The 55,118-nt window shown below is 64.3% G+C and carries 57 protein-coding genes and 1 pseudogene (1 of these 58 running past the window's edge); 28 read left to right on the forward strand and 30 right to left on the reverse strand.

The features are described 5' to 3' along the window. Positions 1-1,316: 1,316 nt before the first annotated feature. From AC2FAN_RS20515 to AC2FAN_RS20525, 3 genes are all read right to left on the reverse strand, one after another. Positions 1,317-1,730 carry a hypothetical protein gene (locus AC2FAN_RS20515; RefSeq protein WP_485176101.1) on the reverse strand — a complete coding sequence of 138 codons (414 nt, stop codon included), beginning with the start codon at positions 1,728-1,730 and terminating at the stop codon, positions 1,317-1,319. Between the two features lie 899 nt (positions 1,731-2,629). Continuing rightward, positions 2,630-2,869: a hypothetical protein gene (locus tag AC2FAN_RS20520; protein ID WP_485176102.1), complete on the reverse strand. Its 240-nt coding sequence runs from the start codon at positions 2,867-2,869 to the stop codon at positions 2,630-2,632. Positions 2,870-3,065: 196 nt separating this feature from the next. Further along, positions 3,066-3,323, reverse strand: a complete 258-nt coding sequence (locus tag AC2FAN_RS20525) for a hypothetical protein (protein ID WP_485176103.1) — start codon at positions 3,321-3,323, stop codon at positions 3,066-3,068. Positions 3,324-3,681: 358 nt separating this feature from the next. Between AC2FAN_RS20525 and AC2FAN_RS20530 the strand changes: the two genes are divergently transcribed. The 7 genes from AC2FAN_RS20530 to AC2FAN_RS20560 all read left to right on the forward strand — a co-directional run bounded on the left by AC2FAN_RS20530 (position 3,682) and on the right by AC2FAN_RS20560 (position 11,549). Next, the gene (locus AC2FAN_RS20530) at positions 3,682-4,185 is read left to right on the forward strand and encodes an RNA polymerase sigma factor (RefSeq protein WP_476807123.1); all 504 of its coding nucleotides are present in this window, start codon (positions 3,682-3,684) and stop codon (positions 4,183-4,185) included. Positions 4,186-4,280: 95 nt separating this feature from the next. Next, a complete protein-coding gene (locus tag AC2FAN_RS20535) occupies positions 4,281-5,243 on the forward strand; it encodes a FecR family protein (RefSeq protein WP_265050369.1) in 963 nt (320 codons plus the stop codon). 170 nt (positions 5,244-5,413) lie between these two features. Next, on the forward strand, positions 5,414-6,991 hold the full coding sequence (locus tag AC2FAN_RS20540) for a TonB-dependent siderophore receptor (RefSeq protein ID WP_485176104.1): 1,578 nt from the start codon (positions 5,414-5,416) through the stop codon (positions 6,989-6,991). 2 nt (positions 6,992-6,993) lie between these two features. After that, positions 6,994-7,818, forward strand: a complete 825-nt coding sequence (locus AC2FAN_RS20545) for a TonB-dependent siderophore receptor (protein WP_485176262.1) — start codon at positions 6,994-6,996, stop codon at positions 7,816-7,818. Between the two features lie 8 nt (positions 7,819-7,826). After that, complete coding sequence (locus AC2FAN_RS20550) at positions 7,827-8,747, forward strand: ABC transporter substrate-binding protein (RefSeq protein ID WP_265050367.1); 921 nt, start codon at positions 7,827-7,829, stop codon at positions 8,745-8,747. After that, a complete protein-coding gene (gene fhuB, locus AC2FAN_RS20555; protein ID WP_476807124.1) occupies positions 8,740-10,743 on the forward strand; it encodes a Fe(3+)-hydroxamate ABC transporter permease FhuB in 2,004 nt (667 codons plus the stop codon). The genes AC2FAN_RS20550 and fhuB overlap by 8 nt, the downstream gene beginning before the upstream one ends. Further along, complete coding sequence (locus AC2FAN_RS20560; RefSeq protein ID WP_265050364.1) at positions 10,740-11,549, forward strand: siderophore-interacting protein; 810 nt, start codon at positions 10,740-10,742, stop codon at positions 11,547-11,549. The genes fhuB and AC2FAN_RS20560 overlap by 4 nt, the downstream gene beginning before the upstream one ends. Positions 11,550-11,692: 143 nt before the next feature. Here AC2FAN_RS20560 and AC2FAN_RS20565 read toward each other — a convergent pair whose 3' ends face one another. The 13 genes from AC2FAN_RS20565 to fdxA all read right to left on the reverse strand — a co-directional run bounded on the left by AC2FAN_RS20565 (position 11,693) and on the right by fdxA (position 20,580). After that, positions 11,693-12,496: an extensin-like domain-containing protein gene (locus tag AC2FAN_RS20565; RefSeq protein ID WP_485176105.1), complete on the reverse strand. Its 804-nt coding sequence runs from the start codon at positions 12,494-12,496 to the stop codon at positions 11,693-11,695. 5 nt (positions 12,497-12,501) lie between these two features. Beyond that, a complete protein-coding gene (locus AC2FAN_RS20570; protein WP_485176106.1) occupies positions 12,502-13,524 on the reverse strand; it encodes a L,D-transpeptidase family protein in 1,023 nt (340 codons plus the stop codon). Positions 13,525-13,696: 172 nt separating this feature from the next. Then, positions 13,697-13,915, reverse strand: a complete 219-nt coding sequence (locus tag AC2FAN_RS20575) for a hypothetical protein (protein WP_485176107.1) — start codon at positions 13,913-13,915, stop codon at positions 13,697-13,699. Between the two features lie 90 nt (positions 13,916-14,005). Continuing rightward, on the reverse strand, positions 14,006-14,233 hold the full coding sequence (locus AC2FAN_RS20580) for a hypothetical protein (protein WP_485176108.1): 228 nt from the start codon (positions 14,231-14,233) through the stop codon (positions 14,006-14,008). A gap of 296 nt (positions 14,234-14,529) precedes the next feature. Next, a complete protein-coding gene (locus AC2FAN_RS20585; RefSeq protein WP_485176109.1) occupies positions 14,530-14,904 on the reverse strand; it encodes a hypothetical protein in 375 nt (124 codons plus the stop codon). A 61-nt stretch (positions 14,905-14,965) separates the two neighbouring features. After that, positions 14,966-15,196, reverse strand: a complete 231-nt coding sequence (locus AC2FAN_RS20590; RefSeq protein ID WP_485176110.1) for a hypothetical protein — start codon at positions 15,194-15,196, stop codon at positions 14,966-14,968. 202 nt (positions 15,197-15,398) lie between these two features. Continuing rightward, the gene (locus AC2FAN_RS20595) at positions 15,399-15,608 is read right to left on the reverse strand and encodes a cold-shock protein (RefSeq protein WP_265050358.1); all 210 of its coding nucleotides are present in this window, start codon (positions 15,606-15,608) and stop codon (positions 15,399-15,401) included. A gap of 121 nt (positions 15,609-15,729) precedes the next feature. Then, positions 15,730-16,827, reverse strand: coding sequence for a YihY/virulence factor BrkB family protein (locus AC2FAN_RS20600; protein WP_485176111.1), 1,098 nt, complete (start codon positions 16,825-16,827; stop codon positions 15,730-15,732). After that, the gene (locus AC2FAN_RS20605) at positions 16,817-17,068 is read right to left on the reverse strand and encodes a hypothetical protein (protein WP_265050356.1); all 252 of its coding nucleotides are present in this window, start codon (positions 17,066-17,068) and stop codon (positions 16,817-16,819) included. The genes AC2FAN_RS20600 and AC2FAN_RS20605 overlap by 11 nt, the downstream gene beginning before the upstream one ends. A gap of 561 nt (positions 17,069-17,629) precedes the next feature. Beyond that, positions 17,630-18,559, reverse strand: a complete 930-nt coding sequence (locus AC2FAN_RS20610) for an electron transfer flavoprotein subunit alpha/FixB family protein (protein ID WP_265050355.1) — start codon at positions 18,557-18,559, stop codon at positions 17,630-17,632. After that, positions 18,559-19,305, reverse strand: coding sequence for an electron transfer flavoprotein subunit beta/FixA family protein (locus AC2FAN_RS20615; protein WP_265050354.1), 747 nt, complete (start codon positions 19,303-19,305; stop codon positions 18,559-18,561). The genes AC2FAN_RS20610 and AC2FAN_RS20615 overlap by 1 nt, the downstream gene beginning before the upstream one ends. A 33-nt stretch (positions 19,306-19,338) precedes the next feature. Further along, positions 19,339-20,112 carry a ferredoxin--NADP reductase gene (locus tag AC2FAN_RS20620; RefSeq protein WP_265050353.1) on the reverse strand — a complete coding sequence of 258 codons (774 nt, stop codon included), beginning with the start codon at positions 20,110-20,112 and terminating at the stop codon, positions 19,339-19,341. A gap of 138 nt (positions 20,113-20,250) precedes the next feature. Next, positions 20,251-20,580, reverse strand: coding sequence for a ferredoxin FdxA (gene fdxA, locus AC2FAN_RS20625; protein ID WP_265050352.1), 330 nt, complete (start codon positions 20,578-20,580; stop codon positions 20,251-20,253). 134 nt (positions 20,581-20,714) lie between these two features. Between fdxA and AC2FAN_RS20630 the strand changes: the two genes are divergently transcribed. The 3 genes from AC2FAN_RS20630 (at position 20,715) to AC2FAN_RS20640 (ending at position 26,113) form a co-directional block, all read left to right on the forward strand. Then, complete coding sequence (locus tag AC2FAN_RS20630) at positions 20,715-21,914, forward strand: amidohydrolase family protein (protein ID WP_485176112.1); 1,200 nt, start codon at positions 20,715-20,717, stop codon at positions 21,912-21,914. 159 nt (positions 21,915-22,073) lie between these two features. Beyond that, a complete protein-coding gene (locus AC2FAN_RS20635; protein ID WP_265050350.1) occupies positions 22,074-22,571 on the forward strand; it encodes a (2Fe-2S)-binding protein in 498 nt (165 codons plus the stop codon). After that, positions 22,568-26,113 (forward strand): molybdopterin cofactor-binding domain-containing protein, encoded by a 3,546-nt coding sequence (locus AC2FAN_RS20640; RefSeq protein ID WP_485176113.1) that lies wholly within the window; start codon positions 22,568-22,570, stop codon positions 26,111-26,113. Before AC2FAN_RS20635 ends, AC2FAN_RS20640 begins: the two co-directional genes overlap by 4 nt. Positions 26,114-26,305: 192 nt before the next feature. Here the strand turns inward: AC2FAN_RS20640 and AC2FAN_RS20645 are convergent, their stop codons facing one another. Genes AC2FAN_RS20645 through AC2FAN_RS20660 form a run of 4 tightly spaced genes read right to left on the reverse strand, consistent with a single transcriptional unit; the run spans position 26,306 to position 29,838 of the window. Beyond that, positions 26,306-26,890, reverse strand: a complete 585-nt coding sequence (locus AC2FAN_RS20645) for an amino acid synthesis family protein (RefSeq protein ID WP_485176114.1) — start codon at positions 26,888-26,890, stop codon at positions 26,306-26,308. Continuing rightward, positions 26,887-27,471, reverse strand: coding sequence for an amino acid synthesis family protein (locus AC2FAN_RS20650; RefSeq protein ID WP_265050347.1), 585 nt, complete (start codon positions 27,469-27,471; stop codon positions 26,887-26,889). The genes AC2FAN_RS20645 and AC2FAN_RS20650 overlap by 4 nt, the downstream gene beginning before the upstream one ends. Then, the gene (locus tag AC2FAN_RS20655) at positions 27,464-28,348 is read right to left on the reverse strand and encodes a UPF0280 family protein (protein ID WP_485176116.1); all 885 of its coding nucleotides are present in this window, start codon (positions 28,346-28,348) and stop codon (positions 27,464-27,466) included. Before AC2FAN_RS20655 ends, AC2FAN_RS20650 begins: the two co-directional genes overlap by 8 nt. 5 nt (positions 28,349-28,353) lie before the next feature. Continuing rightward, positions 28,354-29,838, reverse strand: coding sequence for a 6-hydroxynicotinate reductase (locus tag AC2FAN_RS20660; RefSeq protein ID WP_265050345.1), 1,485 nt, complete (start codon positions 29,836-29,838; stop codon positions 28,354-28,356). 587 nt (positions 29,839-30,425) lie between these two features. On the opposite strand from AC2FAN_RS20660, the gene AC2FAN_RS20665 reads away from it, so the two are divergent. The 4 genes from AC2FAN_RS20665 (at position 30,426) to AC2FAN_RS20680 (ending at position 35,141) form a co-directional block, all read left to right on the forward strand. Next, entirely contained in the window at positions 30,426-31,589 is a 1,164-nt protein-coding gene (locus AC2FAN_RS20665) for an ABC transporter substrate-binding protein (protein WP_485176117.1), read from the forward strand. A 143-nt stretch (positions 31,590-31,732) separates the two neighbouring features. Then, on the forward strand, positions 31,733-33,637 hold the full coding sequence (locus AC2FAN_RS20670) for an ABC transporter permease (RefSeq protein WP_265050343.1): 1,905 nt from the start codon (positions 31,733-31,735) through the stop codon (positions 33,635-33,637). After that, positions 33,634-34,431 (forward strand): ABC transporter ATP-binding protein, encoded by a 798-nt coding sequence (locus AC2FAN_RS20675; protein WP_265050342.1) that lies wholly within the window; start codon positions 33,634-33,636, stop codon positions 34,429-34,431. Before AC2FAN_RS20670 ends, AC2FAN_RS20675 begins: the two co-directional genes overlap by 4 nt. Further along, the gene (locus AC2FAN_RS20680) at positions 34,431-35,141 is read left to right on the forward strand and encodes an ABC transporter ATP-binding protein (protein WP_265050341.1); all 711 of its coding nucleotides are present in this window, start codon (positions 34,431-34,433) and stop codon (positions 35,139-35,141) included. The genes AC2FAN_RS20675 and AC2FAN_RS20680 overlap by 1 nt, the downstream gene beginning before the upstream one ends. A gap of 214 nt (positions 35,142-35,355) precedes the next feature. On the opposite strand, the gene AC2FAN_RS20685 is transcribed toward AC2FAN_RS20680, so the two are convergent. The 3 genes from AC2FAN_RS20685 to AC2FAN_RS20695 form a co-directional block, all read right to left on the reverse strand. After that, the gene (locus AC2FAN_RS20685; RefSeq protein ID WP_265050340.1) at positions 35,356-35,853 is read right to left on the reverse strand and encodes a MarR family winged helix-turn-helix transcriptional regulator; all 498 of its coding nucleotides are present in this window, start codon (positions 35,851-35,853) and stop codon (positions 35,356-35,358) included. Between the two features lie 419 nt (positions 35,854-36,272). Next, positions 36,273-36,521: a hypothetical protein gene (locus AC2FAN_RS20690; protein WP_265050339.1), complete on the reverse strand. Its 249-nt coding sequence runs from the start codon at positions 36,519-36,521 to the stop codon at positions 36,273-36,275. Positions 36,522-36,554: 33 nt separating this feature from the next. After that, positions 36,555-36,857 (reverse strand): hypothetical protein, encoded by a 303-nt coding sequence (locus AC2FAN_RS20695; RefSeq protein WP_265050338.1) that lies wholly within the window; start codon positions 36,855-36,857, stop codon positions 36,555-36,557. Positions 36,858-37,105: 248 nt separating this feature from the next. Here AC2FAN_RS20695 and AC2FAN_RS20700 point away from each other — a divergent pair, with 248 nt between their 5' ends. Continuing rightward, on the forward strand, positions 37,106-38,032 hold the full coding sequence (locus tag AC2FAN_RS20700; RefSeq protein ID WP_476806039.1) for a manganese catalase family protein: 927 nt from the start codon (positions 37,106-37,108) through the stop codon (positions 38,030-38,032). 107 nt (positions 38,033-38,139) lie between these two features. Here AC2FAN_RS20700 and AC2FAN_RS20705 read toward each other — a convergent pair whose 3' ends face one another. The 3 genes and pseudogenes from AC2FAN_RS20705 to AC2FAN_RS20715 form a co-directional block, all read right to left on the reverse strand. Next, on the reverse strand, positions 38,140-38,436 hold the full coding sequence (locus AC2FAN_RS20705) for a putative quinol monooxygenase (protein WP_485176119.1): 297 nt from the start codon (positions 38,434-38,436) through the stop codon (positions 38,140-38,142). A gap of 125 nt (positions 38,437-38,561) precedes the next feature. After that, positions 38,562-39,401, reverse strand: coding sequence for a type 1 glutamine amidotransferase domain-containing protein (locus AC2FAN_RS20710; protein WP_265050336.1), 840 nt, complete (start codon positions 39,399-39,401; stop codon positions 38,562-38,564). A 65-nt stretch (positions 39,402-39,466) separates the two neighbouring features. Continuing rightward, a pseudogene (locus AC2FAN_RS20715) lies at positions 39,467-40,165 on the reverse strand (type 1 glutamine amidotransferase domain-containing protein). A gap of 234 nt (positions 40,166-40,399) precedes the next feature. On the opposite strand from AC2FAN_RS20715, the gene AC2FAN_RS20720 reads away from it, so the two are divergent. Further along, positions 40,400-41,329, forward strand: a complete 930-nt coding sequence (locus AC2FAN_RS20720) for a LysR family transcriptional regulator (protein ID WP_485176120.1) — start codon at positions 40,400-40,402, stop codon at positions 41,327-41,329. A gap of 80 nt (positions 41,330-41,409) precedes the next feature. Here AC2FAN_RS20720 and AC2FAN_RS20725 read toward each other — a convergent pair whose 3' ends face one another. The 3 genes from AC2FAN_RS20725 to AC2FAN_RS20735 are packed head-to-tail and all read right to left on the reverse strand — an operon-like array spanning position 41,410 to position 43,369. Then, positions 41,410-41,817, reverse strand: coding sequence for an NIPSNAP family protein (locus tag AC2FAN_RS20725; protein ID WP_485176121.1), 408 nt, complete (start codon positions 41,815-41,817; stop codon positions 41,410-41,412). Then, entirely contained in the window at positions 41,804-42,520 is a 717-nt protein-coding gene (locus AC2FAN_RS20730; RefSeq protein ID WP_485176122.1) for an SDR family NAD(P)-dependent oxidoreductase, read from the reverse strand. The genes AC2FAN_RS20725 and AC2FAN_RS20730 overlap by 14 nt, the downstream gene beginning before the upstream one ends. A gap of 51 nt (positions 42,521-42,571) precedes the next feature. Continuing rightward, positions 42,572-43,369 carry a shikimate dehydrogenase family protein gene (locus AC2FAN_RS20735; RefSeq protein ID WP_485176123.1) on the reverse strand — a complete coding sequence of 266 codons (798 nt, stop codon included), beginning with the start codon at positions 43,367-43,369 and terminating at the stop codon, positions 42,572-42,574. A gap of 139 nt (positions 43,370-43,508) precedes the next feature. Between AC2FAN_RS20735 and AC2FAN_RS20740 the strand changes: the two genes are divergently transcribed. From AC2FAN_RS20740 to AC2FAN_RS20775, 8 genes are all read left to right on the forward strand, one after another. Continuing rightward, positions 43,509-44,189 carry a GntR family transcriptional regulator gene (locus AC2FAN_RS20740; protein WP_485176124.1) on the forward strand — a complete coding sequence of 227 codons (681 nt, stop codon included), beginning with the start codon at positions 43,509-43,511 and terminating at the stop codon, positions 44,187-44,189. 228 nt (positions 44,190-44,417) lie between these two features. Continuing rightward, positions 44,418-45,854: an ABC transporter substrate-binding protein gene (locus tag AC2FAN_RS20745; protein ID WP_485176125.1), complete on the forward strand. Its 1,437-nt coding sequence runs from the start codon at positions 44,418-44,420 to the stop codon at positions 45,852-45,854. 100 nt (positions 45,855-45,954) lie between these two features. Beyond that, complete coding sequence (locus AC2FAN_RS20750) at positions 45,955-46,863, forward strand: branched-chain amino acid ABC transporter permease (protein ID WP_485176126.1); 909 nt, start codon at positions 45,955-45,957, stop codon at positions 46,861-46,863. A gap of 13 nt (positions 46,864-46,876) precedes the next feature. Continuing rightward, the gene (locus AC2FAN_RS20755; RefSeq protein ID WP_485176127.1) at positions 46,877-47,899 is read left to right on the forward strand and encodes a branched-chain amino acid ABC transporter permease; all 1,023 of its coding nucleotides are present in this window, start codon (positions 46,877-46,879) and stop codon (positions 47,897-47,899) included. Next, a complete protein-coding gene (locus AC2FAN_RS20760) occupies positions 47,899-48,639 on the forward strand; it encodes an ABC transporter ATP-binding protein (protein WP_485176128.1) in 741 nt (246 codons plus the stop codon). Before AC2FAN_RS20755 ends, AC2FAN_RS20760 begins: the two co-directional genes overlap by 1 nt. Next, a complete protein-coding gene (locus tag AC2FAN_RS20765; protein WP_485176129.1) occupies positions 48,623-49,336 on the forward strand; it encodes an ABC transporter ATP-binding protein in 714 nt (237 codons plus the stop codon). The genes AC2FAN_RS20760 and AC2FAN_RS20765 overlap by 17 nt, the downstream gene beginning before the upstream one ends. 64 nt (positions 49,337-49,400) lie before the next feature. After that, complete coding sequence (locus AC2FAN_RS20770; protein ID WP_485176130.1) at positions 49,401-50,282, forward strand: transketolase; 882 nt, start codon at positions 49,401-49,403, stop codon at positions 50,280-50,282. Positions 50,283-50,285: 3 nt separating this feature from the next. Then, positions 50,286-51,275, forward strand: a complete 990-nt coding sequence (locus tag AC2FAN_RS20775) for a transketolase family protein (protein ID WP_485176131.1) — start codon at positions 50,286-50,288, stop codon at positions 51,273-51,275. Positions 51,276-51,343: 68 nt separating this feature from the next. On the opposite strand, the gene AC2FAN_RS20780 is transcribed toward AC2FAN_RS20775, so the two are convergent. Then, positions 51,344-52,426: a glycerol dehydrogenase gene (locus AC2FAN_RS20780; protein ID WP_485176132.1), complete on the reverse strand. Its 1,083-nt coding sequence runs from the start codon at positions 52,424-52,426 to the stop codon at positions 51,344-51,346. A 135-nt stretch (positions 52,427-52,561) separates the two neighbouring features. On the opposite strand from AC2FAN_RS20780, the gene gabD reads away from it, so the two are divergent. From gabD to AC2FAN_RS20800, 4 genes are all read left to right on the forward strand, one after another. Beyond that, the gene (gabD, locus tag AC2FAN_RS20785; protein WP_485176133.1) at positions 52,562-54,040 is read left to right on the forward strand and encodes an NADP-dependent succinate-semialdehyde dehydrogenase; all 1,479 of its coding nucleotides are present in this window, start codon (positions 52,562-52,564) and stop codon (positions 54,038-54,040) included. Between the two features lie 362 nt (positions 54,041-54,402). Next, a complete protein-coding gene (locus tag AC2FAN_RS20790) occupies positions 54,403-54,612 on the forward strand; it encodes a cold-shock protein (protein WP_265050324.1) in 210 nt (69 codons plus the stop codon). Positions 54,613-54,748: 136 nt separating this feature from the next. Then, a complete protein-coding gene (rpsU, locus tag AC2FAN_RS20795; protein ID WP_265050323.1) occupies positions 54,749-55,012 on the forward strand; it encodes a 30S ribosomal protein S21 in 264 nt (87 codons plus the stop codon). A 16-nt stretch (positions 55,013-55,028) separates the two neighbouring features. Further along, positions 55,029-55,118: the start of a DUF6481 family protein gene (locus tag AC2FAN_RS20800; RefSeq protein ID WP_265050322.1), read on the forward strand. Its footprint extends 282 nt past the window's final position; 90 of the gene's 372 nt are visible here — the first part of the coding sequence; the start codon lies at positions 55,029-55,031; its stop codon lies beyond the right edge, outside the window.

Raw genomic sequence — 55,118 nt, forward strand, 5'->3', positions numbered from 1 at the left:
CCGTGGCCCGGCCAATCTGTCAGGGCTGTGCTCGTGCGCCGTGCCATGGCCCCGTGGCCCGGCACATCTGTCAGGGCTGTGCTCGTGCGCCGTGCCATGCCCCGTGGCCCGGCCAATCTGTCAGGATGTGCTCGTGCGCCGTGCCATGGCCCCGTGGCCCGGCCAATCTGTCAGGATGTGCTCGTAGCCGGTGCCATGGCCCCGTGGCCCGGCACATCTGACAGGACGTGCTCGTAGCCGGTGCCATGGCCCCGTGGCCCGGCACATCTGACAGGACGTGCTCGTGGCCCGTGCCATGACCTCGTGGCCTTGCCATATCTGACAGGGCTGCGTTCGTGTGCCGTGCCATGGCCCCGTGGCCCGGCCACATCTGACAGGGCTGTGCTCGTGCGCCGTCCCATGGCCTCGTGGCCCGGCCACATCTGACAGACCTGTGCTCGTGCGCCTGTCATGCCCCCCTGTGCCGGGCGCACCTGACAGGTTGTGCTCGTGCGCCGTGTGGCCTCGTGCGCCGGCACATCTGACACGGGCTGCACAGCCCCTGACCCCGATGGCCCGGATGTGCCTGCCGGGCGCAAAGGCATGGCTATGCTCGTTGATGCCGGTGGCCCCATGAACCGGGTTACCCCGCGAGGGTAAGAGGGCGGCGTCGATCGACAGCGGCTCCTCGCTGCCTGACACCAAGACCGCTGATCCGGATGTGCCGGGCGCAATGGCATGGTTGCTCCCGTGACCCTTCGGCACACATGAGCCGGGTTACCCTCCGAGGGTAAGAGGCTGTTGGGGCGTTACTCCGGGGGTAAAAGTTGCACTCCACATCGGGTTCGGTCGCCCGCCTGCCTCGTCTTGCTCCCGTGACCGGTGGCTTATGTTGGGCCGTGCGCATGTGGCAGCCTGCTCTGTGCTCCCGATGGCCCCATGAGCCGGGCACATAATCGTGCGATGGCCCTATGCCGGGCACATCTGACACGGCCGTGCTCGTGGCTCGTGTCATGGCCCCGTGGCCGGCACATCTGACACGGCCGTGCCTATGGCCCGTGCCATGGCCTCGTGACCCGGTCATATCTAACACGACTGCGGCCATGCGCCGTGCCACGACCCTGCTGACACGGCCAATCTGACACGATTACGCCCGTAACCCATGCCATGCTCCCGTGGCCCGGCCGTATCTGTCAGTGCTGTGCTCGTAGCCCGTGCCATGGCCTCGTGGCCCGCCACATCTGACAGGACGTGCTCGTGTGCCATGCCATGGCCCGTGACACGGCCATTTCTGTCAGCGGTTGTGCCCACGCCTGTCAGAGCACGATGGGGGAGCGTCATTCGTCGTCATCGGGGAGACTGGTCGACGCATACCAATCTGTGATCGTGGCTTTGCTCCACTTCGGCTCCGAGAAGACGAGATGGATCGAGCGACAGGCATTGCCGGCCGCGAGTTGCCAGAGCCGTTCGAACTGGATTGGCGGCACCGAGATCACGAACCGGGCATGCGGCTTGAGCCCGATGAGCATCCCTGCGGTCGTGCTGGTCTCCCAATCCGGATCGGGTCCGATCTGGACATCCGCGTCACGGATGCCGCGCAGTGGCTGATCGAGATGGCCATAGAGGGAGAGATACGCCGAGTGAGGCCCAAGAGCAGTGGCGCTGTAATGCGAACCGACACTGGCACGCCATCGCTCGACGAGGAGGTATCGGGCGATCGAGGTCGGACGTTTGATCCGCTTCGCTGGCATCGGCTCTCCCATCTGGTTCGAAGGGATCGGTCGAGGACGACGTGGTCGTATGCACGACCAGTGTGATCTGGTTGCGGCCTTGGCTCGGACATCACCTCCCAGATGGCAGGCCGGACGGTCAGGGCACGGTCAGAGAGCCGTTGGAAGACCGTGATTGATGGGAGGATCAGAAGGGCCAGCCGCTGCGCGCTGACCCGCTGGCTCGCAGAGACATTGCTCATTCCATTCGCATGTCTCTTACGGCCAGCAATTTCTTTCTTTGAATGCTGTCAGGCTCTTTATTCCTCATTCGCTAGATCAGCCCGTGTTTCTCTCCCCCTGTCCCCGTCAAAACGGAAACAAGGGAATAGAGATCACATTCGCTGAGTCATTGATGTGCCGAACTACAACTTCGCTGGTCTACCCAGCAGCAGGCGGTCGCCCGTGACCTGCTATCGTTGTTTCTCTGGTTCCATCGACCACCTGATATCCGAGCTTTGGGGATGGCCTAAAATTCCTGATCAAGTCAGGATTGAATTCTTCGGACCTTGTGCTCGCGGTGTCGTTGATATGAACCGACGGTTATGGGACCGGTTGGTCCCAAGCTCACATGCTCGGCAGTTCGGGGCCGAGGCATGCGCGGACAGATGCCCCTCGTATAGGCATGGCTGTCCTCTTTCTGGTGCCTTTTAGCTGACGGATCAGCAGAGGGGCCGCTTCGATACCGCCTGTGCGGTATGCTCGCCTCGTCGGGTCGTTCTCCCTCATGAATCCGGTCTACGGCTGACGCCATCACGCGTCCTTGCCTCGATGTCCCGGATATCGGTTTTGCGGCGGGGTAGCCGCTATAAGCCCCTGAACAATATGAGTGATCATAGCTCATTCGAGCCCTGAGATCATTATTTATGATGCCGTTGAGGTCAGTGGAGCGCCAGTTTGAGCGCCACCAGATCGGCGTCCTGCTCGACCTCGATCGCGATGTCGATCGCCCCACTCGGTCGCGGTTGCCAGCCCGTCTGCACGACCTGCACACCGGTATTGATCGCGGTTGCGACCACATCCCTCACGACCTTCTGCCGTGCTGCGCCCTCGAAATCGAGACCGGTCGGATCGTAGCCGGTCGAGGTCAGTCGCTTCTCGATGTCGTTGATCTCGCGCAACGGCGGAGGCTGGGATGAGGTGGGTGAAGGGCGGGGTCAGGCGGCTCATGGAAGGGCTCGATCAGGTGAGCCCTCGACATAATGGACGTCGCGCGCCGATGTCGAAATTAAACGGCAGCCAGACCCCGTGCTCGGCGCTCACCACCGGTAGACCAAGATCGACGTTGCTCCCCGGCCCCGCCGCAGCCTAACGTTCTCACATCGCTCGCCAACGAGGATGATCGGGAGGTCGGGGGCGCATTTCGGGCGCGCCATTACTTAGCTCCTTTTGAGGAGCGCCGCTTGCCGGGCGGTTTACGATCCTGCATTCAGCTTGGTTCCCGGATTTCCGCTTTACGCCGAGGTCGATGACGTAGTCGATCTTCCCCTGTCCGTTGTCGGGGAGGCCGTGGCGTTCCGCCCGCCGGCGATAGATGTTGGCGGCCTTGTCGGTCGCGTGCTCGATCTCGGCCAATCTCTGCATCTCTGGCGCCAGCCATTTGCGAGTTCGACGCCGCGCGCATGGCGCAGGCCGTGCAGTGCGAGCCTGAACGCATCATTTCATCAACGAGATGCGTTCGGACGGCATCAGGCGGGGAATTTACTCTAAAACAGTTCTAAATCATTGTCATTGCAGGGAAATCTTTGAGCCGCTATTCACGGGCATCCTGAAGTTGAGGGCGCTGACGGCAATCCGATGCGTTCCGAGCCATCCGATTCGCCCTGACCATGTCCCACGCCAACCCAGATGGCTTTCAGAAGCGGATTGAGGAAGGCCGAGCGGTGCCGCTTGGCAGTCCACTCATGCGCTTCGCGCGCATGGCGAGGACGCCATGAGCTGGGATCTGCAGCATCTGTTCGCGAGCTACGCCCGCGACATCAACCGCTTCCTGCGCAGGCGTGGGCATAGCCTGGAAACGGCCGAGGACCTGACGCAGGATACGTTTGTGCGCGTGCTGGCGACGCCGCCGTCGGAGACCGGCCTCAACCACAATCCCCGGGCCTATCTCTACCAAGTCTCGCGCAACCTCAGCATCAATCATCATCGTCGCGAGAACATCGTTCCCTTCACCGATCTCTCGACGGACGAGATCGCGAAGGTCGCCGATCCCGCGCCTTCACCCGAGCGGATCGTCTATTCGCGCCAGTGTCTCATGCAGACCCAGCGGGCGCTCTCGGAGCTGCCTGAGCGGACGCGTCTGGCGTTCGAGATGCATCGGATCGGCGATCGCACGATCGCCGAGGTCGCGCGGGAACTCGGCCTGTCGAATGCGCGGACCTGGGGCCTGATCCATGAGGCCTACCGGCACCTGCTCAAGCAAGTCGGTGATTTTTGAGCCCTTCGCTCAAGCGAATTTTTCCGCCGCTCGTTTGTTATAGATGTTAGGCACGCGTCATCGGCTTTCGGCCGCGGCCCGCCGAAGGACGACAGATGAGCGCAACGGACCACGATCAGGACAGACTGACCGACGAGGCCATCGACCTCGTGATCCGCCTCCAGAACGACCCCGGCAATCCAGTCTCGAGCGAGATGATCCGCGCGTGGCGCGCCCGCAGCCCCGAGCACGACAGAATATGGGCGCGCGTGGCCAGGCTTCACGGAGCCGCCGGCAAAGTCATCACCGAGCGTCACAGGAGCGAGCGCGGCGAGGATATCGAGCCAAGCCGGAGGCTTCTGCTCGTCGGCGGCGCGATCGGGCTCGGCGCTCTCGGCGCCGGCTACACGATCCTGCCCGAGATCATGTTCCGCAACCGTGCCGACCATGCCACCGGCAAGGGCGAAACCCGCATGCTCGCCCTCCCCGACGGAACCAAGGCGATGCTCGGCCCGGACAGCGCGCTTTCGTTGGATTACGGCGAGGCCCGCCGCAGGGTCGAGCTCCTGCAGGGCATGGCCTTCTTCGAGGTGATGCGCGAGCCGGCGCGGCCCTTCGTCGTGAGTGCGGGCGAGCTTGCGGCCACCGCATTGGGAACGGCCTACGACGTGTCGAACGATGCCGGCGTCGTCCAGGTTGCCGTCGATCACGGCGTGGTGGAGGCGGCGCTTCCGGGCGCGAGGTCGTCAGCCGCCCTGCGGCTCGGGGCCGGCGACTGGATGAGCTTCGATCCGTCGTCGAACAAGGTCGAGCGCGGCAGGCTCGAGGCCGGACAGATCGCCACCTGGCGGGACAAGCTGATCATCGCCGAACAAGAGACGGTGGCGACGCTGGTCGCCCGGATCGGGCGGTGGATTCCGGGACGGATCGTCATGGCCGACCCGTTCATCGGATCGCAGCGCGTCAGCGGGCTGTTCGACCTGAACGACCCGGTTCGCGCCCTCGAAGCGGTCGTTCATCCGGCGGGAGCGCGTATCCGCCAGGTGTCCTCCTTCGTCACGATCATCTCCCCCATCTGAAAATTTCGCCGCGACGGTGAAAATCCCGCGCCCCCGATTGTAACAGTGATGGGGCTGGCACGACCCGCGCGATCAGGCGCCGCCAGACTCCGGGACGATCAACTGCGGAGTGGCTTGGTATGGGGTTCGGGGCTGGAGTGTCCGTCGCTGCGGTCAGGCGAAGGAGGTCGTTGATCGCGACGCTGATGATGACGGCGATCGTCACCGGCGTCGTCGGCTTCGACAGCAGCGCCCGAGCGCAGAGCGTGACGCAGTCATCGTTCGACATTCCCGCAGGACCGCTCAATCGTGCATTGACCGCATTCGGCCGCCAGGCAGGGCTTCAGGTCACCTATCTCGCGAGCGCCGCCGCGGGAAAGACGTCGCCCGGCCTTTCGGGGCCCGCGACGCGCGAGCAGGCCATCGCCCGCATCCTGCAGGGCACCGGATTGTCCTACCGCTTCACCAACGCCACCACCGTCGCGATCTCCCCGCAAGGAGCGGGCTCCGGCGCAGCTGCCGCCGGAGACGGCTCCTTGCTTCTGGACACGATCGAGGTCCAGGGCCGGACCGAGAGTGCCTGGGGGCCGGTCGACGGCGTCGTGGCGCATCGCAGCGCCTCCTCGACGAAGACCGACACCTCGCTGCTGGAAACGCCGCAATCCGTCTCGGTCGTGACCGCGGCACAGGTCACACAGCAGGGCACGCAGTCGATCGGCGAGGCGCTGCGCTATACGCCGGGCACCTATAGCGACATCTACGGGACGAATACGACGCGCGACCTCATCCGCATCCGCGGCTTCTCGCCGAAATTCTATCAGGACGGATTGGTTCTGCCTTACGGCATCGGATCCCAGGGCACGCAGACCGAACCGTTCGGCCTGGAGCGCATCGAGGTCCTGCGGGGCCCTTCATCGGTGCTCTACGGACAGAATCCGCCCGGCGGCATCATCAACATGGTGAGCAAGCGACCGCTCGACGAGCCGCGCCGCGAAGTCTTCGTCCAGGCCGGTAATTTCAGCCGCCTGCAGGCGGGCTTCGACGTCAGCGGCCCGGTGACGGCCGACAAGAGCCTGCTCTATCGGGTGGTGGGTCTCGGCCGGAACAGCGGCACGCAAGTCGATTTCGCCGACAATGATCGCTATTATTTCGCGCCGAGCTTCACCTGGAGACCATCCGGCGCCACCTCGCTGACGGTTCTGTCATCCTTCCAGCGTGATCGGGCGGGCATCGCCGACCAGTATTTCCCAGCTGCCGGCACGCTCTACGCCAATCCGAACGGCCGCATCCGCACGAGCACCAATATCGGCGAGCCATGGCTCGACAAGCTCGATCGCAAGATGACTACGATCGGGTACGAATTCTCGCACGCCTTCAGCAACAATCTGAGCTTCCGCCAGAATGCCGGCTACAACTACGCCGAAGTCTACAACGCCTCGACCTTCACGACCGGCATTCTCGCCGACAACCGTACGATCACGCGCCGCTTCAGCACGATCGACCGCACGCTCCGCTATTTCTCGATCGACAATCAGCTGCTGGCGAAGATCGAGACGGGGCCGCTGCGGCACGAGATTCTCGTCGGGCTGGACCATCGCAATACCAGCGAGTACGCCCTGAATGGCGGCGTCCTGCCGGCGCCGAACCTGAACGTGTTCGCGCCTGTCCATGGCCGGCCGTTCAATGCATTCAGCTTCAACCAGAACTATCGCGATTTCGTCCGGCAGACCGGGCGCAGGACCAGATCCGCCTCGACAAGTGGCTGCTGACCCTGAGCGGGCGACAGGATTGGTCGAAAACCGGCCGGACCAGCTATTTCCCGACCCGGTCGAAGACCGAGGCCGATGATCGCGCCTTCACCGGGCGCGTCGGCCTGAGCTATCTCTTCGACAACGGCCTTGCTCCCTATGTCAGCTACTCGACATCGTTCGAGCCCGTCAGCGGCGCGACGTCGCCGGCGCGCGGGTCGGAAGCGTTCAGGCCGACCGAGGGCGAACAGTTCGAGGCCGGGTTGAAGTATCAGCCGAGCTGGTTCGACGGGCTCTTCACGGCTGCGGTCTTCGATCTTCGCCAGACCAACGTCTCGACGACCGATCCGCTGGATACGCGCTACAGCGTCCAGACCGGCGAGGTGCGCGCACGCGGCTTCGAATTCGAGGCGCGGGCGAACATCACCTCGTCGCTCAGCGTCATCGGCTCCTACTCCTACACCGACACCGAGATCACCAAGAGCAACGTCGCCGCGCAGCTCGGGCGCGTCCTTCCCTCGACGCCGAAGGACCAGGCCAGCCTCTGGGCGCAGTACGCGTTCAAGGAGGGTCCTTTCAATGGCCTCTCGATCGCCGGCGGCGTCCGCTATATCGGCGCGACCTACGGCGACGCCGCCAATCTCTGGCGCGTGCCGGGTTACACTCTCGTCGATGCCTCGCTGACGCTCGACCTCGGCAAGATCTGGCAGCCGGCCAAGGGCGCCACCTTCCAGGTCAACGCCAACAACCTCTTCGACAAGGAGGTCGTGAACATCTGCTTCAATGCCTATAGCTGCATGATCGGCCAGCGGCGCACCGTGCTGGCGACCCTGCGCTATCAGTGGTGACGCGGCGCATGCCGACCCGGCGCCGCGCGCTGCTGGCCTTGGCCGCGGGCTGCCTCCCGGCAGCGCCGGGCTTCAATGGCTCGGCCCTCGCCAGGTCGAGCCCGCCGGGCGAGGCCGTACGGGTCGCCTGCACCGACTGGACGGGCGCCGAGACGCTGCTCGCCCTCGGCATCGTGCCCGCTGGCGTCATCGACAGGGCGGGCTACGACCGCACGATGGTGGAGCCGTCGCTGCCGGCATCGGTGGTCGAGCTCGGAGCGGGCTGGGCGCCCAATGTCGAACTGCTTCAGTATCTGCAGCCCGATTTCATCCTGATCCCGCAATGGTCGGTCCGGTCCCCGCAGCTCGCGCGGATCGCTCCTGTCGTCGTTCTTCAGAACCGGAGCGAGACGCTCGACGCGATCGATACCGCGAAACGGCAATTGCCGGAGCTGGCGGAGCGCTTTGGCGCGCCCCGTGCAGCCCAGGAGATCATCACCCGCTTCGACGAGGAGCTGCAGGCGATCCGAGCCTCCCTGAGCACCTGGGACGATCGGCCGATCGCCTATCTCAACCTCAATCCGGACGGCCGGAACGTCTCGATCGCCACCGCCACCTCGCTCTTCGAAGACGTGGCGCGCCGGCTTGGCCTGAAGAACGCGTGGGGCCGGCAAGCCAATGTCTGGTCCTTCTATGTGACAGGTGTCGAGCAACTGGCGAGCATCCCCGATGCGCGATTGATCTATGCCGATCAGGGGGCCCGGACGGAGGCGGCGCTGCGTCGCCTCGCGGATAACAGGATCTGGAACAGCCTGCCGGCAGTGCGCGAGGGACGGATCAGCCGGATCCCGGCGACCTATGCCTATGGCAGCCTGCCCACGGCCCTCAGGCTCGCCCGCATGCTTGCGCAGGACGCAAGCCGCCCTGCCGGATCGCCGGCTCATGGCTGAGATCATGCGGCCGTCACGGCCGGCTCTCCATCCGTATCCGTGGATGCTGGTCTTGCCGCTCCTCGCGCTCGCCGCGGCGAACACGGCGGTCCTGCTGCTGCGTCAGGCGCCGCCATCGCATTGGCTTGCTGCGACCTTCCAGCCTCAGGACGCGTCGATCAACGACCTGCTGATCGCCTACAGCCTCGCGCCGCGCGCGGTGATGGCTCTGCTTTGCGGCGCGGCGCTGGGTCTTTCGGGCAGCATCTTCCAGATGGTCCTGCGCAACCCGCTTGCGGAGCCCGGCACGCTCGGCGTCTCGGCCGGCGCAAGCCTCGCGCTGGTTTCCGCGACGCTCTGGCTGCCCGAATTGCTGGAATGGGGGCAGGAGCCGATCGCGCTCGCCGGCGGCAGCCTGGGTTGCCTTGCGGTCTTCCTCATCGCCCGCCGGCAGGGTTTCGCCCCGACCGCGCTGATCATGGCAGGTCTGATCGTCAGCCTCTATTGCGGAAGCCTCGCCGCGCTCGCCGTCCTGTACAATCACGACAACCTCACAAACCTGTTCATCTGGCAATCCGGAGCGCTCTTCCAGAGCGGATGGAGCGGCGTGCTCTACCTGCTGCCGCGTCTCGCCCTCTCCGCACTCTTGGTCTTTGCGGCGCTGCGCCCACTCGCATTGCTCGAACTCGGCGACCAGACGGCGTTGGCGAGCGGGCTCAAGGTCCGCAGCATCAGGATCCTCATTCTCGCCATCGCGGTTTCGCTGGGCTGTTTCGTCGCCAGCGCGGTGGGGATGATCGGTTTCATCGGGCTTGCCGCACCGAACCTGGCCCGGTTCTGCGGCGCGCGCACGGCCCGGCAACGCCTCATCTGGGCGCCTGTCATTGGCGCCGGGCTGCTCTGGTCGGCAGACAGCATCGTGCAGCTCCTGGGCCTTGTGATGAGGGAATTACCCACCGGCACCGCCACGGTGCTCCTCGGCGCTCCCTGTCTGCTCATCCTCCTGATGTACAGCCGGCAGCACGTCCGGCCACCGGGCAACGAACCGGCTCTGCGTCGTGTCCCGCACGCCGGCGCCCGGCTTTTCGGCCTGGCCGGATTGCTCGCGCTGTCTTTGGGGGTGGCGCTGCTGGTCGGGCGTGGGCCCGATGGATGGGAGATCACCCCGCCGCTCGTCGATCCGCATGCCGTGCTGCAATGGCGCTGGCCCCGTGCAGTGGGTGCGCTGGCCGCCGGTGGCCTGCTGGCGCTCGCGGGGGCCGCGCTGCAGAGGCTTACCGCCAATCCGATGGCGAGCCCCGAGGTGCTCGGGCTCACCTCCGGCGCCGCACTGGGCTTCATGGTTCAGATCATGCTCATGCCTGCCCAGTCGGCCGGAACCGGCCTTGCCGGAGCGGGCACAGGCGCTGCCCTGACGCTCGCCGCGCTGCTGCTGATCGGATCGCGAGCGCGTGGTGGGCCGGAGCGCAGCCTCCTCGTGGGAGTCTGCCTGGCGACGCTCAGCAGCGCCATCGCCACGGTTCTGCTGTCGACCGGCCATCCGGCGCTGCGTGGCTTGCTCGGTTGGCTGTCGGGATCGACGGCGGGCGTCGCGCCCTGCGCGGCGATTGCGGCCATGCTCGCCCTGATCGGTGCATTGGCGGTGTTGCCGATGTTGCTGCGCTGGCTCGCGATCTTGCCGCTTGGGCAGGCCACCGCGGGGGCGGTCGGCGTGTCCGTCGGGCGAGCCCGCGCGATCGTCCTCGCCTACTGCGCCGTGGTGACAGGGGCAGCGACATTGCTGATCGGGCCGCTCGGCTTTGTCGGGCTGATGGCTCCCCATATCGCGAGGCGCTTCGGCTTCTCGGCTTCGGGAAGCCAATTCGTCGGGGCCGTGCTTGTCGGCGCCTCGCTTCTCGTTATCTCCGACTGGATCGGACGCGTCGCGATCTTCCCATGGGAAATCCCGGCGGGATTGGTCTCGGCGTTCGTAGGCGGGCCCTATTTCATGTGGCTCATGCAGAGGCGCGGTTCATGAAGGCCTCGGGCATCATCCACAATCCCGGACGCGGGACATTCCGCCGGCTCCAGGTCCTGCGCGCCTGGCGGGTGACACCCCATATGCGGCGGGTCGTCCTAACGGGGCCGGAGCTGGCAGGCTTCTCGTTCTATCGCCAAGGCCTCGGGCCCTATGTGAAGCTCCTTGTTCCCCCGCTGAATCTCAAGGATCCGGGCTGGCCGCGCATCGGAGAAAGCGGGGCGATCGAATGCCCCGTGGATCAGCGGCCATCGGTGCGCACCTACACGGTGAGAGATTTCGACGAGGAGCTGCAGGAACTGACCATCGATTTCGTCCTGCACGGTGACGAGGGCCCGGCCTCGCGCTGGGCGGCCAAAGCCGAGCCCGGTGACAGTATTGCGCTCCTCGAACGCGGCTTCTCCCATCCCTATGGCGTGGATCGCTACGTCTTCATCGGCGATCACACGGCCCTGCCTGCCATCGCCCAAAGCCTGGAGAACCTCCCTGACGACAGCAGGGGTGAAGCCGTCATCTGCCTGGGGGATGACGAGGACAAGCAGCATCTCCGCGCTCCGCCCGGCTTGTCGGTAACCTGGTTGATCGGCGAGAAGACGATCGAACTGCCGTCTTTGATGAGAGATCTGAAGCTGGCGTCTGCCGAGCCCGGTGAATATCTGTTTCTCTGGGTCGGAGCAGAGGCCAGGCTTGCGCGATTCCTTCGCAGCCATGCCAAGGATGGCCTATCTCTGCCCAAGGATCAGTACTCGATCCTCAACTACTGGCGGCGTGGATTTGCCGAGGGTTCGTTTGAGCGCAGTGGCTGAATGGCTGCCACCACCGCCTTCAGCATTCCTGCGATCCGCGGCTCCGCGTCAGATCCGGACGTTGGGTTCCGCCAGGGGCGGACATATCCTGTTGCCAAGCGGCGGCCGGCCTCGCGCGGAAGCCAGCCTAAGCTCCGCCCCCTTCATTCCGTTGCCCACTGGCAAATCTTGAAGTCGCCCTTCCTGCGACGCATGTCGAGGTGAAGATGGTCCTTGTGAGAGCTGTCCGAGCCTGGGCCCAGAACGGTCGTGAAGCGTGCGCAGGCGCTCTTTTGCACGTGCTCGCGTAATGCGCTGGTCCCATCGTCGCGGTTGTTGTTGAACATGACGCTGCGATTGTCCTGAAGGACGAGACCGCTCAAATCCATTGCGTTTCCGCTTGCATGTTCGCTGATTGGAGCCCCGGCGACGCCATTGCGCGGGCGGCAGGCATGACCGCCGACACCAACGAGGCGGGAGAGCTTGCTATTCGCCGCAGCCGCAGCGGGCGAGAGATCGTCGCGCACCCAGTCAACAATATCGAGCGCGAAGGCGCAGCGAACCGTGATCGCGCTGTCGAACTCTATTTTGGATCCATCAGGCATCGTCACGGTGCGGAAGCTCACCGGATCCTCGATGCCGCACTCGCCGCTCGTGTTCTCCGCAGCTATTGGAAGTGAAACGCCTCCACGCTCCTTGAAACGAGCAATGCACGCCGATTCCGCTGCCGGCTTTTCCCGCTCGTTTTCCGCGGGCTTTTGCGGCTCCGGTGCATCAGCTGGAGCCAGATCGGCGGGGCGTCGCGGTGGGAGAGGGGGCGACACCCGAGACGGCCGAGGTACCGACGTCGAAGAGACCGCCTTCGGAGGACCTGCACGCTCACGGGCTTCGACCGACGATATCCCCGAGCAGTGAAACACGCAGACGGAGCTCGCGACAATCAGAGTCCACGACCACGGACGACGCATGCCGATCAGTCCACGAAGCGAACCGTGACGCCCGGCTTAACCAGATCGGCCAGCTCTTCAGCATCCCAATTCGTCAACCTTACGCAGCCATGCGAGGTCGTCTTGCTGACCTTGGATGGTTCCGGCGTGCCATGGATTCCGAATGTCGGCTTCGACAGGGCGATCCAGACGGTCCCGACGGGACCATTTGGACCGGGCGGCAGGACGAGCGTTTCGGTGTTCTTGCCCTGCTGGAAATTCTTCTCGGGATCGTAAGTATAATTCGGATTCCTCGCGACTCGCTCAACGGTGTATTCGCCCGATGGAGAGGGGTTGTCCTCGCTGCCAATGGTCGCCGGGTAGCTCGCCAGCACTCTGTCTTCCGCCCCGAAGACAATGACCATCCCCGTGCTTTTGACTGCGTCGATCCGCAGAGCGGACCCGACTTCCGGCGCGCGACGCGCCGATGCCACCAGGAGACGTGTCCCGGCTTCGGTGAATGAGCCGCGCGGATTAAGGGCGTTGAGCAGCGCTTCGCTCATATGGAAACGTTCGCCCAGCATCTCCTGCGGGCTCGTATAGGACAGGCGCTTCATCTTCGCCTGCCTGGCATAGTCGCGGGGGATCGCGTCGGCAAAATCGTAGGACGCGTCCTTCGCCGACAGCGTGTATTCGGCGATCACGTCACGAATCGTGTCCCCGCCGAGACTCAGCCAGGCCAGTTCGTCGATCTCATCGCCTTCGGGCAAATTCTGCTGACGCCGAAACTGCGCGACAGCCTTGCGAAAATTCTCGCCGTCGACACCATCGATGACCCCTGGGGAAATGCTGCGGCGGCTGAGCAGGATCTGCGCCTTTGCCACAAAGGGAACCGGCCCGGCTTCGAGCTGCGTGTTCCTGTCGGCGAAGGTTACCGCATTGATCTCGTCAGCCGTCAGGGCAAACGCAGGCAATGGCAACAGGATGGCTGCCGCAAGTAACGACCCGACAAGCGAGGTTATCAGCTTCTGCAATTGCACATAAGCGCTGCGCGGCAGGTCGGTTTTCATCTGCACCCCAAGAACCGGTAGAAGGCTCAAGCCATACCGATGAAGCGATCAGATGTTCCACGAGGACCGCAGCCCCACTCGAACTATCGAATTCAGGCGTTCAAACGGGACTGCGACGACCGCATTTCAGGTCGCGCTCATGTCCGAATGCCGTTGGCCGCTGCGCCGGCATTTACCAGCGCCGCCGTGGAACCGACCGAGCGAGATAGGCGAGGGCGCATGTCACCATCGCGACGGCAAGCCCCGAGCAGATGAGACCGGCGGGCGTAATCCGCGCCTTCCCTTGCAGGGTAATGTGCTTGCCTACGCGCAGGTCGAATTCAGACCTGATCTCCTCCGGATGCGGTGGCGCCTCGTCAAAAATGGCTGGTGCGGCATTGGCTTCCGGCATCACAGCTCCAGGGTTTTGGTTCCAGAGTCGGGATGATGCCATGACTGTCTATCGGCAAGAAGGCCGATGACTCGGCAATCGAATCCGTTCCTAGACAGATTCGGGGCCATCATCATTGCGGTCGCGACCATGCCCGTTCCCGGGCGTGGCGTCGCCGTCGCCAGATAGCACCACAGGGTTTGCGCTCACGAGCCCGTCCCGATTGGGCTCAGCCTGCGATTTCGCGTACTGGCCGGCAGCATCCTTCTTCGCCGGCTCTCGCGATTTGATCGCAGCTTCCTGTTCGGGCGTCAGTGGGTTGCCGTTTCCGTCCCTCATCTCATCCTCCTGGTCGTGGATTTGATCAGGCAACGGGTGGCCCGCATCTAATGTTCCCGGTTGGAAGCGCGCCCGCTCATCCCGCCGAAACGGGGCGCAGGGTGGCGGCCAGCATGAGTGCGAGGTTGAGCGCAACACCGAGCCAAAGCCATAAGTCCAGGGAAACGCGATAATGCATCGGACCGTCCTCCTTCTGACGGACCAATTCCCCGGTCGGCAATCCCGTTCCGAAGTTCCGTAAAATGCGATGGATCGTGATGAACGAGGAGTTAGCGAGCTCCTCGTTGGTCGATTGTTCAATTGCCCCTGCCGGTGTCGAGCATCGGAGGAGGCTGAATATCGGGAATGTTGGTCAGATCCTCCGGGAGCGGAGAGCTCGAGCACCTCAGATGCAGATCCCGATTGAACTGCTTGCGGCGAATATTCTGCTGGTTGGTGACGTTGACCGTCGCGAGGGCGCCCGACGGGCTCAGGAACCCTATCATCACCGACGACTTCAACCGCTCCTTCTCTTCGGCATCGTAGCTCTCGGCCTTCTGCCGGCCGTCCTTGCAGGCGGCGCTTTGCCATTTCCTGTCCGAATGACTGAGCGATCCGGCGTAGTTCGCGGGCTGCGTGGTGCACCCAACGCATAGAAGGCCCAACACAGCGATTGAAATCGGTGTTCGCATTGCTCGTTCCTAATGAATTTCGGTTTTGCGGCAGGTGGGAGAAGTCGAGGCGATGGCTCGCTCAGTCGGTCAGAGCGGCCAATTCTGCGTCGGGAAGCACTTCGCCGTTCGCGGTCATCTTCTCGACACGGCCGTCAAACAGGTCGTCAGCAACCGCTTCGATGGCGTGTTCGATGGAAGGATACTCGACCCAGTAAGCCGAATCGATATCGCCAGCGTGCTTGCTACGATGCTGCAGCAGCACGCCGATTTCAGCGCTGGCATATTTGGCAATCACATCGGCGGGTCTCATTGGGCATCCCGATCTTGCTGTCGGCATGTAACCCTGCTCGATGAATGATTGTTCCTGTTGGGAGGGGTACGTCTCGGCTCATTCAGAGCGTCATCGACGCGCCGGAAGGCTTCGCGCCCGATTAGCCTGGCCGCCCCCTCATGAAGGCGGCCAGCGGCCCCGCCTGAGTCACGGCGAGGCCGATCGAATGCCGGAGAACCGGCTACTCCGCCTTCAGGTTTTCCGCCGAAGACTTCCCGGAACGCTTGTCGGCAACGATCTCGTAGGAAATCTTCTGCCCCTCCCGCAGTTCACGGAGACCAGCGCGCTCGACGGCGCTGATATGAACGAAGACATCCTGACCGCCGTCGTCAGGCTGGATGAAACCAAAGCCTTTCGTCGAGTTGAACCATTTCACTGTGCCTGTCGCCATTTCGCTCTCCTTGTCGAAGTCGGTAACATGGCGGGCCGTACCTCAGGAGGCAAGCGACTAAAACCTAGGGCCGATGGCCGACAACACTCCGGGACGTCGCTCTTACAAACTGTCCGGCCGATCAGCTCTTGCGATCGGCAGCGTCCGCGCCCCGCATTCCAATGGGCATCGGAGGCCCCTTGGTTGTGTCACGGTTCGTCTGTCGCTCAGCCTCGGCATTCAGCTCCGCCCCGACAAGCAGGATCGTCGCCGACAGCCACATCCAGGTCAGCAGGCCGATAACGGCTCCGATGGTGCCATAGGTCTTGTTGTAGTCCTCGAAATTGGCGACGTACCACGAGAACAGAATCGACCCGGCCACCCAGGCGACCGCTGCGACCAAGGCGCCGGGGCTCACCCATTTCCACTGCGCATCGTCTCGACTTGGCCCGAAGCGGTAGAGAATACCCAGGCCGATGACGAGCACCATGAAGAGCAACGGCCAACGGCCGATCGATATGAGCCACTCGCTCGCGGCACCCATGTAGACGTAATCCAGCACGATGGGGATGGCCGCGATGGCGCCCAGCGCGACCAGCAGAAACGCGATGATGCCGGCCGTGAAAGCGAGCGAAATCGCATTGAGCTTGAAGAAGCCCCGCTTCTCGTCTTCGCCATAGGCCACGTTCAGCGCATCGAACAGCGCTTTGACGCCGGCATTGGCGCTCCAGAGCGCCAAGCCGAGGCTGAGGAAAAAGGCAAATCCGAGCGTTGCGCTCCCACCGTTGCCGATGCGGGAAATCTGATCTGCCAGGAATTCTATCGCACCGGCCGGAAGAAAGGCGCCCAGCCCTGCCAATTGGCCGCCGATCGAAGCGGGGTCGTTGACAAGCCCATAAATCGAGACGAACGCAGTCAGTGCGGGAAAGAGGGCGAGAAGTCCGTAGAATGTGACGCCGGCCGCGACGGCACGGACCCTGTCTCGATCCGCTTCCGCATATGTCCGGCGGAGGATTTCCCACCAGCCGCGGGGCGGGATGTCGGTTGGCGCCGAAGCCGATGCGCCTTCGCCCGAACGTGATTCCGCCTTGGCGGCATATCGGCGCTCGCGAGCGTCCGGGCGGCCGCCGCCACTGGCCAGATTGAGCGCCACGACGATACCGACCGCGCCTGCAACAAGCGCCAGCCCGTCGCACCAGCGGAAGCCGCTTCTGTGTCGTCTTGGCCGATCAGTCGTCATTCTCGACCTGTCGGCGAAGTTCGTTATCGGCTGCGCCTTGAACTGCCTCTGCCATCCTGGAGGACAGGTCTGGAAATTCCTCCAGAATCTCGCCCTCGGGTATGCCGGACTGTCGAGCTGCGGCGAGCGCGCTCCGGGTAAAAATATCGAAGCGTGCATCCACTCCTTGCTCGAGGAAATCCTCGGACGAAATGTTCTCGGCGATCCACCGCTCGACAAATGCCACGCCGCGCTCCGACATCTGGTTGCTCCTCGCCTCGGCGTATATGCGGTCAACTCGCTTCAGCACTCCCGGTTCGCCGTGGAGGCGAGAAAATCCATGCCCACAGCGCCCTTGGGAGAGGCATGGATCGGCCGGGCGTTTCACTCTCAGTTCGGAGGCGTCTTTGTGCCGTCTGACGAATTTGAGGGAGGGCCGGCCCCGGACGCGGCCGAAATCGACATGTACGACGTGCCCGAGCTCGGGCAAGCGGATGCCGGCTATCGCCGCCTTCGCGCGTTGGCGAGGCACATGGCAATGCAGGCGTCGATGAGGGATGGCCCCAAGCGATCGTCTGCCCCAGGTTGCAATCGTACTGGCTGGAGCGTGGCTCTTGCGAAGAGCAATCTGTCAACGAAGCGTCGGCATGCTTCAGCAAATGCCGACGCTAGCCTCCCGCAGGCTGCGGCTCATCGCCATCGCCCTACCTGCACTCGAATCTGCATGCGACGTCTTTCTGCGAGCAGCGGAGGAGCAATCGAGCGAGTGTTGACGTGGAGGGCAGGAAAGAACCCCGCAGCACCATCGCTCCCGAGCAGAGCGTTATAGCTCTGCGTCGAGTTCGGGCAGGATAGTGAAGAGGTCTCCGACGAGGCCGTAATCGGCGATCTGGAAGATCGGGGCCTCCTCGTCCTTGTTGATGGCGACGATGACCTTGCTATCCTTCATGCCGGCGAGATGCTGGATCGCGCCGGAAATGCCGACCGCGATGTAGAGTTCGGGGGCCACGACCTTGCCGGTCTGGCCGACCTGCCAGTCGTTGGGGGCGTAGCCGGCATCGACCGCGGCGCGCGAGGCGCCCATCGCGGCGCCGAGCCGGTCGGCGACCGGCTCGATCACCTTGGTGAAGTTCTCCGAGGAGGCGAGTGCGCGCCCGCCCGAGATGATGATCTTGGCCGAAGCCAGCTCCGGACGGTCGGACTTGGCGACCTCCTCGCCCTTGAAGGACGAGTTGCCGGGGTTCTCGGCCGCGGAGACCGTCTCGACCGTGGCCGCGCCGCCTTCGCCGGCCGCCTGGAAGGAGGCGGTGCGGATGGTCAGCAGCTTCTTGGCGTCCGTGGACTGCACCGTCTGGATGGCGTTGCCGGCATAGACCGGGCGCTCGAAGGTGTCGGGGGAGACCACCTTGGTCACGTCCGAGACCTGCATCACGTCGAGCAGCGCGGCGACGCGCGGCAGCACGTTCTTGCCGGTGGTGGTCGAGGGCGCGACGATCGCGTCGTAGCCATCGGCGAGCTTGACGATCAGCGCGGCGAGCGGCTCGGCCAGCGCATGGCCATAGGCCGCGTCGTCGGCGAGCAGCACCTTCTCTACGCCGGCGAGCTTGGCAGCCGCATCGGCGGCGGCTTTGGCGCCCTCACCGGCGACGAGGATATGGACGGGGCCGCCGAGCTGGGAAGCGGCGCTCAGTGCCTTGGCGGTGGCGTCCTTGATCGAGACGTTGTCGTGATCGGCAATCAGCAGCGTGGTCATCAGATCACCCCGGCGGTCTTGAGCTTGGAGACGAGTTCGGCGGCCGAGGCCACCTTGATGCCGGCGGAGCGGCCGGCAGGCTCGACCGTCTTCAGGACCTTCAAGCGCGGCGCGACATCGACACCGAGGGTCTCGGCCGTGGTCTCGTCGAGCGGCTTCTTCTTCGCCTTCATGATGTTGGGCAGCGAGGCATAGCGCGGCTCGTTCAGGCGCAGGTCGGTGGTGACGATCGCCGGCAGCTTCAAGCTGACCGTCTGCAGGCCGCCATCGACCTCGCGGGTGACGTCGACATTGTCCGCGCCAAGCTCGACCTTCGAGGCGAACGTGCCCTGCGGCCAGCCGAGCAGCGCCGCCAGCATCTGGCCGGTCTGGTTGGCGTCGTCGTCGATCGCCTGCTTGCCGAGGATGACGAGGCCGGGGCCTTCCTGCTCGACCAGCTTCTGCAGCAGCTTGGCCACGGCAAGCGGCTCGACGATGCCGTCGACCTTCACCAGGATGCCGCGATCGGCGCCCATCGCGAGACCGGTGCGGATCGTCTCGGCTGCCTGCGCCGGACCGATCGAGACCACCACCACCTCGGTCGCCTTGCCGGCTTCCTTCAGGCGCAGCGCCTCTTCCACCGCGATCTCGTCGAACGGGTTCATCGACATCTTCACATTCGCAAGCTCGACGCCGGAACCGTCCGCCTTCACGCGGATCTTCACGTTGTAATCAACCACCCGCTTCACGGGCACCAAGATCTTCATGCGCCGTTCTCCAGGCTACACGGACAAGCCGGATTACTTCTCGACGAAGGCGCGCTCGATCACGTAGTCGCCGGCCTCGCCATGGTTGCCTTCGTGAAGGCCACGCTCCTGGAAGGTCGCCTTGAGATCGACCAGCATCTGGGGAGAACCGCAGAGCATGAAGCGGTCACCGTCGGCATCAAAGTCCGGCTGGTCGATATCGGCGAAGAGCTGGCCCGAGGTCAGCAGATCGGTGATGCGGCCGCGATTGCGGAAGGGCTCGCGGGTCACCGTCGGATAGTAGATCAGCTGCTGGCGGATCATCTCGCCGAGGAACTCGTCCTGGGGCAGCTGGCTCTGGATCCGCTCGCCATAGGCAAGCTCGGCGACCTGGCGGCAGCCATGGACGAGCACGACGGTCTCGTAGCGCTCATAGGTCTCGGGGTCGCGGATGAGCGAGAGGAAGGGGGCGAGCCCGGTTCCGGTGCCGAGCAGGAACAGCCGCTTGCCGTCCTTGAGATTGTCCAGGACGAGCGTCCCCGTCGCTTTCTTGCCGACGATGATCGGATCGCCGACCTGGAGGTCCTGCAGCCGCGAGGTCAGCGGGCCGTCCGGCACCTTGATGGAGAAGAATTCGAGGTTCTCATCGTAATTCGTGCTGGCGACGCTGTAGGCCCGCAGCAGCGGCTTCTCATCGACCTTGAGCCCGATCATCGTGAACTGGCCGTTCTTGAAGCGGAACGAGGTGTCGCGCGTGGTCGTGAAGCTGAACAGCGTATCCGTCCAGTGATGAACGCTGAGGACCTGTTCCTCGTAGAAATTGCTCATCGCATCGTCCTTTGAAGCTTGGGCGGTGGTCTCTGGCGCGTTTGCTGCAGTGCGGCGGGCGCTTGCTAAGCAGAAAACGCGTACGAAATCAAAATCTTCTTCTTTATTGTCGCGGACAGTCCTGACGCAGAAGATTCCTCACGCCTCGAGGGCTTCCGGGAGAAATTTCAACTTGTCCGGAACGTCCTTCCAGTCGTCGGCATCGGCGGGCGCGTCGCGCTTATCGGTGATGTTGGGCCATTGCGCGGCGAGCCTGGCATTGAGGGCGATCCAGCGGGCTGAATCATCCGCGGTTTCCGAGACGATCGCCTCTGCCGGACATTCCGGCTCGCACACGCCGCAATCGATGCACTCGTCCGGATTGATGACGAGCATCGTCTCGCCCTCGTAGAAGCAATCGACCGGGCAGACCGCGACGCAGTCTGTGTACTTGCAACGGATGCAAGCTTCGGTCACGGCGAAAGCCATGCGCGTTCCTCCTGCTTGACAGTGAGGGAAGGGAGTGCAAACTTGTTCGTACACAAACGATATGCCGACTCTCCGCGGCCTTGTCAATCGGTCAGATTGCAGGTGCGGAAGGGCTTCAAGAAGGGGTGGGGCTGATGGCTGAGCAACAGACTGCGACGATCAAGGCGGACCACAAGCTGGTGGTCCGGAATATCGGGCTTCTGCTCAGTGGCGACATCGGCAACCCCATTCTGCAGGCCGATACGGTGGTGGCCATCGGCGGGAAGATCACAGCCGTCGGCAGCTTCAAGGATCTGGATACGGACAAGGCCGACAGCGTCATCGATGCCAACGGCACGGTGCTGCTGCCCGGCCTGATCGACAGCCATGTCCACCCCGTCGCGGGCGACTGGACGCCGCGCCAGAACCAGCTCGGCTGGATCGATTCGACCATGCATGGCGGCGTCACCACCATGATCTCGGCGGGCGAGGTGCATACGCCCGGCCGCCCGAGGGATATCGTCGGCGTCAAGGCGATGGCGATCTATGCGCAGCGCTGCTTCGACGCCTTCCGACCGGGCGGCGTGAAGATCCATGCCGGCGCGCCGGTGATCGAGCCCGGCATGGTCGAGCAGGATTTCAAGGATCTGGCCGATGCCGGCGTGAAGCTGCTCGGCGAGGTCGGTCTCGGCGGCGTCAAGGACGGTGCCACGGCCAGGCAGATGGTCGCATGGGCGCGCAAATACGGCATCCAGTCGACGATCCACACCGGCGGCCCTTCGATCCCGGGCTCGGGCCTGATCGGCGCCGATGTGGTGCTGGAGGCCGACACCGATGTCGTCGGCCATATCAATGGCGGGCACACGGCCCTGCCGGACAAGGAAATCCGCTGCATCTGCGAGGGCTGCAAGCGCGGCCTCGAACTCGTCCATAACGGCAATGAGCGCGCCGCGCTCTACACGCTGCGCATCGCCCGCGAGATGGGCGATCTCCAGCGCGTCATCCTCGGCACGGATGGTCCGGCAGGCTCTGGCGTGCAGCCGCTCGGCATCGCCCGCATGGTCTCGCTGCTCTCCTCGCTCGGCGATGTCCCGGCCGAGATCGCCTTCTGCTTCGCCACCGGCAATACGGCGCGGATGCGCAGCCTCGATTGCGGGCTGATCGAGGTCGGCCGCTCGGCCGATTTCGTCTTCATGGACAAGGCCCAGCACTCGGCCGGCAGGAACTTCCTCGACAGCATCCAGCTCGGCGACCTGCCGGGCATCGGGATGGTGGTGATCGATGGCATCGTCCGCTCCGGGCGCAGCCGCAACACGCCGCCGGCCGAGAAAATCCCCGCCGTCGTCGGGCACTGAAGCACCTGCTCCCGCTGCGTTGGCCGATAGGCCGGCGCGGGTTCGACGAGAGAACGATTGCAGTCAGTCTGGAATCGTTATTATCTCATTCGCATACGAATGATTTGGGGCGCGCTGGGTGTCGCTGGTCTTCCATTCCCCTCGGACGGGTAAAGGCGGATGAAAAGGGCTGCGCGCGCCTTCACGCTTACCGTCAACGGCACCTCTCATCGCATCGAGGGCGAGCCTGACACGCCGCTGCTCTTCTTCCTGCGCAACGACCTCGCCATCAACAGTCCGAAATTCGGTTGCGGCCTCGGCGAATGCGGGGCCTGCACCGTGCTGCTCGACGGGGTGGCGGCGCGGGCCTGCGCCTATCCCGTCCGGCTCGCCGTCGGCCGCGAGATCGTGACGCTGGAAGGGCTCGGCACGCCGGAAAAGCCGCATCCGATCCAGCAGGCCTTCATCGATGCGCAGGCGGCCCAGTGCGGCTACTGCATCAACGGCATGGTGATGACGGCCAAGGCCTTCCTCGATGTGAAGCCGAAACCCAGCGAGAGCGAGGTACGCGAAGCGCTGCGCTATAATCTCTGCCGCTGCGGGACGCATGTGGAGATCGTGCGGGCGGTGATGCTGGCCGCCGAACGCTGCTGGAGCCGCGACGGGGCAGGCTCGTGACGGGCGCGACTCCACCGCCCTCCCGCCGCAAATTGCTGAAGCGCGGCGGCGTCATCGCCGTCGTCTCGCCGCGCAAGGGCGCAGCGGCCGAGGCGCCGCCCGAGGAGGGGCTCGACGTCCATGTCTGCCTGACGGCCGAAGGGCGAGTGCTCGCCTTCTGCGGCCATGTCGATCTCGGTACCGGCATCCGCACAGCGCTCGCCCAGATCGTCGCGGAGGAGCTGGATTTCCCGTTCGCGTCCGTCGAGATGGTGCTGGGCGACACGGCCGAAACGCCCGACCAGGGCGCAACCATCGCCAGCGAGACGATCCAGGTCACGTCGATCCCGATGCGGATCGCAGCGGCGCAGATCCGCCAGCAGCTCGTCGCGCTTGCGGCTGCTGCGCTGGATTGCCCGGAGGAGGGGATCGATGTCGCCGCCGGCACCATCAGCCGGCGCGGGGAGACGGGCTACCCGCTCGGCCTCGGTACGCTGCTCGGCAACCGCCGAATCCTGCTGCCGCTGGCCAAGGAGGCCGCGTTCAAGCCGGTCGACCGCCATGCCATCGTCGGCAAGCCGGTCGAGCGCGTCGACATTCCGGCCAAGCTGACCGGGCGCTTCGTCTATGTCCATGATGTTCGCGTCCCGGACATGCTGCATGGCCGGGTCGTGCGGCCGCCCTATGCCGGGATCGACGGGGGCGATTTCGTCGGCAAAAGCCTCGAAGCTGTCGACGAAGCGTCCATCGCCCATATTCCCGGTGTCCGCGCCGTCGTGGTCGAGGGCGATTTCGTCGGCGTCGTCGCCGAGCGCGAGGAACAGGCGGCGGAGGCGGCGCAGGCGCTGGTGACGCGCTGGAGGGACTGGCCGGCCCCGGCTGATCTGCGCGATGTCCAGAATGCATTGCGCACTCACCCTGCGACGGCGCGAAGACTGGTCGACGAGGGCGATGTCGAGGCCGCGCTCCAGACCCTCGAGAAGCGGCTCGACCGCACCTATGTCTGGCCCTACCAGATGCACGGCTCGATAGGCCCTTCCTGCGCCGTCGCCGATGTGCGCGAGGACGGCATCACCGTCTGGACCGGCAGCCAGAACCCCTATCCGCTTCGCGCCGACATCGCATTGCTGATGGGCGTCCCCGCAGAGCGGGTCGAGGTCGTCCGGCATGAGGCGGCGGGTTGCTACGGCCGCAACTGCGCCGATGACGTCGCGGCCGATGCCGTGCTGTTGTCGCGCGCAGTCGGCGCGCCCGTGCGCGTGCAGCTCACCCGCGAGCAGGAGCATCTCTGGGAGCCGAAGGGCGCCGGACAGCTCATGGACATCGCCGGAGGACTGGGCCCTGGCGGCTCGCTCGCGGCCTATGATTTCCACACGCGCTACCCGTCCAATGCAGCGCCGACGCTGGCGCTGCTGCTGACGGGGCGTATCCCCAATACGCCCGCGGCGCTCAAGATGGGCGACCGCACGGCGATCCCGTCCTACGCTTACGAAAACATGCGGATCACGGCCTATGACATGGCGCCGATCGTGCGTGCCTCCTGGCTGCGCGGCGTCTCGGCGATGCCCAATGTCTTCGCCCATGAAAGCTATATCGACGAGCTCGCCCATGAGGCGGGCGCTGACCCGGTCGAATTCCGGCTACGCCACATCGTCGACGAACGCGCCGCAGAGCTGACGCGGGCGACGGCTGCGCGCGCCGGCTGGGAGCCGCATGTCGGGCCGCGCATGCAGGGCGATGCCGATAGCGAGGTTCTGCATGGGCGCGGCTTCGCGCAGGCGCGCTACATCCATGGCAGCTGGCCGGGGATGGGCGCGGCCTGGGCGGCCTGGGTCGCCGATGTCGCGGTGAACCGCTCGACCGGAGAGGTCACGGTCAGCCGCGTCGTCGTCGGGCAGGATACCGGCATGATGGTCAACCCGGCCGGGGTGCAGCACCAGATCCACGGCAACGTTCTGCAATCGACCAGCCGTGTGCTGCGCGAGGAAGTGACCTTCTCCGAGACCACCGCCGTCGCAGCGCGCGACTGGGGGGCCTACCCGGTCCTGACCTTCCCGGAACTGCCGACGATCGACGTGATGCTGATGGAACGTCAACACGAGCCGCCGCTCGGCGCCGGCGAATCCGCCTCGGTTCCGAGCGCGGCGGCGATCGTCAACGCCGTCTACGACGCGACCGGGGTGCGCTTTCGCGAATTGCCGTTGACGCCGGAGCGCGTGCTCGCCGGGCTGAACGGCCGTCCGGTGCTGGCGCCGCCTCCCGCGAAGGAGCGCAGACGCGGCATCGGCTTCTGGAGCAAGCTCGGCGGCGCGGCAGCGGCCGCTGCGACGGTTACGGCCCTGTCATTTTCGATCGCGCCCGAGATCGCGCCCATCGGCCGGCCGGACCCGGCGACATGGTCGGCCGCGACCATAGAGAAGGGGCGCCAGCTCGCCGCGCTCGGCGCCTGCGCCGTCTGCCATACGGGCAAGGATGGCGTCCCCTACGCCGGAGGGCTCGCATTGGAGACGCCTTTCGGCACGGTGAAGGCCACCAACATCACGCCCGATCCCGAGACCGGCATCGGCAACTGGTCCTATCCCGCATTCGAGCGGGCGATGCGCGCCGGCATCCATCGCGACGGGCGCCATCTCTACCCGGCCTTCCCCTATCCGAACTTCACGAAGACAAGCGAGGCCGATCTTCAGGCGCTCTACGCTTTCCTGATGTCGCAGCCCGCGGTCGTGCAGCGCAACGAGCCGAGCAGGCTGACCTTCCCCTTCAATCTGCGCCCGCTGATGGCCGGCTGGAACCTGCTGTTCAACCGCGGCAAGGAAGCGAAGCCGGAACCCGCGCGCTCGGTGGCTTGGAATCGCGGGCGCTATCTCGTCGACGGGCTCGGACATTGCAGTGCCTGCCACTCGCCGCGCAACGCGCTCGGCGCCGAGAAGGGCGGTCAGGCCTATCTCGCCGGCGGCGAGGCGGAGGGGTGGGAGGCTCCGGCCCTGACCAGCCTCTCGCATTCACCGATCCCGTGGAGCGAGGCGGATTTCTACGATTATCTGCGTACCGGCCAGGCAGCCCGCCACGGCACGGCCTCCGGCCCGATGGCGCCGGTAATCGAAGAACTAAGGGAATTGCCGGACGCCGATATCCGCGCCATGGCGACCTATCTCGCCTCCCTGAACAAGCCGCTGCCGGAGCAGGAGGCGGCTACGCGAACCGAGGCGATCGTGAAGGCGACGGCCTCTGCCGCCAATCCCGGCACTTCGCCGGTTGCGCGGCTCTATGAGGGTGCCTGCGCAGCCTGCCACGAGACGGGCCGTATCGCGCCGCTCGCCAATCAGGGGCCTGCGCTGGGATTGAGCTCGAAGCTTCATGCCGCGACACCGGCCAATCTCGTCAACATGCTGATACAGGGCGGTGGCCACGGCGCGGGCCAGATGCCGGCCTTCGGGAATGCGCTCGATGATCGGCAGATCGCCGATCTCGCGGCTTATCTGCGTGGCCGCTTCGCGCCGGGGCAGCGGGGCTGGGACGGGGTGGAGAAGGCGATCGAAAAGGCGAGGGCGAATCGGCCTTAGTTATGCTGGCCCGTGCCGACACCCCCGTCATTCCGGGGCATTGCGCAGCAATGAGCCTGGAACCCAGAACCGATGGGCCGCCCCGAAAAGGCGCTTCTGGCCGATTTACTTTTTTCGACAGAATGCATCGCTTCTGGATTCCGGGCTCGCCGCTGCGCGGCGCCCCGGAATGACAGTGGAGGTTCGTTGTCCTCAGCGCAGCCCGTCCTCGCCCTTGATCTCGTCGGTCTTCAAGCCACCGACGCGGGGCAGGGGGCGGCCGGCGCTGGTCAGCACCACCGCGACAATGATCTCGTCGGCGCGCGGGGCGTCGGGCACGCGTACCTCCATGCCGTCGAAATGGCTGCGGACATAGGCTGCCGCCTTGTGGCCGAGCGGCACGTCGAGCACGACGCCGAGCGAGCCGCGCTTCTTGGCCGAGGGGATGAGAGCCGGCGCCTTGCCGAGCAGCTTGCGCAAGGGCGCCCCAAGCTTGGGATGCAGGATCGCGGCGGCGTGCTCCAACTCGCCGTTCTCGCCGACCACAGCCGCCTTGCCGTAGCCCTCGACCTGCTCGCCGGGGATATCCAGCGCCGCCAGCGCATGGCGGCCGAGCAGGTCGCCCAGCTCCTCGCCGATCTCGATCAGCGGCGCGAGGTCTGCCTCGTAGCGCCCGGCGAACGGATTGGCGATCACGGCGACCGCCGCGGCGCGACGCACGGCCGGCTCGACCGGGCGGCCCATCTCCGAGCGGGTTTCGTCGGTGATGGTGACGATCTTGCGGATGCTTGCGCTCATCGCAGGCCATCCTCTCCCTTGATCTCGGAGGCCTGCAGCCCCCCGACGCGGGCATGAATGCGCGAGCCTGTGGTCATCACCAGCGCGAAGAGCAGCTCATCGGCCTTCGGCGCGTCGGTCAACCCGACCTCGAAGGCATCGAAATGGCTGCGGACATAGGAAGCGTTGATGTGGGTGACGGGGATGTCGAGCCGGGTGCCGGGGCCGCCGACCTTCTTGGTCGAGGCCACGATCGCCTTGGCGTCGCCGAGGATCTCGCGCATCGCATAGCCGCCCGGCGCATGCCAGAGAGCGCCATGTTCCAGCTCGCCGGCCGCGCCGACGATGGCGCCCTTGCCGTAGCCTTCGATAGCCTTTGGATCGCCGCCGAGAGCATCGAGAAGCTGGGTTGCCAGCGAAAGGCCGAGCGGCTTCAGATCCTCCATGAAGCCTGCGATCTCGGCGACATAGCGGCCGGCGAAGGGGTTGGCGATCACGGCCAGAGCCGCGCCGCGCTTCAGCGGCGCAGCGGGAGCGGGGCCGCCTTCATGGAAGATCGTCTCGACGACGACTGCGAGCTTGCGGATGGCGATCTCAGGCATGGGACAGTTTCCTCGATGTGGTTTCTGAAAGTGCGGGTAAGGCGAGCGTTTCGCTCCGGCCCTGGAGGTGCAGGGCGCATGACAGGATCAGGCCTAGCGCCTGCAATCTCTTCGCTTCTCGCAGGCCGGTAGCGAGTGCGTCTTGAATCTCGGTCTCGGCAAGCCTGCCGACATGGCGCGTGACCGGGATATTGCCCAGATCGCTGTCGGAGTGGATCGCGTTCGCGGGCATCCGGACGATGGCCGGATGGCCGGGCAGGTCCACCGCATTGGCAATCACGGTCGCGGCGGCATCGGCCATGGCGGCTGTACGCGCCAGCACCGTCACCGCTTCCGCGATCCCGCGGGAGAAGCTGCGGCCGGGATAGCCGCTGGTCGCGATGCCGTGGATGCCGTCCGTGGCGGAAATCGTCGTCGTGCCGAACAGGCTTGGCTGTTCCGGTCGGTCGACGAGCCCCACACGGACATGCTCGCCCTCGGTCAGATGCAATGCGATGTCGCCGCCATTGTTGACGAAGGCGCGCCGCAGCGGGGCAGTGCAGACCATCGCGCCGAGGATTTCCTCGGCGACCGAGCCGGCGACCGCAGCCATCGGCGTGATGAAGGTATCGACGGCAAAGGGCAGGACCGCCGCGTGCATGCGCCGGGCGACCACACCTTCCGGAACCGGGCTTTGGCTTGTGACGCGGCTGCGCAGCAGGGAGAGTTCGCCGCAAAGCTCGGCCAGCAGCCCGTCGAAACGGCGGCCCGCAGCCTCATATGCTGCCTGAACGGCGGAATCCTCTCCGGTCGCCTGGATGACGAGGTCGATCGGCCCCTGCTGCAGCAGCAGGCGCTTGCCATCGGGCAGGAAGCGCATCGAGGGCCGTTCGAACATGTCCGCTATCCGTGAGAGCGCCGTGTCTTTTGCGGCGCGAAGGGCCAGGGATTGTCCTGCCGCTGCGGGAGCTGGAGGCGCCCCTCGCTCTTGAGCAGGCTGAGCGGCTGAACATGGTCCATATGGCCGCCGAGCTCCTGATAATCGGAGAGCTTCATGGTGAATTCCAGCGGCGCGACCAGCGCGGGCGTCGGGACGTAGCCGAAGGCGTTCTCCGGCAGGCGCGTGACATCGACCATGAAGGTGATGCCGCCGCCCGGCCAGATATAGACCGGGGCGCCGCCGCAGGTGACATAGGTCAGCGAATCCTTGACCGAACGCGTCAGGCGCACCGGATTCTCGGTGACGCCGGCGCGCAGTGAGCCGCCGGCACCGCCGATGAACAGCACCGTCGACAGCGCAGGCTCGCAGTTCTCGGCGATGCGGTCGACCGGCTCGCGAAGCGGTGCGGGAATGTCCATCTCCACCGGGTTCAGCTCGTCGTCGAGCTCATAATAGGCGGCATGCTCGCCGGTGGTCGAGACCATGAGCAGGCGCAGGCCCGGACGCGCGACCTTGGGGTCGAACGGGCCGAGGATGGTCAGCGGATCGCTGATATTGGTGCCGCCCCAGCCGGTGCCGGGCTGCGCAACCTGGAAATAGCGGCCCGGCGTCGACCGGCGGCCCTTCATCTTGAGGCCGGTCGGCTCCATGCCGAGCAATTTGCCGGCCTGGTGCTCGGAGAGGACGCCGGTAATGTGGTCGTCGACGACGACGACCTCGTCGACCTTGCCGTGCCACTGCCTGGCGAAGATTCCGATGGTGGCCGAGCCGCAGCCGACGCGCATCCGGCTTTCCGGAATGCCGTTGACGATCGGCGGTTGTCCGGCCTGCACGACGACCGTCTCGCCGCCGTCGATCGCGAGCTCGACCGCCTTGCCGTTACAGAGCTGGAGCAGCGCGTCGCAGGTGACGCGGCCCTCCTTCTTCGAACCGCCGGTGAGGTGGTGCACACCGCCGAGCGAGAGCATCTGCGAGCCGTATTCGCCTGTGGTGACGTGGCCGACGGCCTCTCCCTCGACGCGCACGGTCGCGGTTTCCGGGCCGAGGAAGCGGTCGGTGTCGATTTTGATCTTCACGCCGCAATAGCTGAAGATCCCCTCGGTCACGACCGTGACCATGTCGACGCCGTCGACCTCCGAGGAAATGATGAAGGGCGCGGGCTTGTAGTCCGGATAGGTCGTGCCGGCGCCGATGGCGGTGATGAAGGTGCCGCGCGGGTTGAGGATGTCCCCGCTCCACTCGCGCTCGCCCGCAAAGGGCACGACCTCGCCGCCCTGGTCGATGGTCCGGCCGAGCACGACATGCGGATCGACGCGCACGAGCGCACCGTCGACATTGCCGTAGCGGTCGCAGGCGCCGACCGCACCGGGCTTGATGAAGCACATGACGGGGCAGGCATCGCAGCGAATCTTGTCGTCCACGGCGGCGGTTGTCACGTCTGAGGCCATAGCTCGTACCCCTCGCGCCGGCGGCGCAGATTGTTATTGTTTGTATGCAAACAATGTAAGCGCACGAACGGGAGTCCGTCAACAGTGGGACAAGACACCCGCGCAGTCCGGGGGCTGGCGGTCCCGGTTGCATCGGCTGCCGGGGGCGGGCCGACATGAACGCATGAGGATGGCCGCATACCCAATTTTGCATCGCGCCCGCCGGGCGGAAGCGCTAGAAGCCCAGCGACGCTCGGTGAGTCCTCCGCGCTGCCGGAGCATTGCGACGCCATGCGGGGACGGCGACCTTAGCCGCCTTCCGGCGTTGAGTGCCGCCCGCTTGCCGGCGGCAGCTGCCTTCAATGCGGGCAGCGGACAGAATTATTATAGGTTGACAAGAATTTTGGACCCCATCAAATTCGTAGGTGCACAAACAATTCAGTTGCGCGAGACGACCGCGATAAAGCCCTTTGAAGCCGGCATGGAGGAACCTGCCAGCGACGAAGGGACCGAATAGGCGCCGCGCATCTGAAGCAAGAACGAGGGGAACAGCGATGACGATAGACCGCAGACGCTTTCTAGCCGCCGCCTCCGCAGGCGCAGCAGCCATGGCTGCTCCCTCGCTCGTTCGGGCACAGGGCAGCGGCACCATCAAGATCGGCGAGATCAACAGCTACACGGCCCAGCCTGCCTTCCTGAAACCCTATCGCCAGGGCTGGGAACTGGCTCAGGATCAGGTCAATGCGGCCGGCGGCGTGCTCGGCCGCAAGCTCGAGACGATCTTCCGCGACGATGCCGGCAAGCCGGAGGACGCGGTGCGCCATGCCGGCGACCTCATCAATGCCGAGAAGGTCGACCTGCTCTCGGGCGGCTTCCTGTCCAATGTCGGCCTCGCGATCGCCGATTTCGCGGCGCAGAACAAGCGGCTCTACGCCGCCTCCGAGCCGCTCTCGGACGCGCTCGTCTGGTCAAAGGGCAATCGCTACACCTTCCGGCTGCGCCCCTCGACCTATATGCAGGCCGCGATGCTGGTCGAGGAAGCGGCGAAGCTGCCGGCCAAGAAATGGGCGATCGTCGCGCCGAACTACGAATACGGCCAGTCGGCGGTGAAGTGGTTCAAGGAACTGCTGAAGAAGGCGCGGCCCGATGTCGAATTCGTCGCCGAGCAGTTTCCCGCGCTCGGCCGTATCGATGCCGGCGCCACGGTCCAGGCCTTGGAAGCGGCCAAGCCCGAGGCGATCTTCAACGTCACTTTCGCCGCCGACCTGACCAATCTGGTGCGCCAGGGCAATACGCGCGGCCTGTTCGAGGGGCGCGCCGTCGTCTCGATGCTGACCGGCGAGCCGGAATATCTCGATCCGCTCGGCGCCGAGACGCCGGAAGGCTGGATCGTGACGGGCTACCCGCATGCCGATCTGCAGACGCCGGAGCACGTCAAGTTCCGCGACGCCTACAAAGCCAAGTACAACGACTATCCGCGGCTGGGCTCGGTCGTCGGCTTCGACACGATGAACTCGATCGCGGCGGCGCTGGCCAAGGCCGGGACGACCGACAACGAGAAGCTGATCGACGCGATGAAGGGGCTCAAATTCCCCTCCGCCTTCGGCACGGCCGAGTACCGCGCCGTCGACCACCAGTCGACGCTCGGCGCCTTCGTCGGCAAGACGGCGGTGAGGAACGGCAAGGGCACGATGGTCGACTGGAGCTATCGCGACGGCGCGAAGTATCTGCCGAGCGACGATGTCGTGAAAGCCATGCGCCCCGCGGGGTGAGGCTCAGCCGCCACATAGCCGGTTCCCGGACGGGCTGATCCGTCCGGGATGTCGTCTCAAACCTTCTGCTCTACGATCGCCTCCGTCGTGGCCTAACGTGCCGGCGGGGCCAGTGTCGTATACTGCCCGAAGGCGAGGTCCTCATGTTCGATCTCATTCTCACGCAGACGCTGAACGGACTTGCCTCCGCATCGTCTCTGTTTCTCGTCGCATCGGGGCTGTCGATCATTTTCGGCGTCACCCGTATCGTGAATTTCGCGCATGGCTCGCTCTACATGCTGGGCGCCTATCTGGCCTGGACGCTGGTGACCTGGTTCGGCCCCGGCGACGCGCTCGGTTTCTGGGGTGGCGTGGTGCTTGCCGCCCTCCTGGTCGCGGTCGTCGGCCTGCTGATGGAGGTCACGATCCTGCGCCGCATCTACCAGGCGCCGGAGCTCTTCCAATTGCTCGCGACCTTCGGTGTCGTGCTGATGATCCAGGACATCGCGCTGGCCACCTGGGGCGCCGAGGACAAGCTGGGGCCGCGTGCGCCCGGCTTCCGCAGCTTCGTCGTGCTCTTCGACAACCGCTTCCCGACCTACGAGCTGTTCCTGATCGCGGTCGGGCCGGCCGTGCTCGCGGTGCTCTGGTTCCTGTTCCAGAAGACGCGCTGGGGCACGCTTGTGCGGGCTGCGACGCAGGACCGCGACATGGTCGGCGCGCTCGGCGTCAATCAGCGGCTCCTGTTCACCTCCGTCTTCGCCTTCGGCGCGATGCTCGCCGGCTTCGGCGGCGCCCTGCAGCTGCCGCGCGAGGCCGTGACCCTGCATATGGACCTCGCGATGATCTCCGAGGCCTTCGTGGTCGTGGTGGTCGGCGGGCTCGGCAGCGTGACCGGTGCCTATCTCGCCGCCGTGCTGATCGGCATCCTGCATGCCTTTGGCATCCTGATCTTCCCCAAGATCACGCTCGTTCTCGTCTTCCTGGTCATGGCGGTGGTTCTGGTCATCAAGCCCTACGGGTTGATGGGCAAGCGCCCGGTCGGCCATGCGCGCGGCCCGGCCGCAGCCGAGCCCTTGCTGACGCCCGCCGACCGCGCGACGAAGCTGGCCGGGCTCGCCGCCCTGATCCTGCTCGTGCTCGCTCCGCTGGCGACGCCCGACTATCTGCTGCTGACGCTGACCGAACTCGTCATCTTCGCGCTCTTCGCCGCATCGCTGCATTTCATGATGGGGCCGGGCGGCATGGCCTCGTTCGGCCACGCCGCCTATTTCGGCCTCGGCGCTTATGGCTCGGCGCTGGCGGTGAAATGGCTGGGGGCCCCGATGGAGCCGGCGCTGATCATTGCGCCATTCCTGGCGGGCATCGCCGGCGTGGTCTTCGGCTGGTTCTGCGTCAGGCTGTCCGGTGTGTATCTCGCCATGCTGACGCTCGCCTTCGCGCAGATCTCCTGGGCGACGGCCTTCCAGTGGGTCGATCTCACCGGCGGTGACAACGGCATCCTCGGCGTCTGGCCGTCGCCCTGGGCGGTTTCGAAGACGGCGTACTACTATCTGGCCCTGGTGGTGTGCGCGATCTGCATCATCGCGCTGCGCTTCGCCGTGTTCTCGCCGCTTGGCTACGCGCTCAGGGCGGCGCGCGACAATCCGCTGCGCGCCGAGGCCATCGGCATCGACGTGATGCGCGTGCAGTGGGTGGCGTTCACCGTCGCGGCCTTCTCGGCTGGCATCGCGGGGGGCCTGTTCGCCTTCTTCAAGGGCTCGGTCTTCCCGACCTACATGGCGATCCCGCGCTCGGTCGACGCGCTGCTGATGGTCCTGCTCGGCGGCGTGCAGACGGTGTCCGGCCCGATCATAGGCGCCTTTGCCTTCGCGGGCCTGAGCGAGCAGCTGATGAAGCTGACGATGTACTGGCGGTTCATGCTGGGGCTGTCGATCGTGCTGCTGGTCGTGCTCTTCCCGCGCGGTCTCGTCGGCGGCCTGCTGGCGCTGCGGGAGCGGCGGCGCGATGCGCAGCACACCGATGATGGCGCGATCCCGGCCCGGCTGGCTGTGGAGGGCGTGCGATGAGCGCCGTTGCATCCCTGCGGTCCGATCTTGCGGACGATGCCGTTCTGGTCGTGCGCGATCTGGCGAAGTCCTTCGGCGGCGTCCATGCCGTTCAGGGCGTGTCTTTCTCGGTCGAAGCCGGCAAGATGCTGGCGCTGATCGGCCCGAACGGCGCCGGAAAGACGACCTGCTTCAACATGCTCAACGGCCAGCTGCGCCCCGACAGGGGAGAGGTTGTCCTCGCCGGCCGGCCGATCACGGGGCTGAAGCCGCGCATCGTCTGGCGCATGGGCGTGGGTCGGACCTTCCAGATCACCGCGACCTTCACCTCGATGACTGTCCGCGAGAACATTCAGATGGCGCTGATCTCCCATGAGCGCGGGCTCTGGAACCCTTTCGCGCCGGCCCGGGCGCGGCATGTCGCGGAGGCCGAGGCCCTGCTCGCGCAGGTCGGCATGCTCGAGCAGGCGGATCGCGCCTGTGGCGTGCTGGCCTATGGCGACCTCAAGCGTGTCGAGCTCGCCGTCGCGCTCGCCAACCGGCCCCGCCTTCTGCTGATGGACGAGCCGACCGCCGGCATGGCGCCGCGCGAGCGCATCGAGCTGATGGCGCTGACCGCCCGGATCGCCGCTGCCGAAAATATCGCGGTGCTCTTCACCGAGCACGACATGGATGTCGTCTTCACCCATTCCGACCGCGTGATCGTTCTCGACCGTGGCCGGCTGATCGCCGACGGCACGGCCGAGGATGTCAGGCAGGATCCCAATGTGCGGGCGGTCTACCTCGGCTCCGGCGCGACTTCGGGAGGCCATTGATGACCGCGCTGCTCGAAATCTCCGCACTCGACGCCTATTACGGGCGCGCGCATATCCTGCAGGGCGTCGCCTTCGGCATGGCGAGGGGCGAGGTGCTGGCGCTGATGGGCCGGAACGGCGCCGGCAAGTCCACGACGATGAAGGCGGTCATGGGCCTCGTGCCCCCGGCCGGCGGCAGCGTCTCCTTCGACGGGCGTCGCATCGACGGGCGCGAGCCCTTCGAGATCGCCCGGCTCGGCATCGGCTATGTGCCGGAGGAACGGCGCATCTTCTCGGAACTGACCGTGATGGAGAACCTCTCCGTCGGCCAGCGGCCACCGCGAGAGGGCGTGCCGCACTGGACGCCGGAGCGGCTCTTTGCGCTTTTTCCCAATCTCGGCCGCATGCGGGACAGGCCGGGCGGCGCGATGTCCGGCGGCGAGCAGCAGATGCTGACCATCGCCCGCACGCTGATGGGCAATCCGCAGCTCGTCCTCCTCGACGAACCCTCGGAGGGGCTGGCGCCGGTCATCGTCGAGGAGATGGCCAAGACCATCCTGGCGCTGAAGGACGAGGGATTGAGCATCCTGATCTCGGAGCAGAACCTGCATTTCGCCGGTAACGTCGCCAACCGCGCCGCGATCATCGAAAAGGGCATCATCCGCTTCACCGGGACGATGGACGAGCTCAAGGCCGACGAAGCCATCCGCAGCCAGTACCTGTCGCTCTAGAGCGTGCTGTTTTTTCACGGAAGCACGTCGTCATCCCGGGCTTGACCCGGGATCCATGCCGGAGCGCGTCCAGTCGAGGTTCAGGCATGGATCCCGGATCTGCGCTTCGCTCCGTCCGGGATGACCAGCCTTTCCACGAAACTCCAGCACGCACTAAAGGCCTCGACCTCAGGGCACCCGAGCAGGCACGCAATTGCGGTGGATGGCGTTCTGCTCAGCCGAGCTTGGCGAGGAGCGCAAGCAGTTGCTTCGCCTCCTCTCGCGACAGAGGTTCCAGCGTCGCGGCGGTGATCGCCTTCGCCTTCTCGAAGAGCTCGGGTATCGTCGCCTGCCCCTGCTCGCTCAGCCGGATGAGGATGCGCCTCTGGTCGTTGGGATCGGGCAGGCGTTCGACGAGGCCACGTTCGGCCAGGCGGGCGATGACGCCTTTGATGGTCGCAGGGTCCATCGCCGTCATGCGGCCGAGCTGGTTCTGCGAGATGTCTTCGCCCCCTGCAGCAAGCTTGCTCAATGCGGCGAATTGCGTCGGCGTCGGACCATTCTCGCCGATGGTCTGCTGGAAGATGGAGATATGGCGCTGCTGCGCCCGGCGCATCAGGAAGCCGACCTGCTCGTCGAGCACATAGCCGTTTGGCCGACCGACGGCCGGTTGCGAAGGCTTCTCGCCGGGCTCCTCGGGGCGTCGGGTGGACGCGCGCGCTCTTCCTCTCATCAGTTCTCCCCGCGGATGAGCATGCAGCTTGCACCGGCCCCTGAGCGGCTCACTGCACAATAAGGCGACAAAACTTGTTACTATACGTTCAATCGCCGCTTGTCCTGCCTTGAGTGCGCACGCCTTCGATTAAGGTGTCACTAGCCTTGCGGTCGCCTCCGGCCTCGCCGTGCTTGCGGTATCAAGGACTGGAGTGCGATCCGCAGTCGATCGACACCTGAATCTGATGCCTCAGTCCAGCGCCGTTCCTTGGCTGAGCCCGGCCGAGGTCTTGCCGCTCCCGCGGGCTCGACGCACCAACTCCTGGCCTACGGGCATATGTCCGCGCGGAGCTGCGTGGCGGGCCTTCGCGTTCGTCGCCATCACGGGCGGTCGGCAGCATCGTCGCGTCGAATGCCGCCACAGCCCGACCGGGTTCGCTATGATCTCGATAGCCGCTTTACGTTCGAGCGGACCTTTTGCCGGTATCCTCGAACAATCCCGATCGGTGCCGTGCCGGTTGCCAGCCTTCCAGCGGCCTGCTGGGCCGCGGCGACTTTCTCGGCCACCATTCGTTTTGCTTCGCTGTCAGCCGCCGCGCCACCTCTCGCGAGCTTGAGGGTGCGAAGCCAGATCGCTTGCTGGGCTTCAATTGCGAGCATCGACATCTCGTAGAACATTTTGAACATGGAACGTGGTTTCCTGCTACTCGGCATTGTGCTCTAGGTCGCCTCCGTGGACTTCCCCATGGCAAGGCTCTCGACATACCGGCGCCGGTTTTCCGAGGTGTTCGCCAAAGCGCGCTCGTCGAGCCATGCGATCAAGGCAGCCGGTCGAACCGTCACGAACTGAAGCGCTCTGCCCCTCGCCAGCCATTCGTTGCAGACCGCAAGTGCCTGCCGGCGCCAAGCCTCGTAATCGGGCGGCTCGTCATTGCCGTCGAGAGCCATTGCCCAAAGGCAAGCGAAATCTTCTGGCTGGTACCACGGTATGGCGACCGTATAAGTTTCAATTGTGGGTTTCACGGGAAAAACCGATCAACCGCGTTATCTGCGGAAATAAAGGCGTTAAATCCCGCTCTCTAAAGGCGCCTGTTTGCCCGGCATGTGAAAATAAATTCACGTATTATTTGAAAAATTTAGAGCATTCGTTGAAATTGCAGCGAAATACCGCCCGGTATGTCTTTTGACATACTGATTTTAATTATCAGTTGATCGGAACATAGCGCTGCGCATGGCCGTTTTTCGCAAAGGTAAAACGGGAGTTCAATTTCATGTTCATGCGCGTCGATCGGCTTCAGGCCGAACTGCCACCTCCAAAAAAGGCAGATCCCAATGCCGCCGCCGCTCTCCAGGAGTTGCTCGGCGGCAAGTATGGCGAGATGTCCACCCTCGGGAACTACATGTTCCAGAGCTTCAATTTCCGCAGCAAGGAGAAGCTGCGGCCCTTCTACAGTCTGGTCGCCAGCATCACGGCCGAAGAACTCGGCCATGTCGAGCTGGTTAGCAATGGCGTGGCCATGATTGCCAATGGGCCGGACAAGAAGGATGGCGACCTCGGCGACGGCGGAGACATCTCCAAGGCGCCTTACGAAGGCATGCAGGATATGCGGCTTGCAGCGGCATTCCTGTCGAATGCGGGTGGCGCGACGCCGGTCAATAGCAACGGCGTCTCCTGGAACACCGATTTCATCACGACAACGGGCAATGTCGTGACCGATCTGCTGCACAACTTCCATCTCGAATGCGGCGCTCGGCTCCATAAGCTGCGCGTCTACGAGACGCTGACCGACCCGACAGGACGCGAGGTTTGCGGCTATCTGCTGGTCCGCGGCTCGGTCCACGCTCATGCCTATGCACTTGCGCTGAAGCAGATCACCGGCGTCGAGATCGAGAAGATGCTGCCGACGCCGAACATCAATCTCGACAAGATCCCCGAATGTCAGAAGTACCTTCAGGAAGGCTCGCACCGGCGCCTCTACACGTTCAGCCCCAGCGATTACCGGGAGATGGCGGGCATATGGGGCAACGGAGAAATGGCCCTGCCGGGCGATCCCCCAGGCGAGTTGGAAGTCGTCGAGGGCATGCCGGAGGGCGGCAAGATCCATCAGTTGACCGGCGTTCCCTCCGCGTTCACGCCGGACTATGCCCCCGAGGAAATGTTCGAGATTGCCACCAAGCTCTACAAAGCCTCTCGATAAGGAACGAGCGATGGCTGATCGTGCCGACACCAATCTCGACGGTGCCGCCGAGCGTGCTCGGCGGCAAAGCGAAGCATCTTGAGGTCCGTTTGCGCCGATGCGTGCGATCAGGCGATCTGTTCGAGCGGGTGGATCTCGATCTGGGCAATGGTTCCGGCCGGCAGCTGCGCATTGAATGCACGTATGGCCTCGCCGGACATGTGCTGTTCCCATAGGGATCGCGATGCCCATTCTTCAACGAAGACGTAGACGCCCTTTTGGGTGGGGTTGCTGAAAAGATGGTAGGATACACATCCTGCTTCGGTTCGGGTTGCGACGGAAAGAGCGCTGGCGTGCTTCTCGAACGCATTCTCTTTTCCCATCGTTATGACAACGCGGGCCACGACTTTGATGTTGGCGGTCATCTCTTGCCTTTTGAGTTGAGGGAGTCATTTGCCTGCGCGTCGCCGTTCGGCTTCTTGTCGACGGCACACGCTGGAGGCTCCCAGTCCCCGCAGGTGGGAGACTGGGCTATCAGGAATGACGAGGGTTATTTCAGGCGCTTCAGCAGCTCGGCGGCGACAGCCGGGGCGGAAGCCGGATTCTGGCCGGTGATCAGCTCGCGGTCGACGACCACATTCGACGTGAATGGGGTCTTGTTGCTGACGAAGCTGGCGCCGGCGGCCTCCAGGGCGCTTTGCGGATAGAACTTCATCTCTCCGCCGTTGAGCAGGCCCTTCGCCATTTCTTCTTCGTTGTTGCTGATCACCGTGAATTTGTATCCGGCGTAGATCCAGTCCTGCTTCTTCGTGGCGCCATTGGCCTCAAGCTGGCTGGTGAACCCCTTGGCATCAGGCAGGGCCGAAAGCAGCGCGATAGGTCCGTGACAAACGAGCGCCGTGGTTTTGCCCTTGGCATGGAAGTCGGTGAGAAGCTTGCCGAGTTCAGGACTCACCAGGAGGTCCTGCATCGGGGCATGGCCGCCGGGGACAAAGACCGCGTCGAAACGGTCGTAGCCGATCTGCTCCACGCGAGTGAGGCTGATGACGGGCGACTTGGTCGGCGACGTCAGGTTGAGCTTTTCGAGCAGCGCGCTGCTCGCCTGCATCTCCGTCTCGTTGCCGGCGAAATGCATCTTGTCCACCGAGGACTTGTCGAGGGTGGGCGCGTTGCCCTTCGGTGTCGCGAAGGTGATGTCGTGGCCGGCGTCGAGCAGGGCTTTGACCGGCTGCATCAGCTCGTTGAGATAGAAGCCGGTTTCAAAGACCTTCCCGTCCTTCAGGTCGAGGCGTCCGGTATCCGAAAGAACGACCAGGACATTGCCGGCCTGCGCGTTGATGGCGGTCGTTCCCAACGCCAGGGCGACAGCGAGAGTGCGAATGAGCTTCATGATGTTCTCCAAGTTAACGCGACCCGCCGTTCGGCAGGGAGCTCCGTCAGTTCGAGTTGGGATTGTCAGGAGCGGGCGTTCAGCAGATCGCGCAGGGCCTCGCCGACTCCGGCTGCGGATTGCGGGTTCTGGCCGGTGATCAAGCGGCCATCCACCACCACCTTGGCGGTCCAGTCGGGCGCGGGATGATGGTGAGCGCCGCGTGCAACGAGCGTGGTTGCGAGGAGGAAGGGAACCTCCTTGTCGAGCTCGACAGCGCGCTCCTCGTCATCGGTGAAGGCGGCGACATTCTTGCCGGCCACGAGATGGGTGCCGTTGCTCAGCGTGACGTTGACCAGTGCTGCCGGGCCGTGACAAACGGCGGCGACGGCACCACCCGCCTCGTAGATGCTGCGCGTGACGCTGTTCACCGCCGGGCTCTTCGGGAAGTCCTACATGGCGCCATGGCCGCCCGCGAAGAATATGGCCGCGTAGCGCTCGGGCTTCACGTCCGCCAGACGCTGCGTCGTTCGGATGGCACTGCGGAAAGCGTCGTCGTTCCAGAAACGCGCGTTGACGGCGTCGTCGAGATCGAGCCCGTCGACCGGCGGCTCGCCACCCTCGATCGAGGCGAACTCGACCGGAATGCCGGCGGCTTCCAGCACCGCCAGCGGATGCGTCACCTCGCCGAGATAGAAGCCGGTGGGCTCCCCGGTTTCGCCTTTCGCGCCGTGGCTGGTCAGAACGAACAGGACGGGTCTGCGCTGTTCATCGATGTTGGCCATGATTTGCTCCTGAACATAATCATCGTGGACATTTCGGGGTCCGATGACGCCAATCTATTCAGGCCGATTGCAGCGATAAATAATCAGCGATGGAATTGATTTGTTCGCTATGGAGCCAAATGGTAACGCCTCTGTCGGCGCACGCGCGGCTGCCCAAATCCGCGCGAAGCTGAGCGGCGCCAGCAATGGCGAAAAATGCCGGTGTCGAAATCGATTTAGTCGCGAGAGGCAAGAATGGGCAGGCGGTTCGACCATCTAGGGGACGTCGAGGTTTTCGTGACGGTGGCGGAGAAGGGATCGATGACCGATGCGGCGGTCGCGTTGTCGACGACGCCGTCGGTTCTCAGCCGGGCGATCACGCGCCTGGAAACGCGGCTCGGCGCCCAGCTGATGCGTCGGACGACCCGGCGCCTGAACCTGACGGATGCCGGCCGCGCCTATCTCGACCAGGCGCGCAATGCGTTCTTCCTGATCGACGACGCCGAGCGAGCCATTCAGGGGCAGGAAGGGGCGCAACTGAAGGGGCGCATTCGCCTGAGCGTGCCGACGACCTATGGCCATTACCGGCTTCCCGCGGCGCTCGAGGGGTTCGCGAGAGCCTATCCGGAGGTCCAGATCGAGTTGAGCATCGCCAACCGCAACGTCGATCTCGTGGCCGAAGGCTATGATCTGGCGATCCGCCTAGGGCCGCTGCAGGATAGCGGGCTCGTCGGACGGAAGCTGGAAGATGCGCCGCTGCGTCTGGTGGCGTCGTCTGACTATCTGGACCGGGCCGGAACGCCGAAGACGATCGAGGATCTGGCCGACCATCGATGCCTGCCCTTCGTCATGCCGAGCACCGGTCGTTGTGCGCCCTGGCTGTTTCGCGCAGGCGAACGCGACATCGATTGGACGCCGTCGGGCCGTGTCCATGTCTATGACGATGTGCTGGGCGTCGTATCGCTGGCCGAAGCCGGCCTGGGCATCTGCCAGTCCTACGATTTCATCGTGCGTGATCGCATTGCCCAAGGGCGGCTCGTCGAGATTCTGGAGTATGCAAGCGGGCGCACCCGGCCGTTTTCGATCCTCTTCGCGCCGCATCGCCGCCTGTCGGCCGCTACAAGGGCCCTGATCGATTTCCTCACGACGGATAGCGCGGCGCGGGCTTGGGAGGGGGCGAGTTAGGCCGCGCGCCCGAACCATGCGCGCGCGCGACGTCCAACCTGAGAAAGCCCTTCTTTTTCAAGCGATGGAAAGCTTGAGCACTACTGCAAAGGCGAGAACGAGACGGGCGAGAGGATGCGAGTGGCCTGAACATCGATGAAGCCGTCGACGCATTTCAGGTATTCGTGCCACCGCTGGTCCGCCAGCATGTTTTTGCGGCGGGCGGCGCGATCTTCGAAGCTCTCATAGCTCCAGATCGCGACGATATGATTGAGTTCGCCGATCTCGCTGGTGAAATAAGCGACGAGGTTGCCCAAGTGCTCCTTCTGTATCGGAAGCCCATGCTCTCCATAGAGTTGCAGGAACTCGGCCAGCTTGCCGAACTTGATGCGATAATCGCGCTCTTCATAGATCATTGCGTACACCGGTTGTTGCGAGCGGGACGGGAGAGGCCGGTGGTTGGCGGACGCTGAACGGTCGCCAACCGAAGCGGCTTCACGCAATTCCAAAGCCGCCGTCGACGGGGATGATGGCGCCGGTGACGTAGCTTGCGGCGGGCGACGTCAGGAACCCGACGACCTCGGCCACGTCGCGAGGGCTGCCCCACCGTCCGAGCGGAATGCGGGCGAGCAGCGCGGGCGCGCGTTCTGGGTTCTGCAGAGCCCCGGCAGAGAGGCGCGTTTCGATCCAACCGGGAGCTACGGCATTCACGCGAATGCCTTCCGGTGCGAACGCGACGGCGTGAGAGCGGGTCAACTGGACAACCGCGCCCTTGGACGTCGCGTAAGCGGGATTGCGGGGGGAACCGAAATAGCTCCACATCGACGCGATGTTGACGACGGATCCGCGATTTCGCGCCAGATGCGGACGCAATGACATGGTGGCGATGTGCCCTGCCGTCACATTCACGTCCAACACCTTGCGGAACCCCTCAGGCGTGAACTCGCGGTTCTCGTGCAGAATGATTCCAGCTGCGTTCACGAGAACAGACGCATCCGAGCAGGCTTCCGCGAGCTCGGCGAGCGCGGTCTCGTCGGTGACGTCGAGCTTGCGGAACTCGATCGCCGGAGGCAGATTCTCGTCGCGATCCAGCCCGATCGCGATGATGCGCAAGCCTCTCTCGGCGAGCAATTCGGCACAGGCCCGCCCGATGCCGGTGCCTCCGCCAGTGACGATGGCCGTCCCGGCTACAGATTTGTTTTGATCAGGCATCTGCGTCTCCGATGCGGTGAATGTCTTGCGCCGAGGGCAGGATCGCGCGGCCTACGGGTTGAACAGAAAATCGATCAGGAGGCCGATCTGAGCGCGGACCATGTGCTCGCCGAGATGGATCTCGGCACCGGCCTGTTCGGCCTCGGCGAGGAGGCGGGTCTTCGGCGGTTGCATGATGGCTTCGGCGACAAGCTGGCCCGGACGGAAGCCTGAATCCGAGACCGGAAGCGGGTCGGTATCCTTCATGCCGAGCACGGTCGCGTTGACGACGATGTCGTATGAACGGGGATCGGCCGGGCCTTCCGAGGCCTTCTTGCCGGTCATGTCGCCGACCAGGGCCGCCAGCGCCTGAGCCTTGTCGCGGCTGCGATTAGCAATCATCAGAGACGCGATCGGCTCCCGCGCCAATGCGAGCGCGATTGCGGACGCCGCTCCACCGGCGCCGATGAGGAGGACGTTGCGATCGGTGAGGTCGTGGCCCTGGCTCTTCAAGCCCGCGACGAAGCCCTGGCCATCCAGGATTCCGCCTTCGAGCCGGCCATCCTCGCCGCGGCGCACGACATTCACGGCCCGCAGTGCCGCGGCATCATCCGTCAGCTGATCGCACAACTGGGGAAGCGCCGTCTTGTGAGGCACGGTTGCGATGAACCCGGCCATGCTTTCGGAATGCCGAAATGCATCGATCACCGTCGGCAGGTTGCCCGGCGCCACCTGCCAGGGAATGACGATGGCATCGATGCCCCGCGTGGCGAGGGCCGGATTGAGAAAGGACGGGGCGCGGATATGGCCGGCCGGGTAGCCGACCAAAGGGACGAGCCGGGTCTTGCCGGAGATTGATGGTGTCGTCACGAGCGCTCCTCCAAGCGATGAAACACCATATATCATATTTCATTTAGAAAAGGCCGCAAGGGGCATTTTCCGCCACTCGGCCCTCGATTAGACCCGAGACCGGAATATGATATATGAAGACGAGGTCGCGAGGGCATCCATGAAAACGCTTAAGCCAGTCGTAAAAGGGAACCTTTCGGAGCGCGTTTACGAGAATATCCGTGGCGCCCTGATGGAAGGACGCTTTCAACCGGGCGACCGCCTGCGGATCGCGGAACTGGCGGATGAGCTCGGTGTTTCGATAACGCCGGTACGTGAGGCGATCTTCCGTCTGGTCAGCGACCATGTGCTGGAAATGAAGGCAGCGACCGCGATCCATGTCCCCGAGCTTTCTGCGGCAAATCTCGACGAGATCCAGCGCATCCGGATTCATCTGGAGGGCGAAGCGGCGGCCATGGCCGCGGAGCGCATCACCAAACTTGAGTTGGCCAAGCTCGAGCGGATTCAGGCGGACTTCCACAACGCCGCGGCCGTGGATTCACGCGAGGCCGCCATTCAGAATCGCCTGTTTCATTTCGCGCTGATCTCGGCGGCGCGAGCGCCGTTGATTCTGGCGACCGTGGGAAACATGTGGGTGATGATGGGGCCGTTGCTCCGGCGGTTTCACGAGGAAATGCCGCCGCGCGAACTCGGCAGCCGCGATCACAAGCATTTCGAAGTGCTGGACGGCCTGCGGGAACGGAACCCCGAAAAGACCAGGCAGGCGATTCAGGCGGACATCAAGTGGGGCCGCGTGATGATCGACTGGGTCGAGCGCAAGGCGGAGAGCTTGTCCGCGTAGGGCGCTCGGGTAAGCCGGTGAAAACCGGCTTCCAACGATGACCCGGTTTCCAAAGATGACCCCTTGGCCCGGCGGCGTCGCGCCGGCTCACTCGCGAGCCGCTTAGCGAGCCTTGCTTTATAGGTTGGCGGCTCCTTTCGCTGCGGCCCGACGCGCTGCCGGCCGTTCTTGCGGAGCCTGCATCGCGATCGCCTGGCGCCGCATCTCGCCCCTCCAAAGCCAGCGTCGTTGCAGATCCGGCTGTGTTTCGGGCTTGGCTGCCGCGCGGCGAGAATTAAGGCCCCGCACCAACTGACACCTCGCCCCAACCGGCTGGGAAGCGGCGCAGCGTTGACAGCATCTCCGTTCGAAGATATATCCTGTATCATATTTAAAAGAAGATGTGGGAGGAGAGGGTCTATGTCAGGTTTAAATCGACGCATTGTGCTTTCAGCCGCGGCCTTGGCCGCCGGGACGGCCGTTCTAGGGACGGCCGCGCGGGCCCAGGCCGAGAACGAGGTCTCGATCGGCTTCGTCCTGCCGCTGTCCGGGGCGTCCGCAACGATCGGCAACCAGACCAGGCTGGGGGCTGTCGTTGCCGCGGAGCAGATCAATGGCGCGGGCGGGATCAAATCGCTCGGCGGCGCCAAGCTGAAGTTGATATTCGCCGACTCGCAGTCGAAGCCCGATGTCGGCGCCGCGGAAACCGAGCGCCTGATTCAGCGTGAGAAGGTTGCCATGATCGTCGGCGCCTACAACAGCGCCGTCACCTTCCCCGCCTCCGAGGTCGCCGAGCGCTACAAGACACCCTGGCTCGTCACCGGCGCCGTGAAGGACGAGATCACCGAGCGCGGCTTCAAATACGTATTCCGGCCAAACAACAAGGCTCAATACGATGCGCGCGAGCAGATCGACGCCATCGATCTGCTGAAGCAGGAAACCGGCAAGGGCCCGGCCCGTATCGGGCTCTTCTACGAGGGCACCGACTGGGGTCGCTCGCATGTCGCGGCCATCCAGAAGCTCGTGACCGCGCGCGGCATGCAAGTCGTGCTGAACGAATCCTATCCGCCCAACCAGGTCGATTTCTCGGCGCAATTGCTCAAGATCCGCGCAGCGAAGCCCGATGCGATGCTGGTCGTCGCCTATACGCCGGATCACATCCTGTTCTCTCGCCAGTTCTTCGAGAACAAGATCGATGTGCCCTACGGCATTCATTCGGTCGGGGGCGGCTCGGAGGATCCCGGCTTCTACAAGGGGGTTCCGGCCAAGGCTGTCGAGTATCTGTTCGTGCAGGAGGACTGGCAGGTCGACCGGATCAAGGCAGATCCGACCCCGGAGCTCCAGGATGCCAACGCTCGCTTCAAAAAGGAATTTGGATACGAGATCAATTCCTATGGCGCCCAGGGACTTTCGAACCTCTACGTCATCCAGGATGTGCTTGAGCGATCGGCGTCTGCGGACAAGGAGAAGATCCGGTCCGCTCTCGCCGCCACCGACATCACGTCGGGGCCGGCCTTATCGATCGGCTATCAACGCATCTCGTTCGACGAGCAGGGCCAGAATACGCACGCCCATGGCGTCATTTCGCAGAATATCGGTGGCGAAAGACGAACTGTCTGGCCGATGGAAAACCGTCTGAAGGACACCAAGCCGGTCTGGCCGCTGCCGGCCTGGGCGCAAAGATAGCCCTTCCGATCGTTTCGACTGCCGGCCGGGCTCTCTTGCCGCGGCCGGCGCCACTGAAACCCCAGCGAACGCTTCGCCCGTCGGAAAACCGCCGGACGGAATGTTGCGCGACCAGGGGGCGTTTATGGATCCGCTGATTCTTGGGTTTGCCGTGGTCAACGGCCTCCTGATCGGAGGCCTGTACGGCGGAATTGCCCTCGGCCTGAGTTTGATTTTCGGCGTTCTGCGCGTCATCAATTTCGCGCATGGATCGTTACTGATGCTGGCGATGTATATCTCCTATACGATCGTCAGTATAACAGGTCTCCATCCGTATTTTACTGCCATTGCTACAGTGCCCATCCTGTTCGCCATCGGGTATTGTATCCAGGCCTACGTCATTTCGCCCCTGTTCAAACGCGAGCGGGCGCTGGTCGTCGAGCCGCTCAGTGCGCTTCTGCTGACGGCGGGGCTGTTCCTGATCATCGACAATCTGGTTCTGATGGTGTTCGGCCCCGATGTCCGGTCGGTCCAAACGGACATCGCTCTCACTCCGATCTTCATCGGAGACTTCCCGGTCAATCTGGCGCGGCTGATCGGGTGCCTCGCGGCTGTCGCAGTGGCTGCCGGCCTGAGCTTCTGGCTGAAGAACTCGGATATGGGGCGCTCGATCCGGGCGACGGCGCAGAACCGCGAAGCCGCCGCGCTATCGGGCATCAACGTGCCCGTGATCTACGCCGTAACCTTCGGGATCGGTTGCGCCATTCTCGGCCTGTTCGGCGCGCTGCTGCTGCCGTTCTTCTCGATAACGCCGACTGTCGGGCTCTCCTTCGGCATCAAGTCCTTTCTCGTCGTCGTTCTCGGCGGGATCGGTTCGATCGCCGGTTCGCTCCTGGGAGGGCTCGTTCTGGGCGTATTCGAGTCGGTCGCTTCGCAGTTCGTCACGGCCACGTCTGCAGCGATCTTCTCGTTCGGCTTGTTCATCAGCATCCTTCTCGTCCGGCCGAGCGGCCTGATGGGCAAACCCTGATCTCGTCGAGGACATGATGACCTTCAACACAAGGGACGTGAATGCGGTCCTGGGCCTGCCGCTGATCATCGTCGGCGCCGCCCTGCCGCTGTTCGTGAGTGATTCCTATCACCTCCATTCCGCGACCATGATCATCTACTTTGCCTACATGGCCTCGGCTTGGAATTTCGTCTGCGGCTATGTCGGTCAGTTGTCGCTCGGTCACTCGGTATTCTCCGGCATCACCGGCTATGTGACCGTGCTTCTGTTCACGATGACGGGTCTTTCGCCCTGGTTCGGAATGCTCGCGGGCGGCGCGGTTGCGGCGCTTTTGTCCCTGGCGATTGGCTACCCGACCTTCCGTCTCAAGGGGCCTTACTTCACGCTGACGACGATCGCGTTTGCCGAAATCGTGCGGATCTGGATCGAGAACACCGACGAATTCCTGGGCCTGCCTCTCAAGGGCGCTCAGGGATTGCTGGTTCCTCCCGTCGGAGGAGACAGCTTCTACGCGATGCAGTTTGCCGGGAAGACACAGTATTACTACATCATCTTCGGGATGCTGCTTGTCTTGCTCGCCATGACCTTCGTCATGGAGCGTTCGCGGCTGGGTTTCTATCTGAAGGCGATCCGCGGCGATCGCGATGGGGCCGAGGCTATCGGTGTCAATCCGACGCGCTACTCGCTGCTGGCCCTCGCTATGAGCGCCTTCATGACCGGGTTGGGCGGAGCGTTCTACGCCCAGTTCTTTCGCTACATCAATCCGGAACGCAACATGGGGATCGACCTCTCGATCGACATGGCGATCATGTCAATCGTCGGCGGGCAGGGCACGCTTCTCGGGCCTGTGCTTGGCGCTCTCATCCTCCACCCGATCGCGGAGATCGCGCGCTCGATGCTGGGGGGCCATTTTCTCGGCCTTCATCTGGTTCTCTACGGTCTCGCGCTGGTCTTTGCCGTCATCTACTTCCCCAAGGGCCTGATCGACCCGATCGGCCGCTGGTTGCGGACGCCCGCCAAGGTTCGCGCGGATACCGTGAAGGGGAGGGTGCACTGATGTCATCCGCCCCCCTTCTGGAAGTCAAAGGCATTTCGAAGCGGTTCGGCGGCGTCCAGGCCGTGAGGGAGCTGTCCTTCGACCTGCATGCGGGCGAGATCCTCGGACTGCTCGGCCCCAATGGCGCCGGCAAGACGACCGCCTTCAATATGGTAGCCGGCTACCTCAAGCCCGATGCCGGCTCCATACACTTCGGCGGCAAGGACCTTTCGGGCGCCAAGCCGTGGGAGGTCTGCAATGCCGGCGTCGCCAGGACGTTCCAGCTCTCGAAGCCTTTCGGCGGGCTGACTGCGGTCGAGAACATCATGGTCGGCGGCTTCGCCCGGTCGACGGATCGCCGCGAAGTCCGTGACTGGGCAGACGAGATCGTCGGCTTTCTGGACATGCGGCAAAAGCGCGACATCGACGCACACGACCTCACGGCGTTCGACAGACGGAAGCTGGAGCTCGGCCGCGCGATCGCGACCCGTCCCCAGCTGCTGCTGATGGACGAGGTCGTGGCCGGCGCCACGCCAAACGAGGCGGGAGAAATGGTCGAGCTCGTGAAGAAGGTGCGCGATCGCGGCATCACGGTCCTGATCGTCGAGCACGTCATGAAGGTGATCATGGGGCTCTCCGATCGCGTCATCGTCATGGAAAACGGCAGTCTGATCGCGAATGGACGCCCGGCGGAGGTGGTGAAGCAACCCGCGGTTCTCAGGGCCTATTTTGGGGAGAACTCCTTTGGCACCCGCTCTTGAAGTTTCCGATCTCTGGTCCGGCTATGGCGATCAGCAGATTCTGCGCGGCGTAACACTGTCTCTGCCCAGCAAGTCCATCGTCGCGCTCATCGGCGCCAATGGTGCTGGAAAGACGACGTTGCTGCGCACGATCTCGGGCCTCATCCGGCCGACCAAGGGTGACGTCAAATTGCATGGCGAGTCGCTGACCGGCGTCCCGCCTCACGTCGTCGTCGCCAAGGGCTTCGTCCAGTCACCCGAAGGCAAGCAGCTCTTCAGCGGCATGTCGATCCGGGAGAACCTTCTCGTCGGAGCGACGAACACAGCGGCGCGGGCACGGCGTCTCGAGACTTTGCGAGAGGTTTTCGACCTTTTCCCGATCCTCGAGGAGCGCCAGAAGCTCGCCGCTTCGACACTGTCCGGAGGGCAGCAGCAGATGCTGGCGGTCGGGCGAGCCCTGATGGCGCGTCCGAAGGTTCTGGCTTTGGACGAGCCGTCTCTTGGGCTCGCCCCCATTATGGTCGACCGCCTCTTCGAGACGATCGAACAGATCAAGCACCGGGACCTGACGATCCTCATCATCGAGCAGAACGTCTTCCAGGTCCTGCAGATCGCCGATTACGGCTACGTGCTCGAAAACGGAACGATCTCGATGTCGGGCACCGGGTCCGAACTGCTCGGGAACGACCATCTTCGAACGAGTTATCTGGGCCTCTGATCTCCAAGGCCCGGGTCTCTGCGTCTGCCGAAAATGATATATCATATAGCAATGGAGTGATGAGATGGAAACGGACGCCCTTGACCGACAGCTTAGCAATTCGCTTGCGCTGACGGCGGAACAACTCGCGCTGCTCCGCGAGAAGGCGCGGTTCATCCGGCTGGAAACCATACGGCTCATCGAAATCGCGAAGGTCGGGCACTACTCGTCGGTCTTCTCCGCCGCGGAGATCTTCGCGGCGCTCTACTACGACGTCATGAGCCTCCGCCAGGGCGAGCCGAAATGGGAGGATCGCGATCGGTTCCTGATGGGAAAAGGGCATGCCGCGGTCGGCCTTTACCCGATCTTCGCCGAGCTGGGTTTCATCACGAAGGAGTTGCTCGACGGCTATACCCGTCTTGGCAATCCGCTCGGCGATCATCCCGACATGCGCAAGGTTCCGGGCGTCGACTTCTCGTCGGGCTCCATCGGGCACGCTCTCTCGAACGGTGCCGGCATTGCGTGGGGCGGGCGTCTGCAGAACCGGGATTTCACGACCTTCGTCATGGTCGGCGACGGTGAGATGCAGGAAGGGCAGGTCTGGGAGGCCGCTCAGTTCGCCTCCCATCACAGGCTGTCGCGGCTGGTTGCGATCGTCGATCGAAACGGCTTCCAGCTGGACGGTTCGGTCGACGACGTCATCGGCGTCGAGCCGCTCGACGAGCGTTGGCGCGCGTTCGGCTGGGAGACCCACGTGGTCGACGGCCACAACCTGAATGAACTGACCGCGCTTCTGCGGCGGGTGAAGGCCGACGCGGGGAGGACGCAGCCCTGCTGCATCATTGCGAAGACGGTCAAGGGAAAGGGCGTTTCGTTCATGGAAACGGAACCCGGCTGGCACCTGGGCTACCTCGATCCGGCCGATGCCGAACGCGTACGCCAAGAAATCCTCGCCACGGAGATTTGATCAATGTCGCAGCCCATGTCGCCGAATTCCTGGCAGTATCGCGCGCTCAACGCCATTACGCCGGGCCTGAACCATTTTTCGGACGCGCTCATTCACCTCGCTGACGCCGGGCATCCGGTAATCGCGGGATCCGCCGATCTGCAGTATTCGAACGGGCTCAACAAGTTCGCCAGCCATTATCCGGATCGCTATATCCAGTTCGGCATTTCAGAGCAGAACATGGTGTCGGCCGCTGCCGGATTGGCGACGACCGGCTACATGCCGTTCGTGGCGACCTTCGCGTCCTTCCTCGGACTGCTCTGCTGCGAGCAGATTCGCATGGATGTGGCCTATGGCGGCCAGCCGGTGAGGCTGATCGGGCATCACACCGGCATTTCCCTCGGATTCTATGGCACGTCCCATCACGCGACCGAGGACATCGCGACGATGCGCTCGATCGCTGATCTGACGGTCATCTCTCCGGCCGATGGCCCACAGTTCGAAGCCGCGCTCAAGGCTTCCGCCGATTGGCCCGAGCCGATCTACTTCAGGATCGGTCGCGGCCGCGAGCCGGAGGTCTACTCCTCCGATACGCCGTTCACGATCGGCAAGGCCATCGAGCACGGGATCGGCGAGGAACTCACGATCATCGCCTGCGGCCTGCCGGTTTCCTCGGCGCTTGCAGCAGCCGAGAAGCTGAACGGCGAAGGCCGTTCGGTCGGCGTGATCGATATGGCGACGATCAAGCCGCTCGACCGCGCAGCCATTCTGAAAGCCGCGTCCCGGTCGAAGATCCTGATGACGGCCGAAGAGCACAATGTGCTCGGCGGGCTGGGGGCTGCGGTGGCCGAGGTCCTGGCTGACGAGGGAGCGGGCATCAAGCTGGTGCGGCACGGCATCCATGACGAGTACAGCCTGATTGCCCCGCCGACCCATCTCTGCGCGCACTACAAACTCGACGCCGGCGGTATCGAGAGCGTCGCGCGGGAGACGCTCGCAAAGATCAAATCCTGAAGCATGACATCGAAAGAGCCCTGATGGGCTCTTTCGTGTTTTTTTGGGCTGTCGGCGTGGCGCTCCGCTCAGATCGGAGTCGCGTGCCGGAACGTGTCCAGGCAGGCCGCCAGCTCTTCTGCGGACAAAGCCCGCTTGAAATTCCTGACATGGGGCGCCGTCAGGGTCCGCCCTGCGGCTTCCATGAGCGAGGCCTGCGAAGCTTCGGCCGCTCCGAGATCAGCCAGGCTGCGTGGCAGGCCGACCGTCCGGTACCACTCGGCCAGCTCGGCGACGATCGCGTCATCCCGCTTTTCGAGCGTCAACTGGATCAGGAGCCCGAAGGCGACCTGCAGCCCATGCATCGCCCCTGCGACACCCGGAACGGCCGGCCAACCCCGCGTCAACGCGTGAGCGATCGACAGGCCGCCGCTCTCGAAGCCCAGGCCGCTGAGCAACAGGGTGGCTTCCACGGCTCGCTCGAATGCAGGCGTCGGGCTTCCCGAGCCTGCACAATCCAGCGCGGCCGCGGCATCGGCCCGGAGTATGCGATAGCAGCCGTCAGCGAGCAGCTGCGCCGCGAGAGTCGAATGTTCCCCGAACATATTCGCGCCGCCTGCCGCGAACGCCTGTTCCGCCTCGAACTTCTTGGAGATCGCATCCCCGATCCCGGCAAGAAACAGATGCTTCGGTGCTTTGGACAGCAGCAATGTGTCGACCACGACGTAGTCCGGATTGGAAGCCAGGTGCTCCACGGCGACGAGCTGATGCCGGTCATCGTAGATCACGTAGTTCTTGCTCGTGGGTGAGTCGTTGGAGGCGACGGTGGGCACCGTGATGAGACGCGTCTTGAGGGCGTTGGCCACGGCCTTGCCGATGTCGATGCTTTTGCCGCCGCCCGCGGCGATGACGAGATCGGGCGCATGAGCGCGCACGCTTTCGACGACGGCGGCAATCTTCTGATGCGTGACCTCGCCTTCGACCAGGGAGAGCTGGGCGTCGACCTGCTCCTCGGCGCATAATCGCAGAACTCTCTCGCCGATCATCTTGCCGACTAACGGATCCGAGACGACCGCTGCACGCCGCCCTAGCCTCGCCGCGAAAGCTCCGAGACCGCTGAGCGCGTCCGGTCCCTGAACGTAACGGCTTGGCGCACCAAAAATCTTGAGCACAGGCTATCTCCTCGTTTCAATAAATATCATATATCATTAGGGGCGCCCGATGGACTAGATGCCCGGGACGCGCATCGGCATCGCGGCAGGCGGAAGTCTGCCTCGGCGAGGACACGGCAAGTGAGGAGCACGCATATGGCCGACGAAACATTTCTGGCGACGCTCAAGGATCGCTCTCTGTTCCGCGAGGCGAACTATATCGACGGCGCGTGGCTGGAGGCCGATTCGGGGCGGAGCATCTCGGTCACCAATCCGGCCACTGGAGCTGCAATAGGCCGGGTGCCCTCGCTCGGCGCGAAGGAGACGGCCCGCGCGATCGCGGCGGCCAAGCGCGCCCAGCCGGCCTGGCGCGCGCTGACGGCGCAGGAGCGCGCAGTGAAACTGCGGCGCCTCTTCGCGCTGATGATGGAGAATCAGGAAGACCTCGCCCGGATCATGACGGCGGAGCAAGGGAAGCCCCTGGCCGAGAGCCGCAATGAAATCGCTTATGCCGCCAGCTTCATCGAATGGTTCGCGGAAGAGGGAAAGCGCATCTACGGGGATACCATTCCCCAGCATCTCCCCGGCCGCCGCATCATCGTGCAGAAGGAGCCGATCGGCGTCTTCGCGGCGATCACACCCTGGAACTTTCCGGCTGCGATGATCACGCGCAAGGCCGGCCCCGGCTGGGCTGCGGGCTGCGCAGGCGTGCTGCGCCCGGCGAGCCAGACGCCGTTCTCGGCGATTGCGATCGCTGTCCTGGCGGAGCGAGCGGGCTTTCCGGCGGGCGTTTGTAACGTCATCACAGGGCCGGGCAGCGAAATCGGCGGCGAGATGACCTCGAATCGCGATGTGCGCAAGTTTTCCTTCACGGGGAGCACCGAGGTTGGAGCGGCCCTGCTGGCGCAGTGCGCCCCGACGATCAAGAAGACCAGCATGGAACTGGGCGGCAATGCGCCCTTCATCGTCTTCGACGACGCCGACCTCGACGCGGCGGTCGAAGGCGCGTTGATTTCGAAATACCGCAATGCCGGCCAGACTTGCGTCTGTGCCAACCGGTTGCTGGTACAGGACGGAATCTATGACGCCTTTGCCGCCAGGCTGAAAAAGGCGGTCGAGGCGATGAAGGTCGGCGATGGCTTCGGTGACGGCGTGGCCGTCGGCCCGCTGATCGACGAGGCCGCCGTCCGTAAAGCTGAAGATCACGTCGCCGATGCGCTCGGCCGCGGCGCGTCAGTCATCACGGGCGGGAAGCGCCATGCGCTTGGCGGCAGCTTCTTCACGCCGACGATCCTGGTCGACGTCCCGCGGGAAGCCAGGATATTCCGCGAGGAGACTTTCGGACCGGTGGCGCCGCTGTTCCGCTTCAAGACGGAGGCGGAGGCGATCGAGATGGCCAACGATACCGAGTTCGGCCTGGCGTCCTATTTCTATAGTCGCGATATCGGCCGGATCCTGCGCGTGGCGGAAGCCCTCGAATACGGAATGGTCGGTATCAACGAGGGGCTGATCTCGACAGCCGTCGCGCCATTCGGCGGGGTCAAGTCTTCCGGACTCGGCCGCGAAGGATCAAAATACGGAATCGAGGACTATCTCGAAATCAAGTATCTCTGCCTGGGCGGCATCGATGCCTAGAGGGCTTTCGCCGACGGCGTGGGCCCGACTCACAGATCGGGCGCTCCAGATGGCTTTGAGGCGCCTTGCTGCAGCGTAGCGGGCCGGCGTCATCCGCTTCGCTCTCGCGCGTAATGCTGCTAAACAGCAGCAATCCAGTGTTTCTTTCCGAGCGATAAGCTCCGCGAGGAACCCGTCCGGAATTGTCACGAGAACAGTCAGGTTTGACAAAGTCACGTGTTGGGCTCATGTTGCGGCAATCGATCTAGGCCGAACGAATTGGCCCCGCGCCCTATTGCGCACCGCTGACGAACTTCCTGCTCAAATCGAAACATGCGTGGCGTCCGCTGCGTATGCACGGTCGCTTTTTACAGGAGGTCAGCATGGCCCGCGGCACGGTTAAGTGGTTCAATAACGACAAGGGCTTTGGTTTCATCCAGCCCGAAGACGGCGGCCAGGACGCTTTCGTCCATATCAGCGCTGTCGAGCGCGCTGGTCTGCGCACGCTCAAGGAAGGCCAGAAGGTCTCCTACGAGCTGGTGCAGGACAAGCGCTCCGGCAAGGTTTCTGCGGATAATCTGCAGGCCGAGTGAGTCGAGACGCCGTCCGGCGCGATAATCGAGATGTGTGGCGACCGCGGATGTACCGGCGCCTAATTCGATAAAGCGACGGATGGTCACGGAGGGTCGGGATAGCCCGGCCCTTTTCTTTTACCAGAAGGATATCCGAATGCAGGTTCTCGTTCGCGACAACAATGTCGAGCAGGCGCTCCGCGTCCTCAAAAAGAAGATGCAGCGCGAGGGCGTGTTTCGCGAAATGAAGGCTCGTCGTTCCTACGAGAAGCCGTCTGAACGCCGCACCCGTGAAAAAGCTGAAGCCGTCCGCCGCGCCCGCAAGGCAGCGCGCAAGCAGGCCCAGCGCGAGGGATTGATCCCGACTCCCAAGCGTGCAGAGCGTCCCGCTCGCCCGCCGCGTCCCGCCGCGCTGGCGTGATAGCGAGGAAACAGGCTTGAGCTTCAACCCGCAGAATTTCACGGATCGTCGGGCTCATTCGGCCAGCGCAAAGAAAGCGCTTCTCGAACGCTTCCAGGCTCGCCCG

The sequence above is a fragment of the Allobosea sp. RIT-PG3_2 genome, assembly GCF_057321085.1.

Excerpts from the sequence above, each read along its gene's own strand:
- AC2FAN_RS20615 (WP_265050354.1), bottom strand. The coding sequence starts at position 19,305 with ATGAAGATCTTGGTGCCCGTGAAGCGGGTGGTTGATTACAACGTGAAG.
- AC2FAN_RS20575 (WP_485176107.1), bottom strand. The coding sequence starts at position 13,915 with ATGCCGGAAGCCAATGCCGCACCAGCCATTTTTGACGAGGCGCCACCG.
- AC2FAN_RS20775 (WP_485176131.1), top strand. The coding sequence starts at position 50,286 with ATGTCGCAGCCCATGTCGCCGAATTCCTGGCAGTATCGCGCGCTCAAC.
- AC2FAN_RS20655 (WP_485176116.1), bottom strand. The coding sequence starts at position 28,348 with ATGTTCGAACGGCCCTCGATGCGCTTCCTGCCCGATGGCAAGCGCCTG.
- AC2FAN_RS20595 (WP_265050358.1), bottom strand. The coding sequence starts at position 15,608 with ATGGCGACAGGCACAGTGAAATGGTTCAACTCGACGAAAGGCTTTGGT.
- AC2FAN_RS20760 (WP_485176128.1), top strand. The coding sequence starts at position 47,899 with ATGTCATCCGCCCCCCTTCTGGAAGTCAAAGGCATTTCGAAGCGGTTC.
- AC2FAN_RS20620 (WP_265050353.1), bottom strand. The coding sequence starts at position 20,112 with ATGAGCAATTTCTACGAGGAACAGGTCCTCAGCGTTCATCACTGGACG.
- AC2FAN_RS20565 (WP_485176105.1), bottom strand. The coding sequence starts at position 12,496 with ATGCGTCGTCCGTGGTCGTGGACTCTGATTGTCGCGAGCTCCGTCTGC.
- AC2FAN_RS20535 (WP_265050369.1), top strand. The coding sequence starts at position 4,281 with ATGAGCGCAACGGACCACGATCAGGACAGACTGACCGACGAGGCCATC.
- AC2FAN_RS20590 (WP_485176110.1), bottom strand. The coding sequence starts at position 15,196 with ATGAGACCCGCCGATGTGATTGCCAAATATGCCAGCGCTGAAATCGGC.
- AC2FAN_RS20740 (WP_485176124.1), top strand. The coding sequence starts at position 43,509 with ATGAAAACGCTTAAGCCAGTCGTAAAAGGGAACCTTTCGGAGCGCGTT.
- AC2FAN_RS20670 (WP_265050343.1), top strand. The coding sequence starts at position 31,733 with ATGTTCGATCTCATTCTCACGCAGACGCTGAACGGACTTGCCTCCGCA.
- AC2FAN_RS20605 (WP_265050356.1), bottom strand. The coding sequence starts at position 17,068 with ATGTCGGAGCGCGGCGTGGCATTTGTCGAGCGGTGGATCGCCGAGAAC.
- AC2FAN_RS20710 (WP_265050336.1), bottom strand. The coding sequence starts at position 39,401 with ATGAAGCTCATTCGCACTCTCGCTGTCGCCCTGGCGTTGGGAACGACC.
- AC2FAN_RS20675 (WP_265050342.1), top strand. The coding sequence starts at position 33,634 with ATGAGCGCCGTTGCATCCCTGCGGTCCGATCTTGCGGACGATGCCGTT.
- AC2FAN_RS20685 (WP_265050340.1), bottom strand. The coding sequence starts at position 35,853 with ATGAGAGGAAGAGCGCGCGCGTCCACCCGACGCCCCGAGGAGCCCGGC.
- AC2FAN_RS20680 (WP_265050341.1), top strand. The coding sequence starts at position 34,431 with ATGACCGCGCTGCTCGAAATCTCCGCACTCGACGCCTATTACGGGCGC.
- AC2FAN_RS20530 (WP_476807123.1), top strand. The coding sequence starts at position 3,682 with ATGAGCTGGGATCTGCAGCATCTGTTCGCGAGCTACGCCCGCGACATC.
- fdxA (WP_265050352.1), bottom strand. The coding sequence starts at position 20,580 with ATGGCTTTCGCCGTGACCGAAGCTTGCATCCGTTGCAAGTACACAGAC.
- AC2FAN_RS20585 (WP_485176109.1), bottom strand. The coding sequence starts at position 14,904 with ATGCGAACACCGATTTCAATCGCTGTGTTGGGCCTTCTATGCGTTGGG.
- AC2FAN_RS20580 (WP_485176108.1), bottom strand. The coding sequence starts at position 14,233 with ATGAGGGACGGAAACGGCAACCCACTGACGCCCGAACAGGAAGCTGCG.
- AC2FAN_RS20690 (WP_265050339.1), bottom strand. The coding sequence starts at position 36,521 with ATGTTCAAAATGTTCTACGAGATGTCGATGCTCGCAATTGAAGCCCAG.
- AC2FAN_RS20755 (WP_485176127.1), top strand. The coding sequence starts at position 46,877 with ATGATGACCTTCAACACAAGGGACGTGAATGCGGTCCTGGGCCTGCCG.
- AC2FAN_RS20630 (WP_485176112.1), top strand. The coding sequence starts at position 20,715 with ATGGCTGAGCAACAGACTGCGACGATCAAGGCGGACCACAAGCTGGTG.
- AC2FAN_RS20665 (WP_485176117.1), top strand. The coding sequence starts at position 30,426 with ATGGCTGCTCCCTCGCTCGTTCGGGCACAGGGCAGCGGCACCATCAAG.
- AC2FAN_RS20650 (WP_265050347.1), bottom strand. The coding sequence starts at position 27,471 with ATGCCTGAGATCGCCATCCGCAAGCTCGCAGTCGTCGTCGAGACGATC.
- AC2FAN_RS20790 (WP_265050324.1), top strand. The coding sequence starts at position 54,403 with ATGGCCCGCGGCACGGTTAAGTGGTTCAATAACGACAAGGGCTTTGGT.
- AC2FAN_RS20610 (WP_265050355.1), bottom strand. The coding sequence starts at position 18,559 with ATGACCACGCTGCTGATTGCCGATCACGACAACGTCTCGATCAAGGAC.
- AC2FAN_RS20635 (WP_265050350.1), top strand. The coding sequence starts at position 22,074 with ATGAAAAGGGCTGCGCGCGCCTTCACGCTTACCGTCAACGGCACCTCT.
- AC2FAN_RS20770 (WP_485176130.1), top strand. The coding sequence starts at position 49,401 with ATGGAAACGGACGCCCTTGACCGACAGCTTAGCAATTCGCTTGCGCTG.
- AC2FAN_RS20720 (WP_485176120.1), top strand. The coding sequence starts at position 40,400 with ATGGGCAGGCGGTTCGACCATCTAGGGGACGTCGAGGTTTTCGTGACG.
- AC2FAN_RS20550 (WP_265050367.1), top strand. The coding sequence starts at position 7,827 with ATGCCGACCCGGCGCCGCGCGCTGCTGGCCTTGGCCGCGGGCTGCCTC.
- AC2FAN_RS20750 (WP_485176126.1), top strand. The coding sequence starts at position 45,955 with ATGTTGCGCGACCAGGGGGCGTTTATGGATCCGCTGATTCTTGGGTTT.
- AC2FAN_RS20645 (WP_485176114.1), bottom strand. The coding sequence starts at position 26,890 with ATGAGCGCAAGCATCCGCAAGATCGTCACCATCACCGACGAAACCCGC.
- AC2FAN_RS20600 (WP_485176111.1), bottom strand. The coding sequence starts at position 16,827 with ATGACGACTGATCGGCCAAGACGACACAGAAGCGGCTTCCGCTGGTGC.
- AC2FAN_RS20705 (WP_485176119.1), bottom strand. The coding sequence starts at position 38,436 with ATGACCGCCAACATCAAAGTCGTGGCCCGCGTTGTCATAACGATGGGA.
- AC2FAN_RS20660 (WP_265050345.1), bottom strand. The coding sequence starts at position 29,838 with ATGGCCTCAGACGTGACAACCGCCGCCGTGGACGACAAGATTCGCTGC.
- AC2FAN_RS20560 (WP_265050364.1), top strand. The coding sequence starts at position 10,740 with ATGAAGGCCTCGGGCATCATCCACAATCCCGGACGCGGGACATTCCGC.
- AC2FAN_RS20570 (WP_485176106.1), bottom strand. The coding sequence starts at position 13,524 with ATGAAAACCGACCTGCCGCGCAGCGCTTATGTGCAATTGCAGAAGCTG.
- fhuB (WP_476807124.1), top strand. The coding sequence starts at position 8,740 with ATGGCTGAGATCATGCGGCCGTCACGGCCGGCTCTCCATCCGTATCCG.
- rpsU (WP_265050323.1), top strand. The coding sequence starts at position 54,749 with ATGCAGGTTCTCGTTCGCGACAACAATGTCGAGCAGGCGCTCCGCGTC.
- AC2FAN_RS20700 (WP_476806039.1), top strand. The coding sequence starts at position 37,106 with ATGTTCATGCGCGTCGATCGGCTTCAGGCCGAACTGCCACCTCCAAAA.
- AC2FAN_RS20515 (WP_485176101.1), bottom strand. The coding sequence starts at position 1,730 with ATGCCAGCGAAGCGGATCAAACGTCCGACCTCGATCGCCCGATACCTC.
- AC2FAN_RS20730 (WP_485176122.1), bottom strand. The coding sequence starts at position 42,520 with ATGCCTGATCAAAACAAATCTGTAGCCGGGACGGCCATCGTCACTGGC.
- gabD (WP_485176133.1), top strand. The coding sequence starts at position 52,562 with ATGGCCGACGAAACATTTCTGGCGACGCTCAAGGATCGCTCTCTGTTC.